39 protein-coding genes, 1 pseudogene and 1 riboswitch (1 of these 41 cut by a window edge) are annotated in these 42,347 nt (G+C 47.9%); of the genes and pseudogenes, 15 read left to right on the plus strand and 25 right to left on the minus strand.

Going from position 1 to position 42,347, the window contains the following annotated elements:
• From AB3R30_RS03445 to cimA, 3 genes are all read right to left on the minus strand, one after another.
• Positions 1 to 1,302, minus strand: the 5' portion of a protein-coding gene (locus tag AB3R30_RS03445; RefSeq protein WP_458647744.1) for a trypsin-like serine peptidase. It extends 480 nt beyond the left edge of the window; only the first 1,302 of its 1,782 coding nucleotides appear in the window; the start codon lies at positions 1,300 to 1,302; its stop codon lies beyond the left edge, outside the window.
• 35 nt (positions 1,303 to 1,337) lie between these two features.
• A complete protein-coding gene (locus AB3R30_RS03450) occupies positions 1,338 to 1,463 on the minus strand; it encodes a hypothetical protein (protein ID WP_458647745.1) in 126 nt (41 codons plus the stop codon).
• Positions 1,464 to 2,013: 550 nt separating this feature from the next.
• The gene (cimA, locus tag AB3R30_RS03455) at positions 2,014 to 3,663 is read right to left on the minus strand and encodes a citramalate synthase (protein ID WP_458647746.1); all 1,650 of its coding nucleotides are present in this window, start codon (positions 3,661 to 3,663) and stop codon (positions 2,014 to 2,016) included.
• A 102-nt stretch (positions 3,664 to 3,765) separates the two neighbouring features.
• Between cimA and AB3R30_RS03460 the strand changes: the two genes are divergently transcribed.
• The 3 genes from AB3R30_RS03460 (at position 3,766) to AB3R30_RS03470 (ending at position 5,300) form a co-directional block, all read left to right on the plus strand.
• Positions 3,766 to 4,092, plus strand: a complete 327-nt coding sequence (locus AB3R30_RS03460; protein WP_458647747.1) for a 2Fe-2S iron-sulfur cluster-binding protein — start codon at positions 3,766 to 3,768, stop codon at positions 4,090 to 4,092.
• A gap of 78 nt (positions 4,093 to 4,170) precedes the next feature.
• Positions 4,171 to 4,473 carry a hypothetical protein gene (locus AB3R30_RS03465; RefSeq protein WP_458647748.1) on the plus strand — a complete coding sequence of 101 codons (303 nt, stop codon included), beginning with the start codon at positions 4,171 to 4,173 and terminating at the stop codon, positions 4,471 to 4,473.
• Positions 4,474 to 4,757: 284 nt separating this feature from the next.
• Positions 4,758 to 5,300 (plus strand): FHA domain-containing protein, encoded by a 543-nt coding sequence (locus AB3R30_RS03470; protein WP_458647749.1) that lies wholly within the window; start codon positions 4,758 to 4,760, stop codon positions 5,298 to 5,300.
• Between the two features lie 29 nt (positions 5,301 to 5,329).
• Here AB3R30_RS03470 and AB3R30_RS03475 read toward each other — a convergent pair whose 3' ends face one another.
• On the minus strand, positions 5,330 to 6,028 hold the full coding sequence (locus tag AB3R30_RS03475; protein ID WP_458647750.1) for a DevA family ABC transporter ATP-binding protein: 699 nt from the start codon (positions 6,026 to 6,028) through the stop codon (positions 5,330 to 5,332).
• Positions 6,029 to 6,185: 157 nt separating this feature from the next.
• Here AB3R30_RS03475 and cpdA point away from each other — a divergent pair, with 157 nt between their 5' ends.
• Together cpdA and AB3R30_RS03485 are read left to right on the plus strand one after the other, a co-directional pair.
• Positions 6,186 to 7,022 (plus strand): 3',5'-cyclic-AMP phosphodiesterase, encoded by an 837-nt coding sequence (gene cpdA / locus AB3R30_RS03480; RefSeq protein ID WP_458647751.1) that lies wholly within the window; start codon positions 6,186 to 6,188, stop codon positions 7,020 to 7,022.
• A 35-nt stretch (positions 7,023 to 7,057) separates the two neighbouring features.
• Positions 7,058 to 7,528, plus strand: a complete 471-nt coding sequence (locus AB3R30_RS03485; RefSeq protein WP_458647752.1) for a CYTH domain-containing protein — start codon at positions 7,058 to 7,060, stop codon at positions 7,526 to 7,528.
• Positions 7,529 to 7,540: 12 nt separating this feature from the next.
• Here AB3R30_RS03485 and AB3R30_RS03490 read toward each other — a convergent pair whose 3' ends face one another.
• The 3 genes from AB3R30_RS03490 to AB3R30_RS03500 form a co-directional block, all read right to left on the minus strand.
• Entirely contained in the window at positions 7,541 to 8,716 is a 1,176-nt protein-coding gene (locus AB3R30_RS03490) for a hypothetical protein (RefSeq protein ID WP_458647753.1), read from the minus strand.
• Between the two features lie 28 nt (positions 8,717 to 8,744).
• Complete coding sequence (locus AB3R30_RS03495) at positions 8,745 to 8,924, minus strand: CbtB domain-containing protein (protein ID WP_458647754.1); 180 nt, start codon at positions 8,922 to 8,924, stop codon at positions 8,745 to 8,747.
• A gap of 30 nt (positions 8,925 to 8,954) precedes the next feature.
• A riboswitch (cobalamin riboswitch) is annotated at positions 8,955 to 9,099 on the minus strand.
• 330 nt (positions 9,100 to 9,429) lie between these two features.
• On the minus strand, positions 9,430 to 10,653 hold the full coding sequence (locus AB3R30_RS03500) for an RNA polymerase sigma factor, RpoD/SigA family (RefSeq protein WP_458647755.1): 1,224 nt from the start codon (positions 10,651 to 10,653) through the stop codon (positions 9,430 to 9,432).
• A gap of 559 nt (positions 10,654 to 11,212) precedes the next feature.
• Here AB3R30_RS03500 and AB3R30_RS03505 point away from each other — a divergent pair.
• Positions 11,213 to 12,271: a radical SAM protein gene (locus AB3R30_RS03505; RefSeq protein ID WP_458647756.1), complete on the plus strand. Its 1,059-nt coding sequence runs from the start codon at positions 11,213 to 11,215 to the stop codon at positions 12,269 to 12,271.
• 72 nt (positions 12,272 to 12,343) lie between these two features.
• The gene (locus tag AB3R30_RS03510; RefSeq protein WP_458647757.1) at positions 12,344 to 13,015 is read left to right on the plus strand and encodes an RNA polymerase sigma factor; all 672 of its coding nucleotides are present in this window, start codon (positions 12,344 to 12,346) and stop codon (positions 13,013 to 13,015) included.
• A 47-nt stretch (positions 13,016 to 13,062) separates the two neighbouring features.
• Here AB3R30_RS03510 and AB3R30_RS03515 read toward each other — a convergent pair whose 3' ends face one another.
• From AB3R30_RS03515 to AB3R30_RS03525, 3 genes are all read right to left on the minus strand, one after another.
• Positions 13,063 to 13,266 (minus strand): hypothetical protein, encoded by a 204-nt coding sequence (locus AB3R30_RS03515; protein ID WP_458647758.1) that lies wholly within the window; start codon positions 13,264 to 13,266, stop codon positions 13,063 to 13,065.
• A 160-nt stretch (positions 13,267 to 13,426) separates the two neighbouring features.
• The gene (locus tag AB3R30_RS03520; RefSeq protein ID WP_458647759.1) at positions 13,427 to 14,275 is read right to left on the minus strand and encodes a hypothetical protein; all 849 of its coding nucleotides are present in this window, start codon (positions 14,273 to 14,275) and stop codon (positions 13,427 to 13,429) included.
• A 26-nt stretch (positions 14,276 to 14,301) separates the two neighbouring features.
• Complete coding sequence (locus AB3R30_RS03525; protein WP_458647760.1) at positions 14,302 to 17,622, minus strand: PAS domain S-box protein; 3,321 nt, start codon at positions 17,620 to 17,622, stop codon at positions 14,302 to 14,304.
• Between the two features lie 388 nt (positions 17,623 to 18,010).
• Between AB3R30_RS03525 and AB3R30_RS03530 the strand changes: the two genes are divergently transcribed.
• Entirely contained in the window at positions 18,011 to 19,114 is a 1,104-nt protein-coding gene (locus tag AB3R30_RS03530; protein ID WP_458647761.1) for a hybrid sensor histidine kinase/response regulator, read from the plus strand.
• A gap of 213 nt (positions 19,115 to 19,327) precedes the next feature.
• Here the strand turns inward: AB3R30_RS03530 and obgE are convergent, their stop codons facing one another.
• Positions 19,328 to 20,335, minus strand: a complete 1,008-nt coding sequence (obgE, locus tag AB3R30_RS03535; RefSeq protein ID WP_458647762.1) for a GTPase ObgE — start codon at positions 20,333 to 20,335, stop codon at positions 19,328 to 19,330.
• A gap of 168 nt (positions 20,336 to 20,503) precedes the next feature.
• Here obgE and AB3R30_RS03540 point away from each other — a divergent pair, with 168 nt between their 5' ends.
• Positions 20,504 to 22,834 carry a protein kinase domain-containing protein gene (locus AB3R30_RS03540; RefSeq protein ID WP_458647763.1) on the plus strand — a complete coding sequence of 777 codons (2,331 nt, stop codon included), beginning with the start codon at positions 20,504 to 20,506 and terminating at the stop codon, positions 22,832 to 22,834.
• A 2-nt stretch (positions 22,835 to 22,836) separates the two neighbouring features.
• On the opposite strand, the gene AB3R30_RS03545 is transcribed toward AB3R30_RS03540, so the two are convergent.
• Together AB3R30_RS03545 and AB3R30_RS03550 are read right to left on the minus strand one after the other, a co-directional pair.
• The gene (locus tag AB3R30_RS03545) at positions 22,837 to 23,964 is read right to left on the minus strand and encodes a geranylgeranyl reductase family protein (protein ID WP_458647764.1); all 1,128 of its coding nucleotides are present in this window, start codon (positions 23,962 to 23,964) and stop codon (positions 22,837 to 22,839) included.
• A gap of 251 nt (positions 23,965 to 24,215) precedes the next feature.
• Complete coding sequence (locus AB3R30_RS03550; RefSeq protein WP_458647765.1) at positions 24,216 to 24,398, minus strand: hypothetical protein; 183 nt, start codon at positions 24,396 to 24,398, stop codon at positions 24,216 to 24,218.
• Positions 24,399 to 24,759: 361 nt separating this feature from the next.
• Between AB3R30_RS03550 and AB3R30_RS03555 the strand changes: the two genes are divergently transcribed.
• Positions 24,760 to 25,011: a hypothetical protein gene (locus AB3R30_RS03555; RefSeq protein WP_458647766.1), complete on the plus strand. Its 252-nt coding sequence runs from the start codon at positions 24,760 to 24,762 to the stop codon at positions 25,009 to 25,011.
• Positions 25,012 to 25,278: 267 nt separating this feature from the next.
• Here the strand turns inward: AB3R30_RS03555 and AB3R30_RS03560 are convergent, their stop codons facing one another.
• From AB3R30_RS03560 to aroH, 7 genes and pseudogenes are all read right to left on the minus strand, one after another.
• On the minus strand, positions 25,279 to 25,524 hold the full coding sequence (locus tag AB3R30_RS03560; protein ID WP_458647767.1) for a nucleotidyltransferase family protein: 246 nt from the start codon (positions 25,522 to 25,524) through the stop codon (positions 25,279 to 25,281).
• Positions 25,525 to 25,580: 56 nt separating this feature from the next.
• Complete coding sequence (locus AB3R30_RS03565; protein WP_458647783.1) at positions 25,581 to 28,091, minus strand: tetratricopeptide repeat protein; 2,511 nt, start codon at positions 28,089 to 28,091, stop codon at positions 25,581 to 25,583.
• A 69-nt stretch (positions 28,092 to 28,160) separates the two neighbouring features.
• A complete protein-coding gene (locus AB3R30_RS03570) occupies positions 28,161 to 28,445 on the minus strand; it encodes a hypothetical protein (RefSeq protein WP_458647768.1) in 285 nt (94 codons plus the stop codon).
• A gap of 36 nt (positions 28,446 to 28,481) precedes the next feature.
• The gene (locus tag AB3R30_RS03575; RefSeq protein WP_458647769.1) at positions 28,482 to 28,628 is read right to left on the minus strand and encodes a hypothetical protein; all 147 of its coding nucleotides are present in this window, start codon (positions 28,626 to 28,628) and stop codon (positions 28,482 to 28,484) included.
• Between the two features lie 344 nt (positions 28,629 to 28,972).
• Entirely contained in the window at positions 28,973 to 30,463 is a 1,491-nt protein-coding gene (gene gatB / locus AB3R30_RS03580) for an Asp-tRNA(Asn)/Glu-tRNA(Gln) amidotransferase subunit GatB (protein ID WP_458647770.1), read from the minus strand.
• A 174-nt stretch (positions 30,464 to 30,637) separates the two neighbouring features.
• Positions 30,638 to 30,978 (minus strand): annotated as a pseudogene (locus AB3R30_RS03585) (DUF29 domain-containing protein).
• 35 nt (positions 30,979 to 31,013) lie between these two features.
• On the minus strand, positions 31,014 to 31,409 hold the full coding sequence (gene aroH, locus AB3R30_RS03590) for a chorismate mutase (protein ID WP_458647771.1): 396 nt from the start codon (positions 31,407 to 31,409) through the stop codon (positions 31,014 to 31,016).
• A gap of 310 nt (positions 31,410 to 31,719) precedes the next feature.
• Here aroH and rplU point away from each other — a divergent pair, with 310 nt between their 5' ends.
• Positions 31,720 to 32,127 carry a 50S ribosomal protein L21 gene (rplU, locus tag AB3R30_RS03595; protein ID WP_458647772.1) on the plus strand — a complete coding sequence of 136 codons (408 nt, stop codon included), beginning with the start codon at positions 31,720 to 31,722 and terminating at the stop codon, positions 32,125 to 32,127.
• Positions 32,128 to 32,183: 56 nt separating this feature from the next.
• Positions 32,184 to 32,489: a 50S ribosomal protein L27 gene (gene rpmA, locus AB3R30_RS03600; RefSeq protein ID WP_458647773.1), complete on the plus strand. Its 306-nt coding sequence runs from the start codon at positions 32,184 to 32,186 to the stop codon at positions 32,487 to 32,489.
• Between the two features lie 81 nt (positions 32,490 to 32,570).
• Here rpmA and AB3R30_RS03605 read toward each other — a convergent pair whose 3' ends face one another.
• Both AB3R30_RS03605 and AB3R30_RS03610 read right to left on the minus strand, forming a co-directional pair.
• Positions 32,571 to 33,641, minus strand: coding sequence for a glycosyltransferase family 4 protein (locus AB3R30_RS03605; protein ID WP_458647774.1), 1,071 nt, complete (start codon positions 33,639 to 33,641; stop codon positions 32,571 to 32,573).
• 284 nt (positions 33,642 to 33,925) lie between these two features.
• Complete coding sequence (locus AB3R30_RS03610) at positions 33,926 to 34,663, minus strand: DALR anticodon-binding domain-containing protein (RefSeq protein WP_458647775.1); 738 nt, start codon at positions 34,661 to 34,663, stop codon at positions 33,926 to 33,928.
• A gap of 576 nt (positions 34,664 to 35,239) precedes the next feature.
• Here AB3R30_RS03610 and AB3R30_RS03615 point away from each other — a divergent pair.
• Positions 35,240 to 35,932 carry a Crp/Fnr family transcriptional regulator gene (locus AB3R30_RS03615; protein ID WP_458647776.1) on the plus strand — a complete coding sequence of 231 codons (693 nt, stop codon included), beginning with the start codon at positions 35,240 to 35,242 and terminating at the stop codon, positions 35,930 to 35,932.
• 72 nt (positions 35,933 to 36,004) lie between these two features.
• On the opposite strand, the gene AB3R30_RS03620 is transcribed toward AB3R30_RS03615, so the two are convergent.
• Positions 36,005 to 38,386, minus strand: a complete 2,382-nt coding sequence (locus AB3R30_RS03620; RefSeq protein WP_458647777.1) for a M48 family metalloprotease — start codon at positions 38,384 to 38,386, stop codon at positions 36,005 to 36,007.
• Positions 38,387 to 38,424: 38 nt separating this feature from the next.
• A complete protein-coding gene (gene prfC / locus AB3R30_RS03625; protein WP_458647778.1) occupies positions 38,425 to 40,053 on the minus strand; it encodes a peptide chain release factor 3 in 1,629 nt (542 codons plus the stop codon).
• Positions 40,054 to 40,257: 204 nt separating this feature from the next.
• On the opposite strand from prfC, the gene AB3R30_RS03630 reads away from it, so the two are divergent.
• A complete protein-coding gene (locus AB3R30_RS03630; RefSeq protein WP_458647779.1) occupies positions 40,258 to 40,599 on the plus strand; it encodes a DUF4870 domain-containing protein in 342 nt (113 codons plus the stop codon).
• 169 nt (positions 40,600 to 40,768) lie between these two features.
• Entirely contained in the window at positions 40,769 to 41,119 is a 351-nt protein-coding gene (locus AB3R30_RS03635; RefSeq protein ID WP_458647780.1) for a DUF4870 domain-containing protein, read from the plus strand.
• A 398-nt stretch (positions 41,120 to 41,517) separates the two neighbouring features.
• Here the strand turns inward: AB3R30_RS03635 and AB3R30_RS03640 are convergent, their stop codons facing one another.
• Positions 41,518 to 42,111 carry a hypothetical protein gene (locus AB3R30_RS03640; protein ID WP_458647781.1) on the minus strand — a complete coding sequence of 198 codons (594 nt, stop codon included), beginning with the start codon at positions 42,109 to 42,111 and terminating at the stop codon, positions 41,518 to 41,520.
• Positions 42,112 to 42,347 lie beyond the last annotated feature (236 nt).

Below are 42,347 nucleotides of genomic sequence, written 5' to 3' on the forward strand. Positions count from 1 at the left end.
AAGATCTGTCACCGCAATTCCAGCCCCTTGAGTGGAGGTGCCTAATCTTCCGGGCATTGCGATCGGCTGAGTCCATCTAGTGGCTTCGCCATTTTCCTTGAGGTCGCAGCCAATTCGGTAGAAGCCACAGTTGCCGCCGGGAGTTTTCTCAATGTGGAAGACTACCAAATCAGGACGACCATTCTTCTTCTCTATGACCGCAATTCCAGCCTCTTCCGTATTGTGTCCAAACCGCCCTGGCACTTGAATAAACGGACTCCAGCCGCCTGTTACATCACCATTCTCGTTGAGATCTCGACCAATCTGATAATAGGCTTTGTTCTCCCCTTCAGGATTCTGAACATGAAACACAATTAAATCTGGTTTACGATTTCCATTGAGATCTGTAACTGCAACATCGCCCCCTTGATTTTCAGTTCCAATCAGTCCCGGTATCGGCTTGAACCCGCTCCAAACGCTTTGCATTAATCTTGAGGCAAATTCAGTGGTTCTTGTGCAGTTTTGAAGACCCTTTGAATCTGGTCGCCAGTTAATACGAACGCATTCTTTGCTATTTTCTCTCAACTTTTTAAAGTCAGACGGTCCTGCCACATTGATTCCCTCAACAACGTGAGTTTGGCTGTTAAATACTGGTGAACCAGAATTACCGCCAAAACCATCCAGATTGTTAATGAAAAACGTTTTGTCCGCTTCTGGGTGACCAGTTGGATTGTTGTTCTGAACCTTTGCATTATTGGCGCACTTAAGCGGTAATCCAACAGGATGCCCAATAATATGAAGCGGCTGCTTATCAGGCACTTTGCCGGTATGTCTGATAGAGACGATAGGGTGATTGCTAACGGGTTTATTCAGCTTAACCAGTGCCCAATCCGTATCTTTGCCTTTGGGGTTGCCATTTCTATAACTAACGTCATAACTGGGGTAATCAATTACATAAGCTGCCTCATAAATCTCAAAGTTTTCTGGAGATTGAAGACGATTTCCATCCTGCATTTGAAAACCAAAAACAAAACAGAGATTCTTTCTTTCACTTCCAAGTTTACTTTCCTTTTCGTTTGCGACATAAATGCAGTGTGCTGCCGTTGCGACGATATCTGGTGCTACTAGAAAACCTGAACCAATTGAAAGAGTAGGTTGACCATAGAATTGCTCCGTTGGACAAAGATCTACTGGCGGAGCAGATTCAGGATCTTGAGCTTCTGGATCAGGTACTTGAGTGAATTGTCCAATTCGCCAACTAAAAGATCCATCCCCGTTTAATACGATTCCGAAAAATCCTTGAGAAAGCTGAAGTGGAGTCAAAGTTGGAACTATAGCAACAACACTATCTGCATCATCTAAGCTGCCAGCGTTTTGAATTTCGTAAATGTCTTTGCGATCGTCATTGCCATAGATAAGATGGTCAACAGCGCGAACGGGAGGGTTGGCGTTAGCGGAGGCTGAAACTGAGGCGGGGCGGGCATCTACCCCCCCCCAATTTTTGTGGTGCGGCGATTGAGTTCTTGTGTCAGTTCATCGGAGCTATAGCGGCTTAGGTCGTTGGTTGTTGTCATGATGGTTTCAGGAGAATAAGTTTGCATAAAAAGCTGTGAGTCTGTCCGCTGGGAAAGCTCGTTGTGAATTGCCTGCTGGAGCAGCAGTGCAGTCAGATGAAACGCATGATGCAGAGATGGCGATCTCGCACGGAAGCGCAGTAAAGTATCCGGGGGGATGCTTCGCTGAGGCTAGGTTTTGAGCAGACAAACTCGCTGTTTTGCGGTTATCTCAATTGATTTGGATGAATTCAAGCTTTATGGGACAGACTCTTACCGCCCTGACTACCCCTTTCTTCAGTGATCTCCCTGAGTATCCGGACTATTTTGTCAGCGATTTTTTACATAGTCAGAACATGTTTGGAATGATTGAATCTGGTTATAAAAACTCGTAGGGGCAATCCCTTGTGGTTGCCCGTCATCACCGCGAGGGTAGGCACAAGGCACTACCCCTACAAGCAGAAATCCCAACAAAATTGCATCAGACTTGGGAAGTCAAAGCCTCTTGCACCTGAGCTTGTAGCAACAACCCATATTCCAAGCCTTCCACCACGGCGTGATAGGACGCTTCCAGAATGTTGTCGGAAACGCCGACCGTAGTCCAACGCTGATGACCATTGCTGGATTCAATCAAGACGCGGGTTTTGGCAGAGGTGCCAGCCGCTCCATCCAAAATCCGCACTTTGTAATCGGTCAGGTGAAAGGATTCGATTTCGGGATAGAAGTTGACCAACGCTTTTCGGAGGGCTGCATCCATTGCCGCTACCGGACCATTGCCTTCCGCCGCTTCCAAAATATCTTTGCCGCCCACCGCAATTTTTACGGTTGCCATGGAAGTAGCGCAGAGCAATTGCTTTCCTGAAATCATGTCGTAATGAATCTGAAAGCCTTTGACTTCAAAGGGCGGCTGGCGTTGTCCCAAGGCTTCCCGCATCAGCAGTTCAAAACTGGCTTCGGCGGCTTCAAACTGGTAGCCCTCGCTTTCCAAATTTTTTAATCGCTGCAAAATTTGGCGACAGGTGGGGTCTTGTTTTTCTAGCTCAATTCCAAAGCTACGGGCTTTTGCCAAGATATTACTCAGTCCAGACTGCTCAGAAATGACGATGCGGCGGCGATTTCCCACCACTTCTGGCTGCATGTGTTCATAGGTTAGGGGGTTGCGCTCCACGGCACTAACGTGAATGCCACCCTTGTGAGCAAACGCAGACAACCCGACAAAGGGCGCGTGATCATCCGGTGCCAGATTCACCACTTCGCTAACAAATCGGCTGGTGTCGGTTAACTGCGCGAGTTGCTCAGGGGCGATACAAGAAAATCCTAGTTTGGTTTGCAGGTTGGGAATGACCGAACACAAATTAGCATTGCCGCAGCGTTCGCCGTAGCCGTTGATCGTGCCTTGAACCATACAGGCTCCTTGCATGACTGCCGCGATCGCGTTTGCTGCCGCCATTTCAGCATCATTGTGGGTGTGGATGCCAAATTGGAGAGTGACGAGTGAGGGGTGACGAGTGACGAGTGAGGGGTGGTCGAAATGTTGGAGGACATCCTGAACGATTTGGGAGACTTCATGAGGCAAGGTGCCGCCGTTGGTGTCGCAAAAAACGATCCATTCTGCGCCAGCCGCGATCGCGCTATTCAAGGTTTCTAACGCATAGCTTGGATTGTGCTTATAGCCATCAAACCAATGTTCGGCATCATAAATCACCCGGCGACCTTGGGCACGCAAATAGGCGATCGTGTCGCTAATCATCGCCAAGTTCTCATCGAGCGTAGTTTTTAAGCCTTCTGTGACGTGTAAATCCCAGGATTTACCAAAAATAGTCACCCAGCGAGTTCCCGCTGCCAAAATAGGTTGCAACATGGCATCATCCGCAGCCGCCACTCCAGGACGACGAGTGGAGCAAAACGCCACCAGTTCCGCTTGAGTCAGGGGTTCTTCTTGAATCTGCCAAAAAAATTGCACATCTTTGGGATTTGCGCCGGGCCAACCGCCTTCAATAAATGGAATACCCAGGAGATCGAGTCTACGAGCAATCCGAATTTTATCGGTAATGGATAACGAAAGTCCTTCCCGTTGTGCACCGTCGCGGAGAGTGGTGTCGTAAATCAAGATTCGGCGGTCTGAAGTCATGACAGCGCAGCAGTAAAGTTTTTGGCAACGTCCTCTATTGTAGGAAACTAAGTCTGCCAGACGATAATCTAATAGTGGAAACCTACAACAGAGTTCATCACAATGCCAACTATCAAAACCCAGGGTAAAACGTTTGAGTGTGAATCAGGTGCAAATTTGCGTCAAATTATGCTAAAAAATGGAGCGATCGTGTATAACGGTGCAGCTAATACGGTCAACTGTCACGGTCTTGGCACCTGTGGCACCTGCGCTGTTGAAATTGAAGGAGCGGTTTCAGAAATGGGCTGGCGAGAAAAAGCACGATTATCTTTGCCTCCTCATTCCTTAGAGAAAAATCGTCGCCTGTCTTGTCAAGTAGCGGTATTAGGCGACTTGACGGTGCTTAAGCATCAAGGCTTTTGGGGGCAAGAGGATGAGATTCTGCAATAGAAAATAAAATCCAAACGATCTAGGCTGGAGACTGAATGCGATCGCAGACAATAGGAACTCATCACCGGAGTGTCAACAATGAGTACGGAAAAGAAGCGCCAACAAGCAGGTTGGTGGGTTCTAGCATTGATTGGTCTTATTCTAGCCGCGATCGGAATTCGATACGCTAGTTCTCAAGGCTGGTGGGAAAATCGCTTTAATTCCAGCAGACCAAACTACCAAACGATTAATACTGGATTTAGTGTGCAATCTGCCAATTCATCGGAAGTTCCCATCGGGACTCAACCGTTAAACCCAGACAACCCTTCTCCGCTGCCTACTTCAACAGAGTCCAATCAAAATAATGGAGGCTCTGGTCAAGGACAGCGCGCCTTATGGTAGGCAAGAACCAGGGATGAATGCTAAGAAAACTTTAAATAAAATTTGCAATACTTATAAAGTCTATAAAGGTTAAGAAAAGTTTGCCGTGGATCATTGCGTCAGGCAGTGAAGTTAGTGTTTAGTCTACGTGGTCGCACTTAGCTAGACCCCAAGTTAGATTCATTGTCATTTTTAACTATTCGGATAAATATTTAATCATCAGATAGGTTGCATCAAGGGTCTAGATTCAGCTACTCGGTTTAAGCGCTTGTTGTATTGTCATAAGTTTTCTAGATTAGGTAAGCATGTTGAATCTGAAATCTTTTGGTCAAGTTGACCAACGTACTCACTTGTTCCTCAAGCAAAATCCGTCTATTTCAGAATCACTCATTGAAGAACTTGGGAAAAGTCTTAGCCAGGTTGCAACCTTGATCGAACCTATTTTGAATGCGCCCAGCCGCTGTGAAGTGAGTTCTAATTACATTCAAGCAGTCACAACTGGACGAACTACTTTTTTAACGACGAACCTGACTAATGTTTGCTCAACTCAAGTCACTGAAATGGCAAACAGTTGGTTGATTGGGCGCAGCAGTAATTGTGCGATCGCCATTTTGGAAAAATCTATTTCTCGCTGCCATGCCGTCATTGGGCACCATCCGCACGAGGGGTTTTACATGATGGATTTAGGCAGCAGTAATGGCACCTGGGTTAATCATACTAAGCTAGTTCCGTTACAGCAGCAGTTTCTCAAGGATGGAGATTTGATTGAGTTTAACAAAATTCGCGCAGAGTTCTTTATTTCTGGCTATACTGCGCCTCCACCCATGCTCCAAGAGACTCATTATTAAGACTATTGAAACCCTAAAAAAATGGGCGTTTACACTGGAGCCGTCTCCAAAGCCGATAGATAGCCGTCTTCCATATAGAGAATGCGATCTGCTACATCTAAAATCCGGTTGTCATGGGTAACTAACAAAATGGATGAGCCTTGCTGTTTTGCTAGTTTTTGCATGATCTCTACGACATCCCGACCCGATTGTTTATCTAACGCGGCGGTTGGCTCATCAGCTAAAACAATTTTGGGATGACTGGCAAGGGCACGGGCGATCGCCACTCGTTGCTTTTGCCCACCCGATAACTCTTGCGGGTAGTAGTTACTCCAATTGGCTAGCCCAACCGCTTCTAACATCTCTGCGGCTCCATGCCGCCGCTCTCGCTCAGATAAATTTTCATGTAACTCCATCGACATCTGCACGTTTTGGCGGGCAGTCAGAGAATCTAGCAGATTATGCGCTTGAAAAATATAACCAATGTTGCGCCGTAACGCCACCAACAGGCGATTTGGGGCACCGTTCAATTCTTGACCCAATACTTTCATACTGCCTTCCTGTGTCGATCGCAACGCCCCAATCAGCGTCAACAAAGTAGTTTTTCCAGAACCAGAAGGACCCATCATGATCACAATTTCTCCGGGTTGGATCTCCGTCGTGATCTCAAACAAAATTTGCTTTCGGAGTCGCCCTGTGCCGAAATAGTGATTCACCTGATCGATTGCAATAATTGGTTCTTGCTGCATGGATTCATCACCCTTCTATAAGGGGTTTCTGTGTGATCGAAATCATACCGCTTACTGCGGTAGATCGCAGGTCTAAAACCCTAACCATACTAATCTGTATGTAGAGTCTTTATCCCTATTTTTATCAGCCTAATGTGTTTTCTCACAGGCTGAATTCTTGATTGCAACACTGGATTTTTTTATGAGTGCGATCGCCGTCAATTCCCCTTCATCTTTGCTAATTGCCCAAATTACAGACACTCATTTGTATGCCGATGTTCAAAAAGAGTTGTTAGGTCTGCGAACCATGGCATCGTTTCAAGCTGTGATTGAGCGGGTCAAGGCTTTAGCACGACAACCCGACCTACTGCTTTTGACGGGTGATTTGTCTCAGGACAGTACAGCAGAATCCTATGAAGTACTGCAAGAGATCGTCTCGTCCTTGGAGATTCCAGCGTATTGGGTGCCGGGAAACCACGATTGTCCAAAAACAATGGCGCAGGTGCTAACACGATCGCCCATTTCACCTCAAAAGTCCTTTTACGCTGATTTCTGGAAGATTATTTTGTTAGATTCCAGCGTACCGGGCTGCGTTCATGGTGAACTCTCACCCAAAAGTTTGGAATGGCTGAATCAAGAACTGAGTAGATCGAACGGTGTCCCGACTCTAATTGCCTTTCACCATCCTCCCTTTTTAAGCGGCTCCGACTGGATGAAAGACATTGGGCTACGAAATGCTGATGAATTCTTTCAGGTCTGCGATCGCCATCCTCACGTTAAGCTTGTCTTGTTTGGGCACATTCACCAAAACTTTAGTCGTCAGCGTAACCAAGTCCATTACTTGGGCACACCTTCAACCTGCATTCAATTTAAGCCAAATAGCGATAAATTTGCGCTGGATGAAGAACAACCCGGTTTGCGCTTAGTGACGCTTTATCCCAATGGCACTTGGGAAAGCCACGTTGAACGAGTGGTTTATACCAGTAATCTTGATTTTGCTGCGGCAGGCTATTAATAGAAAGCTAGTCCTGTTTATCAGAGTGATTTCTCATGCCAACTGAAATTGAGCGAAAGTTTTTGGTCAAAAATGATGACTGGCGATCGCTAGGAAAGGGAGTGTTTTATTGTCAGGGATATCTGGTTAGCTCTCCAAACAAAACAGTGCGAGTGCGAATCGCAGGTAAACAAGCATATCTAACAATTAAAGGTGCCACAACAGGAATTGCCCGTGCGGAATATGAGTATGCAATTCCAGTGGATCAAGCTCAAGAATTATTGCAAACCTTGTGTGCCCCCCCGTTGATAGAAAAAATGCGCTATCGAGTGGAATGGGGCGGATTAGTCTGGGAAATTGATGAATTTGATGGAGAGAATCAGGGCTTGATTGTGGCGGAGGTGGAACTTGCGGATGAAAATCAGGCGATCGCCTTACCAGAGTGGATTGGCACAGAAGTCTCCCATGATCCTCGCTATTACAACGCCAACTTATCAAAACACCCCTATTCTCAGTGGGCTAAATAGAGCGTCACCGGGTTAAATTCCCTTCAAATGAGGCACTTGTCGCCGTTTCAACCAGAAACCTGTTGCTAACCCCACGCTTAAAGCGCTGATACAATAGAAAAGGCTAATCAAGCGCACTGATAGCGGGGGAGCAACGCCTTCTACCTCAATTTCTCGTGTTGCTCGGAGGAGTTGAAATGAGCCGTTGTTTTGAGAACTTGCACTCTTAGGATTTGCTGTTACTTCAATTCGATGAGGCGCACCGTCAAAAAATTGTTGCTGCCAAGTGAGTTGTCCCTGAGCATCGGCTGTTCCTTGGTGAGAAAAAGCGATCCAGTTGTTTTCGAGTTGGGTTGCTGTAATCGTGAAAGCAGCATTAGCTATAGGTTGATTAGTCTGACTATTGGTCAATTTTGCCTGTAGCGTAGCAAGCTGACCCACGGTTGCCTGCTGATCACCACTCAGTTTAAGCTTGAAGTCTTTCACTTGAGCGAAGCCTGTACTGCTAGATTGGGGTGTACTGCTAGATTGGGGTGTTTCGTTTCCATGCGTTATCTCTCCATGGGCATCTGCAAGTTCAGCGCTGATGTTAATAAAAAGAAGCACCACGATCGCTAGTACAGTTACGCCGCTCAACAGTAGTTGAACACGACGAGGCGCAATTTCGCCGGGTCGAATAGATTGGCGATCGCCAATCACCCAGCCACCTAAAAAACCGATCGCCAGCAATGCACCTAAAAGAATCAGCAAATTGCGATACTTCACAGGATTCTCAGGAACTGCTAGCGTCAAAGTCTGCTCAATTGGCGGAAACGCATTCTCCACCGTTGGCGTAACATTGACCTGCAATCGATAAGTTCCTCGAATGGGCAGAGCTTGCTGTACCTGAAATTTTCCAGTGGGTGCTGCACCTTGAATATCGAGTAGTCTTGTTCCTTCCACAATTGGAAAATCTGTCGTAAACCAAGGCGTGGGGGCGGGAGTCAGAATTTGCAAGCGAAATTGAGTATCTTGCAAGGGTTGCCCATCCGATTTAAGCGCTTGAAACTTGAGCGTTACAGGCGACGGCATGATTTGAGCGATCGGCGGCTCAGTGATCAACCGAACTGAGGCTTGGGGGGATTGCGAAAAGCCAGCAATGACATAGCCCAAGCTACCGATGATGCAAATAATGCCCACCAGCACAAACGTTCTAAATTTTGACATCATCTATTCCTGCAATTGTTAAGCCCAATCATCAATGACAACCCACGCCTGCTGTGTGATGTCTCAGAGAATGTGCAGTGTTATGTACCGCAGGATAGGTGCTGAAATAAACTAGCCAAATAATCAATGTCCACAAAACTAGATAAAGCCCTGCTTGAACCGGTGTAGACAAAGCAAACCGTGTGGTTCGTTGCTGCCATGAAGCTTGCATTGGAGTTCTCATTCTGTAACCTCGCAGATGAAAGTAACTAGTTCAACGGTGGGCATTCTGGCTAAAGAACACGGAGTTCTAATCACAGTTGCGGGACAGCATCGGACTTACACCGACTTTTCCCCATTACCTCTGGTGACTGCTCCTCACCAGAACCGCTGAATCTTTCAAATCATGCCAGATGTAGCCCAAAAAAATCTTGCAGGTCAGAAATTGTAATCAATCGAATTAATAAGTTAACAATCATTGATGATTACTAATTAACGCTTTATTTGGTAGTGCGTCAATTATGATGTGGCGTTGATGGAGTAGAGAGGCTCAATAGCTGGAAACTAGCCGATGGAATGCCCTCTGTGCGGTCACAGTAAAGTCCAATGGTTCTCAGCACTATTTCTGCCCTGCCTGCCATCAAACTTTTTGTGAATCCTTTGATAGTCTGTACTACCGTCGCCCTGTGAGTCCTGAACAAATTTGCCCTTCGGCATTCACCCTTCGCCCTTTCCTTTCAACCCAGCCAGCCTTTCAGCTTTTCAGCCACTTGAGGACGACGCAGTTTCCGCATTGCCTTACTTTGAATCTGACGCACTCGCTCTCGTGAAAGGTTAAACAAGCCGCCTACTTCTTCTAAGGTGCAAGGTTTGCTGGAGCTTAAGCCATAGCGTAGGGAAATGATGTCTTTTTCGCGCTCAGTTAGGACATTGCCTAGCACGTCCCAAATATCTTGACGCAACATGGTTTCGTTAATTTGCGATTCGGGCGATCGCGTGTCGGCATCTTCCAACAAATCCACTAGCTCGGTATCTTCATCTTTTCCAATGCGATAGTTGAGAGAGAGCGATCGCCGATGTACCTGATGTAAGTTTTGCAATTGCTCTGGGGTGATCTCCAACACCTGCGCCAGTTCTGCTTCAGTCGGATTTCGATTTAAGGAACGTTTTAAGTCGCGCTGGATTGCCTTCAACTTATTGAGCTTTTCGACAATGTGAATTGGCAGGCGAATAATTCGGGAATCATTGGCGATCGTCCGGGTAATGCCTTGCCGAATCCACCAGTAGGCATAGGTCGAAAACTTATAGCCCTTTTCAGGATCAAACTTTTCAGTGGCGCGGTTAAGACCCAAGGCACCTTCTTGGATCAAATCGAGAAAGGGAACGCCCCGGTTGAGATAACGTTTTGCAATGGAAACCACTAAGCGCAGATTGGAGCGAATCATAGTACGCTTGGCAACCCGACTGCGATGAAGTTGGTGATCGAGTTGGCGCTCGGTAAGCTGCATTTCTTGGGCAAGAGTTGCTTTGCTGGGCACCTGTCCTGAGTCGTTCTGCAAGCGCGATCGCGTGGTTTCCACCTCTGCCATAAACTGAATGCGTTGGGCAAGCTCCAACTCTTCATCAGCCGTCAACAAGGGATAGCGTGCCATCTCTTTGAAGAACGCACCCACAGCATCATCGGTCAACACCTTGCTATGACCTGACGGACGGGCTGAAGCAATCTCCTCTTCATCCACCGCTAATAGATTTTCTACAGTTAAGTCAGGGTCTAGTTCTGGCTCACTTGTCAGATCTAATTCCGAGAGACTCTCTGCTCCTGAAATATCTTCCTCCACTAAGGTTGAGAGAGAGTCCACTAACTCAACTTCAGACACATTTGTTAGTTCTTCCACCTCCCCAAAAGTGGAAGATAACCTTGCAGAAGCATTGGAGGGTTTCATCTCTGGGGACATATGCATCTCAACTCGGTAAAAGCGAAAATTACCTGAACAATCTAAAGCGCGATGCTAGGACAAGAAGAATTTGAGCATAGAATATTTGATCATCTTAGCGACTCTAAAACCAAACCGCCTCAAACTAGGGACAGAGCACTGATGAAAAGTAAGGAGTTGAGAACCGCCATAGTGAACCGATTTCATGCAATGTGCGGCTTTCTCAATAGCCCTCACCCTAAATCCCTCTACCGCTCTGGAGAGAGACTTTGAAATACTCTTGCTCCCCTTTTCTCAAGGCAGGAGAAGAGGCTGGGGGATATAGCTTGATTTCCGTAGGGTGGGATGACTTTAGTTGCACATCAGGTTACTTCTCTACTTCTAATAGCTAACCTACTTGAAGTGGGTTTCTAAGTTGTTCATACCGCTACAAATCCGGTTTTTGGTCAAGATTTAAAAGTAAAGTTATATGACTTTCAGAGACTAATTAAGGGCATGAGCGAGAGTCGGATGAAACTGAAGTAGTTTAATGATGGGACGCAAAATGATTTAGACATTTGATCAAGACTTAGGAGATGGGCTGATCATGCGGTTTTTTGTTCCTTACCAACGTCAGCTATCTGTTTTGGAAAAAGTTGAGCGATCGCTGGCAGTGGTAAAAGTTGCCAGCCAAAGCGCTTTTCGCTATACCTCAATGAAACTGACGGGAGATTCACAGTTGCGGTTGGGGGCATCGGTGGAGATTACCGATCGCTGCAATGCGGGATGTAATTATTGCTATGTTTATCCTCCTGAATGGGATCAGCACAATCGCGCTAAGGGTTATTTAGAACTGGCAGCCTCGGAGCGGCGATCGCAGGATGACAAAATTTTGACGCTGCTTAAAAAGCTGAAACAGCAAGGCATTGTCTACATTACCTTGGTGGGCGGGGAGCCACTGCTGGCGAAACCTCTGATTTTGGCAGCGGCAAATCTGTTTCCGGTCGTCTGGGTGGTTTCTAATGGCACTATTCCTTTTCCAGCCATGCCGCGATCGGTGACCTGGTTTGTTAGCATTGATGGCACCCCGGATTATCACAACGCCATTCGCGATCCCAAAAACCTGTTTGGCAAGCACCGCTACAATGCTCTGACCGGCATGACGGCGCAGATTGCTCAAAACATTGATGAGAGCGATCGCGGTGCGTATATTCATGTAACGCTGACTAAGCCTTCTCTGCCGCACTTTCGCGAAACTGTAGATTGGCTAGTGGGCAATATTACCAAGCTACGTGGAATTGTCGTGTCAGGAGCCGCCACCGATTTTGTGGCTGACCCGAATACGCTGACCTTGAGCGATCGCCTCGTGATTAAAGGCTTCATTGAGCAAGCGGCTCAGGTCTATGGTTGGGATTTGTTTCCGGCAAATCAGCCTAAAACGAATGAATTTTTGTTTAACCCCGAACATCTGATTACCGATCCGGCTCAGTGCGTGGTGGCGCGTCGGGTGGATAGCTATAACTTTAATGGCGAATCAGTCGGTAAATGTATATTGCGCGATGCGGATTGTCAGACCTGTGTTTGCAATGTTTCCGGCATGACGCGCAGTATTCGCAGTGGCGACTGGGCATCGATTCGCGGCATTCTTCGCACTGGATTAGGATAGTGCAAAAAAGTTTTGTTGTTTTGCAAAAAGGGCTTATAGTAGGGGACATTTCGCCGTCACATGTGGTTCAGTATGGTGACTATTCCTACATTTCCTGAAGCCAATCATCCCTTAATCAAATCCCTGGCGCACTATAGCGACCAAGAACTGTTGACCTTGTTTCAACGACATTCCGATGCGGGGCAATACTTTACCGCAATTTTCTGTCGCTATAGTTCCATGGTCTACACGTTGATTCGTCACTCAGCGCGATCGCCCGTGCAAGCCGATTACCTATTTGCCACCACTTGGCGACACATTTTTTATGAACTCAGCGGTTTAGATTTGCGCTCTGCCACAGGCGAACCGATTTTGACGCTCCAAGCGTGGCTGCTCAACATTACCGCAATCTGCATCAATCAGGCTGATCTTCCCGCCGTGGAAACTATTCACTACAGCCTTAAAGAAGCACCACCGCCGCTCTGGTGCTACATTGAGCAAGCGTTAGACCAAATTCCGCCCGTGCTGCGGTTAATCGTGCTGATGGCGCAAACCTTCGGCTGGAGCGAAACCCGCATCTCTGCCTACCTGCAAGCCGAAGGGGAAGGCATGTCAGCGGCAGAAGTGCGAGTGCGCCTACAAGAAGGCTACCAGCGGCTAGAAGAAAATTTGCCTGAAGATATTCGCGCGATCTACTTAGTCGCGGAACAATGGGTGGGCGATCGCGTGGCTAGTTTATCTAGAAACGCTCAAGCCCCTATCTGACACAGAGTCGGGGCTTTTTTAAGCCTAAACCTTTGCAAGGATAAACGCTACTGTGCTGGTAATAGTTCAAGCGTTGCAGTCAGTTGCGCTGGCTTTCCATGCCCGTAGTTAAGATTGATTGTCTTTATCTCCTCTCGTGTAATTTGTCGATTTAACCCCTTGCTGAGAAGCTCGATCAACACTGGCTCAAACTCTTCACACTCCAGAGTCACAGTGGTCTGAATTTTCATGACTTGAACAGAACGAAACATCGCTCTTAGAGTGCCCAATTTACATAAAAGATGCCCGTGACTATGGTTTAAGTTGAGACGTGAGTTTTGAGTTTTGAGTTGTAGAAGCTTTACTCAGTCACGGTTTCAACCTCAGATCTGCTGCATCCTCTATTTGAGTTGATATGAGAATAGGTGACCCTCACAACCCAGATTCTTGAAACGCGCGATCGAGTAATGGGGTTAGATCTAACTCCGCGCCCCATCGCCAAAGATATTCAAAGTCCAGGCGATCGCCCTGTAGCTTCAACACCCCCAACACATCCCGCCACTGCTTTTCGGATTGACTGCCGCGCCCCCAAACTAGCTTTTGCAGCACAATGTCTTCTGGCGATGAAATCCAGAGGTTGCTGCCATCCGGTAGCTCCTGTTGCATTCGTCGTGCCATTTTACTTTTGGCAAATGCAGTTTCTTGCAGAATGAATAAATCTGCCTTTTCTAGGGTTTCGTGATCCAAGATATTAAAAGACGAACACCGTCCGTTAACCGCATCCTCAACCGCGATCTCGCTAATGTAGAATGAAGCGGCGAGAAACGCTTCCAGAAGGGGTTTCGCCTTAATTTTGCTTAGCTCGATGATCAGGTCAATATCTTCGGTGTAGCGGTTTTCACCTAGCAGGGAACTGGCGACAGAACCCCCAACGTAGTAGGCGATGTTCAGCGGTTCCAAAATGCCAATAACCTTACGTGCAAAAGTGATCGGATCTGCCACCACAATGTCTCCCTCCACATCCGCAATGCGATCGCTCCACTCTAACCCTAATCGACGCTTGACATACTCTAAACGGGTTGGAACATTGGGGGTTTGAGTGTTGGCGGCAGTAAGGCAAAGTTGCCGAGTTGAACGGTTGAACGAGATGAATCGCTCTATGCGCCACGCAAACTCTTTTTGACGCAAACTGGTGAAGTAGAACACATCTGCATCAATGCTGGTGTCTTCTGCTTGCGATCGATAACCTGGTTTCGTTAGAAAGGTTGGAATAAGTGGCATGGCAATCTTTCTTTCCTTGTTTGCTTTTACGAGTTTGCGATCGCAAACGTAATCTGAAACGCCGTTCCCGTTTGGGATAAAAGCATAATCTCTCCCTTAATTTGATGCACTAAGTTCCGCACGATTCGCATCCCTAAAGAGGGGGAATTTTGCCAGTCCACTGTGATAGGAATGCCGACCCCGTTATCCATCACGAACAGAGTGACCTGGCATCGGTTCGAGGGCTGCTCTAAAACAGAGGTCAGGCGAATTTTGATTTCTCCAAATCGCTCGTTGGGAAATGCATATTTTAAGGAATTGGACACGAGTTCATTAATGATTAAGCCACAGGAAATGGCGGTATTGAGGTTCAAAGAGGTGTCGTTGGTGGCAATGCTGAGTGCCACTTGTTGATAGCTAATTCCATAGGAACGGAAGAGATTGTTGATCAGAGTATGCAGGTACTCATTCAGGTCAATTTGCGTCAGGTCGGACGATTGATAAAGTTGCTCATGAATCAATGCCATGGATTGCACTCGATTTTGAGCCTCTTGCAGCACGGTGGAGGCTTGCAGATTGTCTACTTTGCGAGATTGCATTCGTAGCAGACTGGACACGATTTGCAGGTTGTTTTTCACGCGATGATGCACTTCCTTAAGCAGCACTTCTTTTTCTTGCAGAGATCGCCGAAGATTGGCTTCGGTTTGTTTCCGCACGGTAATATCCAGAGCAACCCCAAACAGCTGGGTCACTTGCCCCGCAGCATTGCGTTCTACCTGCCCCAAACTAGACATCCAGGCAACAGAGCCATCAGGACGAATCAGGCGATGATCCACTTCATAGGGTTCACCCTGCTCAAATGCCCGTTCTATTATTTGGCAATATAGGGCGCGATCGTCGGGGTGAATAAATTGGATCGTCTGTTCTATCGTGGGTTTGGGTTGATCGGGGTCTAGCCCAAACAGGCGAAACAGTTCCGCAGACCAGGAGCCTCGCTGGGTGATCAGATCAACCTCCCAACTTCCCACATGGGCAACGCGCTGAGCTTCTGCTAGGCTGGCTTGGCTTCGCCGCAGGGCTTCTTCAGTTTGACGGCGATCGCCATCTAACCGTTTGGCTTCAGTGATATCTTGAGGCATACAGAGGCTATATAACGGCTTGCCCTGAGTGTCATAGACTAGGGCAACAGTCAGATCGACCCAGATAAAGTCGCCATTTTTGCAACGGTAGCGCTTTTCCATTTGGAAGCGTGAGATTGAGCCTTCTAAAAGTTGAGAGAACAGCATCAGGTCGGCATTGATATCGTCAGGATGAGTCAGATCCATGAAGGTCATCTGACAAAGTTCGGGGTCGCTGTAGCCGAGGAGTTCTTGATATTTGGCGTTGCTGCGAACCATACGATGATCATCCAAGGTAGCAAGCCCGATCGCGATCGGTGAGTTTTCAAAAAAAGCGCGAAACTGCTCTTCACTTTGGCGTAGGGCGATTTCAGTTTGTTGCCGTTCTGCTTCATGCTGTTTGGCAGCGGTGATATCGTGAAACATGGCAAGGCTATAGCGGGGGTTGCCATCGCGATCGCAAATTAGGGCAACAGTCAGATCGACCCAAACAATGTCCCCATTCTTTTTGACATACCGCTTTTCTATTTGAAACTGAGAATGGCTGCCCTCAACCAACTGTTGGACTTGCTCAAGGTCGGTTGAAATATCATCGGGGTAGGTAAAATCAACGAATGTCATCTGGGCAATTTCTTCGTCGCTGTAGCCCAATAGGGTCTGGTGTGCCGGGTTGCCTCGCAAAATCCGGTAGTCATGAACGTTGGCAAGAGACATAGCGATGGGAGCATTCTCAAAAATAGCGCCTAGCTGTTCTTCTTGATAGCGCAACGCTTCTACTGCCTGCTCTCGTTCGGCTTCGAGGCGCAGGTGTTCGATTTCGTTGCGTTTGCGATCGCTCACATCCAGCAAAATACCATCCCAGTAAAGTTCGCCATTGGGTTGGAGTCCGGGCTGAGCCATACCCTGAATCCACACAATATCTCCGGTCTGACTGAAAAATCGTCCTTCCCAGTGCCAAGGTTCTCCGGCGATCGCAGCGGCTTGCACCGAAGCCGCAAACTCAGGAAAATCGTCGGGGTGGCATTGACTCAGCAACACTTCTGCACTTTGCTGAATTGCGTTAGCCGGAATGCCAAATAGCCTTTCTGATTGATGACTGACATAGAGGAAACTGCCACCCTCCCCACTATGGGGATTGTATTGATAGATCATCCCAGGCACATTGGCAACTAGCCGTTGAAAGCGTTGCTCGCTCTGGTGCAAGGCAGCCTCAACCTGCTTTAGGGTAGTGATGTTGCGCTCAATCACCAAAATGGATACTAAGGTGCCATTGAGATCAAATTCAGGAATAGTATGGGATTGAAACCATTGTTCGCCGCCCACAGCGGGGATAGAAAATTCAATTGTCACGAGTTTACGGGTTTGCACTACGGTTTCTAGGGTTTGCTCCCAAAGGGCTACGACCTCGGCTGGCAGGTTTAATTCGCGATCAGTTTTGCCTAACACGGCTGATTGTGGGAGTCCCAGGTTCTTTTCAACAGCGGGATTGAGATACACATAGCGAAACTCTAGATCAAATCGAAAAATGCCATCGGGTGAGTTTTCGGCGAGAGTGCGAAATTCTCGTTCTTGTTGATGGAGGCAAGCTTCTGAATCTTGTAGTTGCAGAGTTTGGGCTTGCAGATGACGCTCTAGCTGACGATTGAGATCGTCAAAGGCTTCTTCGATCGCTTTGCGTGCAGTAATATCAATGGCAACTCCCAGCAGTTGCACGGGTTGTCCGGCTGAGTCATAGCGCCAACGGGCACGGTCAACGATCCAGTGAATACTGCCATCGGGGTGAATCACCCGATAGTCTATCTGGCGCACAGAGCGAGTTTGGATGGCTTGTGCAGGCATAGTTTCAACTCGCGCTCGATCTTCTGGATGTACGCGATCGCGCCACCGCTCATAGGTCGGTTCCACTTCCCCTGGCTCATAGCCCAATAGTCGATAATTATTCTCGTTCCATTCTGTTTTTCCAGTCTCACGCTCCCACGTCCATAGGCTAATCTGGTTTAGGTCGATCGCCATCCGTAGCCATGTTTCACTGTGATCTAGGGTCGCGGAGACTGGCTGATGCTTCGCTTCACAGTCCTGATGATCCGCGATCGCTGTCATCGGGGAACGAGCCGCTTTTAGATGCGCTAATTCTTGCCGACACTGCGCTAATTCTAACCGTAGGTCAGCATTTTGAGTTTGCAGGATAGAGACATAGTGGGCGATCGCCGCAGACTCAGGATCACCTTTGAAGTGCGGAAATTCAGTCATAGCTCAAACGGGTGAACGATTAATCATCACACTATACATAGACTGTAGGAACGGAAAGCCGCAGTCAATCGGCAAAAAGCCTAACGTTGCTGAATCAAAATATGACATTCGTAAGGGCAATCCCTTGTGGTTGCCCTTCATCGACCTCCGGGTAGGCACAAGACCTACCCCTACAGTCAACCCCCTACAGTCAAAAATCATACTTCTATTCAGCAACGCCAAAAGCCTTACACAACCGAGCAGTGGCTTCTAATGAACTGGCAACCAGAATGTATCTCTTTACAGTGTCCCCAACTTTCTTGGTTATTATCTTCAAATTAAGTTGTGAGTAGAATTTAAAAATCAACTGTTCTGATTATCTGGTTTTCACATTGGGCACACTGGGTTCATGACAACAATTTTGGTGATTGACGACGATGTATCGGTGCGAGAAGTCCTCAAAGATTTGTTAGAAATTGAGGGGTTTCAGGCGATCGTGGCGAACAACGGCGCTGCTGGGGTGATGCTGGCTGAGCAGCAAGTTCCTGATGCGATTTTGTGCGATATACAAATGCCAGAGATGGACGGCTATCAAGTGCTGCACACCCTTCAGCAAAACTTGACGACTGCAACCATTCCATTCATTTTTCTAACCGCCAATGCGAGCAAGGAAAGCGTCCGCCAGGGAATGACCCAAGGAGCCGATGATTATTTGGTTAAGCCCTGCACCACTGAGGAATTGTTGGCGGCGATCGCGTCCCGTCTTGCCAAACATACTGCCTTCCAATCTCAGTCTGCAAAACAGTTGAATAACCTTCGCAGCAGCATTTCGCTCTCTCTGCCCCACGAGTTTCGCACACCCCTAACCGCCATTCTCACCTCGGCAGATTTGTTGTGTGGGATTGCCGATGAAGCCACGCCCGCAGAAATTCTCGAAATTGCCCAAACCATTCAATCGGGTACTAAAAAGCTCTATCGCCTCGTCCAAAACTTTTTGCTATACGCCAAGCTAGAACTGCTTCTGCGCGATGATACGCGATCGCACGCTTTACCGCTAGGCGAAACCCATGAACCCAGTAGTTTGATTACGGAAATTGCGAAACGGCTGGCACAACAGCGCGATCGCATCGCCGATTTACAGATAGACCTAGATAATGCCATGCTTGCCTGTCCTCACTTTGAAGTAGAAAAAGTGATAACAGAACTGATTGACAACGCTCTCAAGTTTTCAGAACCAGGCACCCCCATTCACGTTTCAAGCCATCATAATCAAACTGCCTATCATGTAGACATCATCAATCAAGGGCGTGGCATGACCCGCGCACAAATTGCGAATATCGGTGCCTATATCCAGTTTGAACGACAATATTATGAACAGCAAGGCGTAGGACTTGGACTCGCGATCGCCCATCGCCTCCTCACGCTCTACAACGGACAGTTGATCATCGAAAGCATCCCCAATCAATCCACCTGCGCGACAGCAGTCTTTCCGCTAGGGCAAGGGGAAGAGTAATTACGGGCGTTGCTGAATAGAACTATGATTTTGTGCTTAAGCCTTTTGCAGCCCTCACCCTAGCCCTCTCCCACAGGAGAGGGAACAAGAGTTCTAGCACCCTTCTCCCTGGGGAGAAGGGTTGGGGATGAGGGCAATTCATATCTGCATTCAGCAACGCCTAATTACGCACTCAAAACTCGCCCTATCTTCTACAGAGACGCTACGCGAACGTCATTCAACACTCGTCAGTTGGTCTAACTGTTGCCACACTTGATTCAGCACACCATCCAACCCTTGACGGGTGGCGGATGAAATTTTGAAAATGGGGGCGTGGCTGAGTTGATGTAGTTGGGCAGCGATCGCGTCAATATCAGTCGATGAATCCACAGCATCTAGTTTGCTGAGGGCGATGATTTGGGGGCGATCGGCTAAGCCGCGATCGTAGGCATGGAGTTCAGCTTGAATGGTGGTGTAGTTGGCGATCGGGTCTTCGCTAGTCCCATCAATCAGGTGCAGCAATAGACGGGTGCGTTCAATGTGGCGCAAAAAGTCAAACCCTAGCCCCACGCCCAGGTGTGCCCCTTCAATCAATCCCGGAATATCAGCAAACACAGTGCCGTCGCCAGTGGGTTTTCGGACTACGCCCAGATTGGGCACTAGCGTTGTAAAGGGATAGTCGGCAATTTTGGGTCGGGCGGCGGATACGGCTGAAATGAAAGTGGATTTTCCGGCATTGGGCAACCCAATAATCCCAACTTCTGCCAGCAGTTTCAACTCTAGCCGCAGCATCCGACCATCTCCGGGCAATCCAGGCAAGGCTATTTCAGGAGCGCGATTATGATTGCTTAAGAAACAAGCGTTGCCTAAACCGCCTTTACCGCCCTTTGCCACACATACCGATTGCTCTAGTTCTACTAAGTCTCCTAGCAGTTCTTCGGTTTCTGCATCAAAGATCATGGTGCCGCAGGGAACTTCAATGATGCGATCGCGCCCCGATGCCCCTGTACATTTATTCGGTCCACCCCGCACGCCGTCATCTGCTTTGTACAAACGGTTGTAGCGAAGATCGAGCAGGGTTTGCAGATTCTCTACGGCTTTCACAATCACCGAGCCACCCCGCCCGCCCGTTCCGCCAGAAGGACCTCCCGCCGGCACATACTTCTCTCGCCGGAAGGCAACCATGCCATCGCCGCCATCCCCTGCTTTTACCTGAATCTCAGACTGGTCAATAAATTGCATAAAGCGCTTAGAATTCTCTCGATAGCAGGGTTCGATGGTGACAATACTTGCCTAAAGATTTGATTGGAAATTGTTATCACGATCTAGCATTGTACACATAAACAAAACCCACTGTTTTGACGTTAGGTCTTATATCCATGATTCGGCAAATATGTTTACCCTTTAGTCATGACCTATTGTCTCAACCCTGATTGCCAAAAGCCGCGCAATTCTGATAGTGCAAGAACCTGCCGCAATTGTGGAGCAACGCTGTGGTTAAAGGATCGCTATCGGGCGATCGCGGCGATCGGTCAAGGTGGGTTTGGCAGAACTTTTTTGGCAGTGGATGAAGACAAGCCGTCTAAGCCGCGCTGTGTGATCAAGCAGTTTTTGCCCATTGCTCAAGATCCGCGCAATTTCAAGAAAGCCGCCGCTTTATTTGAGAAAGAGGCAGTTCGGTTGGAAGAACTGGGGCACCATCCCCAAATTCCAGAACTGTTTGCCTACTTTCGCCAAGACGGACAGCAGTATTTGATTCAAGAATTTATCTATGGCAAAACCCTCGCCGAGTTGCTAGTGCAGGGAGTTTTTGTTGAGATACAGATATGGGAAGTGCTGACGAGCTTATTACCCGTGCTGGAGTTTATCCACGCCCACAATGTGATTCATCGTGACATTAAACCGGGCAATATCATTAGTATGGCAAGTCCGCAGGGCAGTATGGCACTCCCTCCACCCGGAAAGCTCGACTGGGCAACGTTGCAGCAAGCCCTGACCACTGAAGCTAATCAAGGGTTTTGGAATGTGATCAGCCCATCTTACCGGTTTCATGAGTTGCTCAGTTATAGCTTGTCTCAACCGCCCAAAGAGTGGGCGATCGCGGTGCAAACTCACTGCCAACAATTGGCTGCTCAATTTGTCCGCTATCCTACATTGCCATTGGCACAGCGCCAATATTTAGTGGCTGATGCCAATCGTTTGGTGTTTGAACTGCGGCAAGCCTCCGAAGCAAAAATGGGGCAAGCAGCGATCGGGCGATTGGGGCTGGTGGATTTTGGAGCCGCCAAATCGCTGAAAGGATTGGAGCCATTGCAAACAGGAACTACGATCGGCAGCCCAGAATATGTGGCACCAGAACAGGCGCGGGGTAAAGCGGTGTTTGCCAGCGATTTATATAGCTTGGGTGTAACGTGCATTCACTTAATGACGAAGCTTTCGCCCTATGATCTGTTCGATCTCCATGAGAATTCTTGGATTTGGCGGAGGTGTTTAACCTATCCCGTGAGCGACAAGCTGGGATATGTTTTGGACAAACTGCTAGAACCTGTCCTCCCCAGACGCTATCACTCCGCTATGGAGGTGTTGCAAGACTTGGAGGGAGTAATTCCCATAGGAAGTCCCGTGGAATTCGCGAATGTTTCCCGAATTGCCGTCTCTCCATCCGTCCCAGCTTCCGCCCTATCCATCCATCCAGCAGATCCCCTGTCCACTGCATCACCGCCGCTGCCAATCTCCCCAGTGCAGCCCTCGTTCCAAATCACTCCTCGCCCCCGGTTGGTTTCTCCAGGGTTGGCACCTGCCCTAGAAACTGATCCGACAATTTTGAATGCGCCACCAGAACCGCCAAAGTCAAGACGTAAAGCGACCCCAAGCTGGCACTGTGTGCATACCTTTGAGGCGATGGGCAGAATTTATGCGATCGCTCTCAGCCCAACGGAACCCATTCTGGCAAGCGCGATCGGCAACACGATTAAGCTATGGGATCTCGACACGCTGCACCCCCTCCGCACCCTCACTGGTCATCTCGATATTATTCCCGCGATCGTCATTAGCCCCGATGGAAACCTGGTGATTAGCGGCAGCGCTGACAAAGCCATTACCTTTTGGGAAATTGGCAGCGGCAGACGGTTAGCCAAGTTGCCCTTACATGCTGATACCGTGCTAGCCCTGGCGGTGTCGCCCGTGGAGAAACTCCTTGCTAGCAGCAGTTTTTACGATCCGATTACCCTATGGGATATGGCGTTGGGACATAAGCGTCATGGCTTGCTAGGACATTCTGCCCGAATTGATGCGCTGGCATTTAGCCCCGATGGCACCCTGCTTGCTAGCGGCAGCGGCGACATGACAATCAAGCTATGGAATACTGACACTGGCGAAGAAATCCGCACTTTAGTAGGGCATACCCATCAGATCTCTAGTCTAGCGTTTAGTCCAGATGGCAATACTTTGGCAAGCGCTAGTTGGGATGGCACCGTCAAACTATGGAATGTGAAAAATCGTCGCCAAGGACGAATGCTGGAGGCATCGGGGCGCATCAATAGTTTGGCATGGAGCGCCGATGGTAAGAATTTGGCGATCGCCAGCGATAATCTTCAAATTTGGACTCCTGCCTCCAAAAAAACCAATCCCGTTCTGTTGGGGCATACAGAGGCTGTGACTGCCGTAATCTTTGGACGCGACGACCACACTCTGATTAGCGCCAGTGGCGATCGCACCCTCAAACTTTGGCACTGGGAATAGGCTCAACCCATACCCGGAATCAAGCCCCCACTCAAACGGCTAATTGCTTTGTTGGCAATATCTGAGTAGCGCAGTTGACCACACAAGATTTGCCCAAATGCCGTGGTTGCGGTAGGGCGCTTAATCCCTTTTTTATAGCTCAGTCCCGGAAACCGATAAAACGCTCCGGCAATCCGTTGTGCCCAAAGCATTTCTGCCCCCCATTTATCGTGAATCAGTTGGGTATAGTTTTCTAAGGCATTTAAGTTACCAAATAGCGCTTGGTCGATCGCCTCTGCCGCCTTGACTCCGGTAAACATTGCCGGACGCACCCCTTCAGCAATCAAAGGATCGACCATGCAAGCCGCCTCGCCTGCTAACAAGGCATTTTGAGTATGCAATTTTTGGTTGCCATCCCACAAGCAAAGAGGCTGCACAAACTGCTGACAGTCTGCCGGATTAACACCCATTTTCTGGGAATAACTTGCCATTACAGCCCGCAGATCCGACGGTTCACTGCCCCGAAACGTTGCGCCTGCGATCGAGCAGCGATCGCCTTTCGGAAAGCTAGAAATATAGCCATTTTTAACCATGCCGAATTCAAACTTTGCAATAGTCGGCTGGAGTCCAGCCGTAGGAGATTCTAGGATGACTCCCGTCCGTTGCTGAGACTGTTTGAATCCTAACCATTGACGCATAGAACCTGCGGCTCCATCGGCAGCAATCAAATAGCGAGCTTCAATCGTGCCATTGGCTGTATTGACGTGCCAACGATCGTCCTTAAACTCAATGCCCGTTGCGGTCGTGTTATCTCGCAGTTCCACCCCTTGCGCCTGCGCCTGCTGCACCAGAAAATAGTCAAAAACATCGCGCTGCACCATCCACATTGGCTCTGTGGCTTCAAGATGCGCCTCTACTGGATCATCTAACTTCCACGTATAGCGCAGGTTTTCAACCTTGCAGGAGATCGCGGGTGAAAAGTCAAAATCAAACCATTGGGCAACTTCAGGAGATACACCACCAGCACAAGGTTTATATCGAGGGAGTGCCTGCTTTTCTAGCAAAATTACTGAGCGTCCACGTTTTGCTAAATGATAGGCGGCAGATGCACCCGCTGGTCCTGCTCCTACAACGATACAATCAAACGTCATGATGGAACTCTCCTCTAAGTTAACCCAACTGCACTGTCTTCGCTAAATTAGCTCACAGATACCCTATCAAACAATGGTTAAAGGCAGAGTTCTTTAAAGCTCTACAAAACCTCCCTTCCCTCAGAAGGATGATTTGCCGCACCCAACTCTCAAAGCGTTATGCCAACTGGCTTAGAGAAGACAGTATATTTACAGACATTTGGTAAAGCAGCTTTACATTCTGATATTTTTGACATGCTGTACTGTTCCCCCTACCCAGCGATCGCAGCACTTTTGCGCGGAATAAATCCAGCGGAATAAATCCATAGTATGGTTCTGACTAAGCCACTTGGTAGATAGTCCACAGCCGCGATCGCTAACTCTACCAACGTCAAAGGCTCACTTAGCAAGTCTTTTAAGATAGCAACAGTGTCTAGTAGTTTGGGCTGACTCATTATTTGATAAAAGCAGAAATTAGCCGAGCCACATCGGAAGCTAACCCATTATCTTCTGGTTTATCAAGCTGAAGATGATAAATCTGAATTTTTGGCGCGTGTTGGATATACATAGGAAAACTAGCAACTGCTCAAGCGAGATTATACTCAATGCGATGGCAGACTCTGAGGTGGTAGAGGTAATAGTCACTGATTAGGGAACTCGCTTCAAGGTCAAAGCTCAGTGAGAGGGGTTAAACGGTCAACGGTTCAAGGTGATTACAATCTGGCAGCAGGACGAAGGCTCAGACATGATTCGATTTGTCACTTTGTATCCAGATAAATCAAGGAATAGCAATACGGGGAAGGAGAGTTAGAACAAATGACAACTGATGCTTTGTTTCATTGGGTTGTTTTGAACCAGGATGTTCCTGATAGTGCGATAAAAGCGGGCGATCGCGCTGTCATTGTTGATCACCTATCTGCTAGCGCAAAACAGCCGGAACCCGGTTATGTAGTAGAAGTTTTTGAGCAGGGAGAAACGCTGGATGTCGTCTCTGTTCCGATTTCGTGGGTGACGCTTTTGCCTGAAGTTTGGGGGCACACAGAATCCTCAGCGATCAAAGCAAGTTAAATTAGCAATACCATTGTTCTCTTTGCCCCACTCCCTACTCCCCTACTCTCTCCTGCATCTGCCGCAGCAGGTCTTGCGTCAGCGGATGCTGCGATCGCTGCGCCGTTTGCCCCGCCTGAATCACTAATTGCGTCAGGTAGCCCAGGAAATTCTATGTTAAAGCGATCGCACAATCGTCTCTATTGACTGCTTCAGACTCGGCAATTCTTCCACAGCCGTCTCTCACAGGGGTACAGCTTTGCTGAGAACTCGTTCGCGGATTCTGGGTCACAGTCCTTTTTCGGTGACAATATCAACCTGACAACCCAGTAAATCTTGTAATTCCATCAGCAAGCCACCCAAGTCAAATAAGCTACGTTCCGCCTCCATCTCCACGAGGAAATCCACATCACTTTCTGAGTCTGCCTCGCCCCGTGCGACCGAACCAAAGACCCGGACATGATAAGCGCCATACTTCGCGGCGACTGCCAAAACCTCTTCCCGTTTTTCCTGCAAACGCCCCTTAATGTTCATGGTCAACGTCACCTTTTACCTCTACTAGCCGCCACTCTAGCATCCCATCATCCCTTTCATTTGACCGCCGTGCGCAGCGTGATCGCCTTTTCTAGATATTCCACAGCTTTGTCGAAGCGTCCTTGCAGTTTGAATTGAGTCGCCATGCTGTCATAAAGAATGGCAAGATTTACCCGCACGTGCTGAGTTTTGGGGTGATTCAAACCAAAGTTTATAACCACGATTCCTAACGATCGCTGATACAAAGATTCTGCTTCACTATAGCGTCCTTGGAACTTGTACAACGCTGCCAAATTATTCAGAGTGATTGCGGTGTCGGAATGGTCTGCCCCTAACTGCTGCTCCATAACTTGGAGTGATCGCAGATACAGCGGTTCGGCTTCGCTGGCGCGTCCTTGGGATTCATAAAGAAGTGCAAGATTATTGAGGCTAGAAGCAAATTGAGGATGATTCTCTCCCAAAGTTTCTTTCTCAATCTCTAGACCTCTTAAGCGTAGCGGTTCGGCTTCGCTGGTACGTCCTTGCAATCGGTAGAGTTCTGCCAGATTATTGAGACTGCTAGCAATATGGGGATGCTCTGTGCCAAATTGCTGTTCAAGAATGGTGAAAGATCGCAGGTACAGGAGTTCGGCTTCGCTGGTGCGTCCTTGGGATTCGTAGAGGCTTGCCAAATTGTTGAGGCTGCTGGCAACATGGGGATGCTCTGCGCCCAACTGCTGCTCATAGATGGTGAGCGATCGCTGGCACAAGGGTTCCGCTTCACTATAGCGTCCCTGCACTCGGTAGAGTCCTGCTAGATTGTTGAGGCTGCTGGCGATATGGGGATGCTCTTTGCCAAACTGCTGCTCATAGATAGTGAGAGATCGCAGGTATAGTGGTTCTGCTTCACTATAGCGTCCCTGAGATTCGTAGAGTGCTGCCAGATTATTGAGACTTTGAGCAACATCGGGATGCTCCGTGCCTAACTGCCATTCTTGGATGGAGAGCGCTCTCAGACACAACGGTTCTGCTTCGCTGTAGCGTCCCTGAGATCGGTAGATTCCTGCCAGACTATTAAGTCCCATGGCAAATCGAGGCTGGTTTTCTCCCAAAGTTCGTTTCTCAATTTCTAAACATCTTAAGTGTAGGGATTCCGCTTCGCTGTAGCGTCCCTGGGAGGTGTAGAGGAGTACCAGATTATTGAGATCAGTGGCAATTGCAGGATGATTATCTCCATAACAGCATTGATCGATGTCGAGCGATCTCAGGTGCAACGGTTCTGCTTCGCTATAGCGTCCCTGCACTCGGTAGAGTCCTGCCAGATTATTCAGAGTAATTGCCACGTCAGGATGATCACTGCCTAAACGATCTTCAGACGTTTCTCGACAGTGCTGATACCAAAACAGTGCTTGGCAGTAGTCTACCTGTCCTTCATAAAACTGGGCAATACGAGTAGCCAGCTTAAATACATCAGCATCCGTGAGCCAGGGCTGTAGGGTAGTGGTTGCCTCTTTGAGGTGGGGAATGACGGCTGTAAATTGCTCAATTTGAGAACGGGTTGTGACTATTGGCATTGGCTCTGCCACTGCTGCCATGACTCGACAAAGGGTTTGTTTCGTCAGGTCTACGTCTGCTCGTTGCTCCCGCTTTGCCGCAAAAAACTCGCGCAGGAGTTGGTGCAGTTGGTACATGCCCTGTCTGGTTCGTTCTAGCAGATGCAGGTTTAGCAGCGACTCATCCCGTCGATCTTCTAAGGCTTCGGGATCGTCTTCCGGCAAACACGCTTCTACTAACGTCCAGGGAATTTCTGCCAGGGCAAACAGACTAAGCAATGCTGCCAACCGTTGCGCTGATTCGTCCAACACGTCCCAACTCAATTCAAAGGCGGCGGTCACTCCCAGAGTTGCAGTCATTTCTGGAGTAGCATCTTTCAGAGCCTTCGCGTCTAGGCGTTTATCCTGCAAGCGTTGCCACAGGGTTGCCAAGGACGTGTCTGGTTTTCGCGCCAGATATCGCCCAACTAGCTCCAAGCCTAGAGGCAAATAGCCCAGCCATTCACAAATCTGCTTTGCGGTTGCTAAATTCTGGTCGATTCGTCCATCAAGAACGATCGCCCTCAGCAACGAGATCGCGTTCTCCTCCGACAGCACCTTAATTTCAAAATTTTGCACAGGCGATTGTGGTGTTAACCGCGTAGTCAGCAAAATTTTGAAGTGCGAGTCTACTGGTAACAGCGGTTTGATAGCGCCGTAATCCTGGACATCATCCAGAATCACCAGCGTCTTCGCGTCTTGCCAGTTGCGCCAGTAAAACGCGACCTTTGCTGCCAATTCAAAATCATCGGGTGGCTGCGGCATCGGCAGAGATCGAGCAAACAGCACAATTTGCGGGGCGATGTCTTCCCGTGCCTTGAGCCAAACCACGCCACCCGGATAGGTTTTCTCCGCCAAATGTTTCCAGGCATACTGCACGGCTAATTCGGTTTTGCCAATGCCGCCCATGCCAGAGATTGCCGAAATTGCCACAGCGTTTTCTTCCTGCAACAGCGTGTGCAGATCGCTTAATTCCTGCTCTCGTCCAACGAAAATATCCGTACCGCGTTGGTCAAGATTGTGTGGGGTACTTAACTTTGTCGGTGCCCCTCCCGACGACTCTAGTCAATCGATGGGTTTATTGCCGTAGTTGTAATTGATGTTGATTGGTGAGTTATGAACTCCCTGAAAGATGGGTGCTTGAGGGTCATTGTTCTGGAAGCCCTCGCCGCCAAACACCTGCATTGAATTGCGAGCGTTCACATCCTCCATTTGCACGAGCACTTGATGGATTTCCTGGGCGATCGGCTGCACCATGCCCACAAATTCAGGATTTTCCATCTCCTTCAGCAGATAGTCCTGGATTTGCTTTAGTTCCGGCTCCGAACCCTTAGCTGCTGCTGCTAGCATCTTCTCGGTTCCTGGTTTGCCCTTAAAGCAGCGATTCTATACGGCTTGTCCCAACTTTTGAATCGGTGCAGATGCCGCTCCCACTACCTTTTCGCCCAGCTTGCTCCCCATGCCTTCATAGAGTTTATCTAAAATGATCTTTGCGATCGGGGTTGCCAACGCCAAGGTAATGACTTCCAGCATAAATTTTGAGTGATGAAAGAAAACTATATCTGTTTTAGCCTTCAAAGTATAAATTTGCCACCCAATTTCAGACAATCCGCATTCTGCTGAAGAGTGACATGTACATTAGAGGATCGATCGCGGCTTCAACAAACTTTCAACAAAAAAGGGAGAGGCGCTAAGCGTCTCTCCCTATCATCAGGGTGCATCTACTAAACACAGTATGCCACCTTAAGGGTGGGGGGTGTCACCCCCTGTTGATGTTTTTTTCGTAAAGAAATCTCTCTTTGTGCTTCACAATTAGAACATCAGCCATTTGAATAAGATGCCAGCTAGCCTGAAAACCCTAGTAGGGAAACCTCTAGCTAACTATTCAGTTTTTTGCTGACCAATTGATTAGTCAACTTAGGATCAGCACGACCTCCGGTTTTTTTCATCACTTGACCAACGAAAAAGCCCAGGAGCTTCGTTTTGCCTCCGCGATATTGTTCTAATTCTTTCGGGTTTTCGAGCAACACTTCCTCGATCGCACTTTCTAACGCGCCTGTGTCCGAAATTTGCCCTAATCCATCCCGCGCCACGATTGCTTTGGCAGAGCCGCCTTCAGTCAATAGTTCTTGCAAAATAGTTTTGGCAGCCGCATTGCTGATGGTGCGATCTTCAATGAGTCCAATCAGTTCTGCTAAACTTTCTGGCTTCAAGGGCAAATCACTGATGCTGAGGTTAGCATTGTTATTTAAATAGGCGCTCAGGTCGCCCATCACCCAGTTTGCCGCCAGTTTTGCCGAAGCACCCGCCGAGATCGCCGCTTCAAAGTATTCCGTCGTCGCGTGGTCGTTCGTCAGCACACGGGCATCATAGGCAGACAAGCCCAAATCGGTAGTATACCGCTGACGTTTTTGGGCGGGCAGTTCTGGAAGTTGCGATCGCCAGTCTGCGAGTTGGGCAGCGGAGACTTCAATCGGTGCCAAATCGGGTTCTGGGAAATAGCGGTAGTCGCTTGATCCTTCCTTCTTTCGCATACTAATCGTGCGCTGAGAGCCTTCTTCCCAGAGGCGCGTCTCTTGCACCAGTGCTTCGCCTGCTTCCACCGCTGCAATCTGGCGCTCAATTTCGTATTCGATCGCCCGCTGAATCGCACTAAAGGAGTTCATATTTTTGATCTCAACCTTCGTGCCAAACGCTTGTTGCCCCACCGGACGCACCGAAATATTCACGTCACAGCGCAGCGATCCTTCTTGCATATTGCCATCGCCAACGCCCAAATAGCGCACAATCCGGCGAATCTCTTGAGCATACTCAGCCGCTTCTTGACCCGTGCGAATATCCGGCTCAGAGACAATTTCCATCAGCGGCACTCCTGCCCGGTTGTAGTCCACCAGCGAGTAGGTAGACCCTGAAAGCCTTTCACCGCCGCCATGGACTAGTTTGCCTGCGTCTTCTTCCATGTGCAAACGGGTTACGCCAATGCGTTTGTGAGTCACGGTTCCCGTTTCTTTGTCGTAGAGTTCAATGTTCAAAAAGCCATGTTCTGCGATCGGCAGATCAAATTGCGAAATTTGGTAATTTTTCGGCAGGTCGGGGTAAAAATACTGTTTGCGATCGAACTTGCTGTAAGGTGCAATTTGACAATTTAAGGCAAGCCCCATCTTCACGGAAGATTCTAATACCGCCTGATTCAAAACAGGCAATGTTCCGGGTAAACCCATACACACGGGGTCGATCAATGTATTGGGTGGTTCGCCAAACCGGGTTGAGCTAGGCGAGAAAATTTTGGTATTCGTGTTGAGTTGACAGTGAGTTTCCAACCCAATCACTGCCTCATATTGCGTTTTTGCGGGAGCCGATGCGGTCATGGAAACTTTCTTGCACAACAATTAGGCTTCCATTTTAGCGGCAAGCGGCGGCGATCGCTTAATATCAGCCACCGCAGACCACTTTGATTTCACAAACAACCTCTTGCGCTCTAATAAAGCCTCGCTAAAGCCTAAGTTCAGACAAACTTAAGTTCAGACAAACTATTGAGGGTGCTAAGGTAGCCATTCTTCGTCCAGGGTTTGCTCTAAAGTAAACTTTGATGCTTCAGGAATAAGCTCGGCATTCAGTTCACTAGCGGTGAGAAAAAGCTTTCTACCATTTTGATAGGCGATCGCAAAGGTGTCATGCAGATAATTTTGAGGCTAGGGCTGTCTTTAAGGATGGCTTGAATTTGTAAGCGGAAGGTCACCACTTCTAATTTCCAACCTCTAAAGCAAGCTTTTCGCTCAACTTCCCAATATTGAATCTTGAGAAGATGTTCACAAAGCCGCATTAGATCACTAGAAATAGAGCGTTTGTCGCTCTTACCCAAACTCTCGATCGCCTCAATCAAGTTGTCTAAACCTTTGCGATAACAACCGATACACTTTACTTGGATATGAGGGCAGCTTCGGCGAATGTCCAGTCGGGGCGGAGATTTTTGGCATGACGCAGATAAGGGTGATGGATTTCAACGTTGGGGTTCGGGGTATTGAAATGGATCAAAAAGCGGATGCATCGAGGCAGACTACCCTTTACATGCATTTGTTGCACATCTAGTAGAGGCACCTGCGACCAATGAGGACGTTCACGGGCGATCGCTGCTGGAAAAATTGCATCCAAATCCTTAGTCACCGAAAAAGTGACGCTGACAATTTCTTCCATGTCTAACTGGTTGCGAGACTCAAGCTCATTCAGCAGTTCATGCACTGCGTCTCGAATCGCATCAATAGAATTCTCTGTAACCGTTGTTGCACCACGAATAGCTCGAATTCGCCAACCCACGCTGATTTCCTCCACTTTCAAAAACAATTGCTATCTGCTTAATACTAAAAAATCGTTAGAACTTAATCATTAAAGCTATCAATGATCATGGCTGAAAATTTACCAAACGTCAGTAATTCAGGTATCTATCACTAAAATATTTTTGAAGCGGCTCTTTCGCCCCAGTTTCCTCAAAATGTGCTTGACAGATACGATCGCAATTCGTGACAATTGAGGACTGTTGTATTTTTTGCTCGGATCAGGTTCTCTCTAAAGTTGAAGGGTGCGATCGCTCTTTAGCTACCTGTACGGCGCACATGAGGCAAAACTAATGGTTTACGCAATTATTGAAACGGGTGGCAAGCAATTTCGGGTTGAACCCGGTCGCTTTTATGACATAGAGCGGCTAGCCGTTGAACCCGATGGCAAGGTTAGTATTGATAAAGTGTTTTACGTTCAGAACGAGAGCGATATTCATGTTGGGCAGCCTTTTGTTGAAGGGGCAACGGTTGAGGGCACGGTTTTAAGCCACTCGCGTGGTCGCAAAATCATTGTTTATAAGATGCGCCCCAAAAAGAAGACTCGTAAAAAGCAAGGTCACCGTCAAGAACTGACTCGGTTGATGATTGACAGTATTACGATTGACGGGCGATCGCTCGGTAGCGCCAGCACTGTTGCTGAAACTCCTACTCAATATGTCGATTTTGAGAAGGCTGAAGCAGCACAAGCTGCTGAATAAAATTTTGAGATGTCTCAATCCGTCAGTTTAAGCATTTAAAAAGTAGGAAGGCAAGTATGGCTCATAAGAAAGGGACAGGCAGTACACGGAACGGTCGCGATTCTAACGCTCAACGTCTGGGTGTTAAACGCTATGGCGGTCAAGTGGTCAAAGCAGGCAACATTTTAGTGCGTCAACGGGGCACTAAACACCATCCTGGTAATAACGTAGGCATCGGCAGTGACGACACTTTGTTTGCATTAATTGCAGGCGTTGTTACTTTTGAGCGACTAGGAAAAACCCGCAAGAAGGTTAGCGTTTATCCAGTAGCCGCTGCGATCGCGTCCGAATCAGCAGCACCTGAGCTAGTCGCAGCAGAATAGCTTAATCCAAAAACTACAATGGGTTGGTTTTAAGTAAAAAGCAGTGAGCGATTCCGTCCACTGCTTTTTATTAATGTTAAGTTACTTTAAAGCATTCACTAAAGAGCGCCCATTCTGAGAAAAGCGCTCTGCCAAAACTTTTTGATAAACTGCCTCATAGCCATCCGCCATCCGCTGAGCGCTAAAATTAGTTTCTACATGCCGACGACATGCTTGCCGATCAATCGTGGTAATTTTGCTTAACGCCTGGATGCACTCTTCTATGGTCTGGCACAAAAATCCGGTTTTGCCATGAGCAATGACTTCAGACGCAGATCCCAAATTCATCGCAATTACAGGCGTTCCTGCCGCCATTGACTCAGCCATGACTAAGCCGAATGGTTCTCTCCAAGTAATAGGAAACAGTGTTGCTACTGCATTGCCTAGAAGGACATTTTTTTGAGCGTGATTTGCTTCCCCCAAGAATTGGATTTGAGTCCCGTCAATGTGCGGTTTAACCTCTTGTTCAAAATACTCTACGTCAACCGGATCGATTTTGCCTGCAATTTTAAGGTTCCAGCCTGTAGATTTAGCGATCGCGATCGCTAAATGGGTTCCCTTTTCGGGTGACATCCGCCCCAGAAACGCTAAATAGGGGGGATTACTAGGTTCGGGATAAAACCGATAAGCCGAAGTATCCACTCCGTTGTAAACCGTTGCCACACAGTTCAAGTTCAGTCTAGGTTCCCGTTGCGAATCTGAAATACTGATGAATGGCTGACGACGAGCATGAGCAAACATTTTTTCATTATCAGGCGTAAAAATGCCATGGAGCGTAAAGACCGTCGGTGTCTTCACCAAATTAGCGTAAGGTAGTCCAGCACAGCCCATATGGGAATGGATAATATCAAACTCGTTTGCCCGCTCATACACTTGACTCAACTGAAGCATTTCATAAATGCCCACTTCCTTAACAGTTGGGTCGAGCCGTAGTGCCTGCGGGTGGATTGATTCTAGCTCGGCAGTCGTGGTTGAATCGCCAGAGGCAAAAAGAGTAACTTCATGCCCACGCCGTACTAGTTCTTCAGTGAGCAGGCTCACAACTAACTCGGTACCACCATACGTTACTGGCGGAACCTGCTCCCAAAGGGGTGCTATTTGTGCAATTCGCATGAAAACCTCCTAATTAATAATTCGCCTAATCTCTCAAAGTAATAAATTCCCCCGGTCAATGTTGCTAAGTGTTGCTAGAGGAAAAAGTTTGTTACAAAAAAAGTATTTACCGACATATTTAAAGAAAGATTAGGAATCTGTCATGTACGGATAACCGTAAGTCACTCTTCCTATCCTCCACTAGGTAATGCTTTTAATGCATCATGCTAAAGCTATAGAAATTAACAATCTTTAGAAAGACTTTATGAAAATGCTGCACAGGGTAGAGTGTTGCTTCAGTTTTTCTACAACTCGTCAGGCGCAATAACGCCCAGTCCTGTCAAAAGTCCGCATAGCAATCTTTGAGTCACTAGAATCATGGCTAAGTGAGCGGTCTGGCGATCGCGTCCTTCAGTTGCCAGACTGCCCCAAATCTGACAGTGGCGATGCATCGTACTAAATGCTCCAGCCAAATTTTGAGCAAGCGCTGTAATTCGAGACGGCTTCAACGATAGATCTTGAGTATTTTCGGGCAAAATAGCTCCTTGCCAGGGGAGTTCATCGAATACAGTCAAGCACTGATTTATTAATTGACGTTCTGAAGCATGACTTACCCAAAACTGCTGCTCTGAGGGTAATCCAGAAATTGGGGTCAACCAAGAAATCGAGTCTGGCTGTGCCCATTGCCATTGAGCAGGTTGCTCCTGCCAGTTCAGCCCAATTATTTGCTGCTGGGCGGCAAGACGGATCAATGAGCAGCAGCGCGCATGAGCATGTTGGATTGAAAATAGGCTTGGGTGTGAGCGTTTGGCTGGGCAGGCAGGGAGATCTGCAAAAGCAAAAAGTGGTGTAGTCGGTTGGGTGAGGCAGGTGAGCCATTGCGCGATCGCCCAATCGTCTATGCTAAATTCTAGATAGCCAGACGAGGTTGCTTGAATATCAATGTGATCTAGCAAGGTCGGCGATAACCCGGCAGGAATTTGAAAAGAAGTCTGATCAGATACATACATAGATAGCTCTGCTGCCAAACTTCTCGCCACCATCGCAGCACTCATATTTGCAGAGACGCATATTTGATGAGAAACGGCGGATAAATAAACTAGCTGAGCCTTTTTTTGAATGGGTCTCAGCCAGCTTTTTGAGTGTTGCAACCGACTTTTTAGCAAACAAAGATGAGTAAGATTAAGACCAGAAAATGATTTTTTCAAAAGATTTTCCTGGCATAGAAAAGCATCCTGTAGTATGATTTGCAACAATTGTTTGGGTGAACACAGCGTAACTTGCAATACAGCACTCGTTAAACTATACGAATTTCTTGCGTCTAAGGTTACTCTTAATTAGCAGCTAGTTTTTACGGTACTAATCTAGTGAATAATCTATTGCTGCTTATCGCTCTGGACAAGACCCCAGTTCTACTTGCTCATCATCTGTCCTTAGTATTTGAACCACTTTCCTTGGACAATTTTTTCTTTGCGTCTACCGAAACACACATTTTAGGGTTCTAAAAGGTTACAAGAGAGGAGTAAAGCTACACTGATAACAAAAGAGTAGCATTTCTCTATTTAGAGCTAGTTAAAAAATAATTCTAAACTTTTGCTGTTCATTTCAGCCTCGCACCTATGTACTCAGTATCTTCCAATATCTCAGAGGCATCACGTCCATTTTTAACCTGGCAGCGCATCATTGATTGGTCGCAGGAACATTATCGGGTGCGATCGTTTGCTAAGGATGAAAAAATTCCAGCAAGACCCGGATTGCTCTATCTGGTGCAGCGGGGTGCAGTGCGTTTGGTAGGTAGCGCTCAAGTGAATGCAACTAGCATTGCCGCACGCACTGTAAATGTGACTCCTGAGGAAGCCTTTCTAGGGTTTGTAGGGGCAGGTCAGCCTTTTGAAATTGTCGCGCAGTCTCCGTTTACGTTACAAAGCTATGCTCACGTTGACCAAACCTCCGTTTTATGGATGTATTGGCATGATTTAGATAATTGGCCCCACTTTCGCAGAGAGGTGCTGGATGCTTTTCGCTATCAACATCAACGGAAGTTGCTTTGGCTTAGCACGTTAGGACAACGACGAACCATCGATCGACTGTTGGGCTTCTTAACTCTACTGATTGAAGAGTTTGGGGAGCCGTCCGAAAATGGCTACTGCTTGCCTTTTCCGCTGACTCATGCTCAAATCGGTAGCGCGATCGGTTCTACCCGCGTCACGGTTACCCGTTTGATGGGCAAACTGCGTCAAAAGGGGATGATTTGCACTCAGGGCGATAATTTGATTTGTATTCCAACAGACTCGGTGTTGAGTAAGGGTTAGAACACCGAGTCAAATCTTTAAAGTGAAAGGTGTAAATGAGAACGTGTTTACAACCTTTTTAAGCGTTTAGAGTTAAATGCTTAAAATTGTCAAAATGCCCAAGAGCGCCGCGATCGCGCCTATTACAGTAGACCAAACTGGATGGGCGCTCTGGCTCACACGTCCGTTTGCACTTCGCAACGTGTCCACATCCAGCCAAGCTGTTGTTCCGCGTCGTAGCCATCCCGTTGCCACAATAGTTTGATTAACCAAGTCTGCCGGACGGGTAGCTTTAGGCAATAGATCGCCCAAAAACCCAAAGCGCGAAGTGCAATGGAGTTTGACCATTCCTGTGCTGGTTTCTAAAAGCAAGTCTTGATTTAGGTGATTATTAATCTCAGGGCGACCCAGCAATCGTCCCTCTAGACGAATGATTTGGCTGTTGATTGGCAAAATCGGAGCTTGTTGGATCGCATTAGCTAAAGAGAGGGACGCAGATGCTTTTAACGAGGCAGGGCGAATCTCTGGGAAAAAGGGATTGATGCGGATGATCGTGCCAACGCAGAATCCGACGAATGGTAAACCGCGTAACAGGGTGCGATCGCCTGCCATCCAGCTAATGGCTTCTAAGTTAAGCTGCTTACCGATTCCACCAATCAAGAACAGCAGATAGGCACTTAACACGCCTAAGATGATCCCAAAATAGGGTGCCCCTTGCAGGAGCAAGCTGCGCCATTGGTGTCCCGTTAAAAATGATCGGCGCGATTTTTGAGTTGACGATTGCCAATTTAATTCAGGATCAAGCTGCCAATGACGAGCGTAGAGTGAGAGCAGTTGCAGGCGATCGCCTGTGGATGGATGAGAACTATTAATCGCTAGCCAATGTCGGTAAGGATTGGTAGATTCCCACTGCAATAGTGGCTCAATGGGTAGATGAGAATGCAGGCTGCCTAAAGAGACTGCGGCACGGTGATTCATGGGCATTAACAGATCGAACCCTTCCAGCAAATAGCTGGTTTGCTGGTGATGCTGCACACTTTTAGCCGTGCCGATCGCGATTTTTAGCAGAGCGCGAGTATAGCCGTTAGGATTGCCTGTCAGATCGGTTGCCACGAGATCGCTGCAATAAACTCGCTGCCGGGATAGCCAGAGCGGAATCCAGTGCAACAGCCAATACAGTCCATAGCTAAAAGCTGCAATCAACGAGGCAGAGGCGCGTGAAACAGCAGCGGTCTTCTGGCTGCCCCAATCTGCAACCACTCGATACAGCGTGTAGGGAATTTGCAAAATCACGATTGCCATAGACATCAGCGGCACATCCCAATTGGCAAGATGCCCCAACTCATTGGCATAAATGGCAGCTATTTCGTCATCTGCGAGTTGGTCGAGCAAGCCTTGACTAACAACAATTCGGGCGATCGCAGGCATTGAGCCATAGGTAAACGCGATTGGGGTCTGGGTCGGCAAAATTCCTAGGGCTGGCGACGAGATCCCATGTTGGCGGCAAAAGCGCGGCAGAAGTTGGGTAGTTTCGGGGCTATAGCCTGCCAACTTGGGCAATGTTAAAGGCTGCAATCCGTAGAGAACTGTCAGCAACCCATCCAAAATCCAGCGGGAGCCTGCCAATATAACTAGCAGCAAAACCGCTGTAAAAGAGGCTGTCCATCTGGGCGAACCCGATTGCACAACGCTAAAGCCTAGGCGTGGCAACAGCCTAACCCACATCGTTTCATAGGAATCAGCGCTCCAGTAGAGCATCTGCTGAATGCCGACAAAGAGCGCGATCGCAGTCACAATTTGAACAGCCGCTAACTGGAGCCGTTTTACTTTTCCTAAAGGCTTCCAGTTTTTTGCCCGTCCCGCATTGCGCCAAGTGGGTTGATAAAGATTAACGCTTTGTTCAACAGGCGCTCCAGTCGATGCCGAAATTGGCGGAAGTGAAGTAGACACTGAACCGACGGGGACGGAGGCAGAAGCAGACTCCTCGTCAGAATCTTCGGATGCAGGATCAATTGGAATGAACCCGGTTTGGCTAGATACTGTAGCCGCTGGGTTAGCAGACGTTGGCGATGATAATGGCACAAAGCCACTGCGATCCATTGAGGAGTCTAAAATGTCTAAATCTACAACCCTTGGCTCTTCTACGGCGCTAGGAATAGGGGTTAAGGATGCCAGGTGGGGATGACGCTTGATCAAGGTAACTAGGGTGCGCGTTGCCCAAGTTTGCACCTGCTCATTAGAACTGTTTTGTAACTGTTGACAGACTTGAGCCGCTTGATCGGTTTCGCCCAATCGCTCATAGGCGATCGCTAATGCCATTTGCGCCCGTGCAACCAAGGGCTGATCAGCAGAAATTGCCAGGGAATTTTCTAGCAGCAGCGCCGCTGTGGAATAGTCTTCTTGTTTGAAGGCGGCTAATCCCGCTTCCAAATCGGTTAGCGCAGCAGAGTTGGTAGACGACTGAGAAGAAGTCATTAGGGGGGACTCCCACTTGGAACCTTTTAAGGATACCTCTACAATGAAGCGGGTTCTCTCCCAGAAACTACGGGGGCGATCGCGTTTAGTTGTAACTCCGGGTGATCCGCTTCCACTTGCCCGACGTTCCATTCATTGCGAAACAGTAACACTGGGCGATTCCAGCTATCTTTCACTGCCACCGTATTAAACAGCCGTCCTGCTTTTTCCAGGGCTTCCCAGCCACCCACGACCCAGCGCGCCACAGAATAGGGCAACAGTTCCAAAGTGGTTTCCACGCCATATTCACTTTGCATCCGAAACTGCACCACTTCAAACTGCAACTGCCCGACGGCTGCCAAAATCGGTTCCCGTTTTGACTCATCAGCGGAATGCATAATTTGCACGGCACCTTCTTCTCGCAATTCCTGCACCCCTTTTTGAAATTGCTTAAATTTAGAGGGGTTGGGATTTTTCAGGTAGGCAAACAGTTCCGGTGAAAAGGAAGGAATGCCTTCGTACTCCAGCTTTTGACCGACGTAAATCGTATCGCCGATCGCAAATACGCCAGGATTATTTAAGCCAATCACATCGCCGGGATAGGCAGTTTCAATCACTTCTCGATCTTGAGCGAATAATTTTTGGGGACGGGACAGCCGCACGAGTTTTCCAGTCCGCGCATGATTGACAGTCATATCTTTTTCAAACTTGCCAGAGCAGACTCGCACAAAGGCAACGCGATCGCGGTGCTTTGGGTCCATGTTTGCCTGAAGTTTGAAGATAAACCCTGAAAATTCGGGATAGGTTGGCTCAATTTCGCCCTGATTGCTCACATGGGGAGTGGGTTTGAGGGCGTACTCTAAAAAAGCATTGAGGAATGGTTCGACCCCAAAATTGGTCATGGCACTACCAAAAAAGACTGGAGTCATCATGCCCTCATGGACTTCTTCCAAATCCAGTTCTGAACCCACGCCTTCTAGCAATTCCAAATCATCTTTGAATTGATAGTACAAATCCTGTTCTAACAACTGCTCGATTCGGGGATCGCCAAAGTCAATGATGGTATCTACTGCCTCTCGCTGACCGTGGGCGCTGCGTTCAAACAGGTGAATTTTTTGGGTGCTACGCTCAAATACCCCCTTGAAGCGATCGCCCATGCCAATGGGCCAATTTGCCGCGTAGGTCGCCAAACCCAATTCTTGCTCAATTTCATCCAATAGTTCCAGCGGTTCTCTACCAGGGCGATCGAGCTTGTTTACGAACGTAAAAATGGGCAAACCCCGCAACCGACAAACTTCAAACAGCTTACGAGTCTGTGGCTCTAAGCCCTTTGCCGCATCGATCAGCATCACCGCATTATCCGCAGCCGCAAGAGTACGATAGGTGTCTTCACTAAAATCTTGGTGACCGGGCGTATCCAACAGGTTAATCTGGAAGCCTTTGTAATCAAACTGCAACACGGTAGACGTAATCGAAATGCCGCGCTGCTGCTCCATTTCCATCCAATCTGAAGTGGCATGACGCTGCGCCCGTCGAGCTTTGACGGCTCCGGCTTGGTGAATCGCACCTCCATACAGCAGCAACTTTTCCGTCAACGTGGTTTTCCCAGCATCCGGATGAGAGATGATGGCAAAGTTACGCCGACGCTCAACTTGGGTCTGCAATTCAGCCTGGATTTCAGTGGACATTTATTCGCCGGATAGGTAAACCTTGAAAACCGGAAGTGATCCGATAGAGTCTCAAGTCTAGCAGCACCTTAAACAGAGCTACAAGGGCAAGAATCTACAGGATAAAACCCAACCACAATGCGGCTAGACTAGATTATAGGTAACCAATGCCTAGTATGGATTTGCTGCCTTCACAGTTCCCAGCACATGGATTAAATATTCGCTATGGATGATCTGACTCAACGTCGTAAACTGCTGTCTGCTTTGTCTCATGGAGCAATTTTCTTTAGCTCTTTGGTCATTTCAATTGGGATTCCGATCGCGGTTTTATTTATGTCGGACGATCCGGTCATCAAAGATAACGCCAAGGAATCCATTAACTTTCACTTTAATCTTTATATCTATGCAGCAATTTTCTTCTTGCTCATATTTATAGCCATTGGAATTCCACTTTTAATCTTGTTGGGTATCGCAACTCTTGTGCTGCCAATTATGGCGATCGTTCACTCAATTAGTGAACCGAACAAGCCCTATCGCTATCCTTTTATCTATCGATTACTCAAGTAAAATGCAGCACAAGTTACCGATTGAGTTTCTGAATAGAGTGTCTCAATAATAGTCTTTAGCAACTTTACGGGAACCTCGCTAATTGGGGTTGGGTTTTTGCGATCGCGGCGCTTGAGCGATCGCAGTATAGTATCAATGTAGTGAAGCCCAAGTGGATGTGAAGCTCCTTATGCAAACTCCTAACACCTTTGATTCCGACAAGCGCAAACTTCTATCTTCATTGGCTCACGGGTCAATTTTTATCAGCGCTACATTGATCTCAATTCTCATTCCGATCGCGATTTTAAGTGTCTCCGATGATCCTGTAGTGAAAGACAATGCGAAGGAAGCTATTAACTTTCACTTCAATGTTTGGCTTTATGGGATTATTCTAGTCCCGCTTTCGTTTATCACCTTTGGCTTAGCTGGCGGCATTTGGTGGTTAATTCATTGGGGCTTAACAGGTTGGGCAATTTTGCATTGTCTCAATGCTCCCAATGAGTCATTCCGCTATCCGTTTATTTTCCGTCTTTTGAAGTAGGGGCGAGAAAGAGAATAGAGGCGCGATCGCTATGCTGACACCTGTTTGTCAACTGTGCTGTTTAAAATAAAACTGCCCCACAGTTGAGCTACCGCAGGGCACGAAGGTACAGTTAAACGCTTGTATATTTAGTATTGCGAACTTTTTAACGAGCATGTTTCAAAGATGTGCCAATCATTAGAGTGTCCATTTTCATCAGAGCGTTCATTTTGTGAAGCGTATCCAAAACAGTAACCGGGTCAGTTTTAGCAAGGTGACCCCTTACAGTAGAACCATTCACCTCATGCACTAACAAATTCAGCAGCCGCCAAGGCTGCTTTTTTATGGTCAATCTAGGAATTTGGTGGGATGTGTTTCTTATTCTTGTGCTACCGATAGGGCAAAGCTTGTGAGTCGCCTTACCAGATTGTGTTGATTATCCATCCAAATCCTAAGCCGATCAGACAAACGGTTGTTAATAGCCAGAAGGATTGTATTCCATTCACACTTCTTGTTTGCAGATCAATTCGAGCAAGGGTCTCAGCGGCTAGAATTGTCAGAATTTGGGTGAAAACATGTAGCCAATACAACACTACGGCTGCCAATCCAGCAAATAAAAAAATTGTGGTAAACGCCACCGTATCAGAGTTGAACCAACGGGTGACAAACGCACTGAAACTCTTTAAAGGAGCCATAAACGCAATAGAAGAGATGATGATCCAACTAATAGCTAAGGTGGCGGTGAATAAATTGTGCTCAAGGGCAAGCCGACAAATATTGGTAGGCTGGGGTGTTGGAACTTTGGCTTCTTCTGGCTGAATCGGTAGGCTAGTGGACTGAGCTTCGCCAAGTGGTTTAACGGTTGTGCTTCCATTGGGCATTTGAGATGATCCCAGGCTGGCAGGGTCTAAAAACGGCGATCGCGTTTGACTCCTAGTTGATCCCTGCCGAATCTCTACTTCAATAGGCATCACTTCCCCAATCATTTGATAACATTGCGTGATTAGCAACATAGGCTTGGGGGATGGCAAACCTGCCAAATACCAACCGAAGCTCGCGTAGCAAACCGTTAGTAACGCTAAGGATGTCCAAGGAAAACGTTTTACAGATATTCTCACTTCAACTTTAAGCCTCTAGCTTTTGACTAATTTTATGATTCTAGGGTCAAATTTCGGCATTGCTGAATGTAAGTATGATTTTTGACTGTAGGGATAGGTCTTGTGCCATAGCTGTCAACTAAAAGAAGGAA

Source organism: Sivoneniella epilithica UHCC 1019 (assembly GCF_040830845.1).
Classification (GTDB): Bacteria; Cyanobacteriota; Cyanobacteriia; order Leptolyngbyales; family Leptolyngbyaceae; genus ULC077BIN1.

Coding starts and splice junctions, on each gene's coding strand:
- AB3R30_RS03450 (WP_458647745.1), bottom strand. CDS start 1,463: ATGCCCGCCCCGCCTCAGTTTCAGCCTCCGCTAACGCCAACCCTCCCG.
- cimA (WP_458647746.1), bottom strand. CDS start 3,663: ATGACTTCAGACCGCCGAATCTTGATTTACGACACCACTCTCCGCGAC.
- AB3R30_RS03460 (WP_458647747.1), top strand. CDS start 3,766: ATGCCAACTATCAAAACCCAGGGTAAAACGTTTGAGTGTGAATCAGGT.
- AB3R30_RS03465 (WP_458647748.1), top strand. CDS start 4,171: ATGAGTACGGAAAAGAAGCGCCAACAAGCAGGTTGGTGGGTTCTAGCA.
- AB3R30_RS03470 (WP_458647749.1), top strand. CDS start 4,758: ATGTTGAATCTGAAATCTTTTGGTCAAGTTGACCAACGTACTCACTTG.
- AB3R30_RS03475 (WP_458647750.1), bottom strand. CDS start 6,028: ATGCAGCAAGAACCAATTATTGCAATCGATCAGGTGAATCACTATTTC.
- AB3R30_RS03485 (WP_458647752.1), top strand. CDS start 7,058: ATGCCAACTGAAATTGAGCGAAAGTTTTTGGTCAAAAATGATGACTGG.
- AB3R30_RS03490 (WP_458647753.1), bottom strand. CDS start 8,716: ATGATGTCAAAATTTAGAACGTTTGTGCTGGTGGGCATTATTTGCATC.
- AB3R30_RS03495 (WP_458647754.1), bottom strand. CDS start 8,924: ATGCAAGCTTCATGGCAGCAACGAACCACACGGTTTGCTTTGTCTACA.
- AB3R30_RS03500 (WP_458647755.1), bottom strand. CDS start 10,653: ATGCATATGTCCCCAGAGATGAAACCCTCCAATGCTTCTGCAAGGTTA.
- AB3R30_RS03505 (WP_458647756.1), top strand. CDS start 11,213: ATGCGGTTTTTTGTTCCTTACCAACGTCAGCTATCTGTTTTGGAAAAA.
- AB3R30_RS03510 (WP_458647757.1), top strand. CDS start 12,344: ATGGTGACTATTCCTACATTTCCTGAAGCCAATCATCCCTTAATCAAA.
- AB3R30_RS03515 (WP_458647758.1), bottom strand. CDS start 13,266: ATGTTTCGTTCTGTTCAAGTCATGAAAATTCAGACCACTGTGACTCTG.
- AB3R30_RS03520 (WP_458647759.1), bottom strand. CDS start 14,275: ATGCCACTTATTCCAACCTTTCTAACGAAACCAGGTTATCGATCGCAA.
- AB3R30_RS03525 (WP_458647760.1), bottom strand. CDS start 17,622: ATGACTGAATTTCCGCACTTCAAAGGTGATCCTGAGTCTGCGGCGATC.
- AB3R30_RS03530 (WP_458647761.1), top strand. CDS start 18,011: ATGACAACAATTTTGGTGATTGACGACGATGTATCGGTGCGAGAAGTC.
- obgE (WP_458647762.1), bottom strand. CDS start 20,335: ATGCAATTTATTGACCAGTCTGAGATTCAGGTAAAAGCAGGGGATGGC.
- AB3R30_RS03540 (WP_458647763.1), top strand. CDS start 20,504: ATGACCTATTGTCTCAACCCTGATTGCCAAAAGCCGCGCAATTCTGAT.
- AB3R30_RS03545 (WP_458647764.1), bottom strand. CDS start 23,964: ATGACGTTTGATTGTATCGTTGTAGGAGCAGGACCAGCGGGTGCATCT.
- AB3R30_RS03550 (WP_458647765.1), bottom strand. CDS start 24,398: ATGAGTCAGCCCAAACTACTAGACACTGTTGCTATCTTAAAAGACTTG.
- AB3R30_RS03555 (WP_458647766.1), top strand. CDS start 24,760: ATGACAACTGATGCTTTGTTTCATTGGGTTGTTTTGAACCAGGATGTT.
- AB3R30_RS03560 (WP_458647767.1), bottom strand. CDS start 25,524: ATGAACATTAAGGGGCGTTTGCAGGAAAAACGGGAAGAGGTTTTGGCA.
- AB3R30_RS03570 (WP_458647768.1), bottom strand. CDS start 28,445: ATGCTAGCAGCAGCAGCTAAGGGTTCGGAGCCGGAACTAAAGCAAATC.
- AB3R30_RS03575 (WP_458647769.1), bottom strand. CDS start 28,628: ATGCTGGAAGTCATTACCTTGGCGTTGGCAACCCCGATCGCAAAGATC.
- gatB (WP_458647770.1), bottom strand. CDS start 30,463: ATGACCGCATCGGCTCCCGCAAAAACGCAATATGAGGCAGTGATTGGG.
- rplU (WP_458647772.1), top strand. CDS start 31,720: ATGGTTTACGCAATTATTGAAACGGGTGGCAAGCAATTTCGGGTTGAA.
- rpmA (WP_458647773.1), top strand. CDS start 32,184: ATGGCTCATAAGAAAGGGACAGGCAGTACACGGAACGGTCGCGATTCT.
- AB3R30_RS03605 (WP_458647774.1), bottom strand. CDS start 33,641: ATGCGAATTGCACAAATAGCACCCCTTTGGGAGCAGGTTCCGCCAGTA.
- AB3R30_RS03610 (WP_458647775.1), bottom strand. CDS start 34,663: ATGGTGGCGAGAAGTTTGGCAGCAGAGCTATCTATGTATGTATCTGAT.
- AB3R30_RS03615 (WP_458647776.1), top strand. CDS start 35,240: ATGTACTCAGTATCTTCCAATATCTCAGAGGCATCACGTCCATTTTTA.
- AB3R30_RS03620 (WP_458647777.1), bottom strand. CDS start 38,386: ATGACTTCTTCTCAGTCGTCTACCAACTCTGCTGCGCTAACCGATTTG.
- prfC (WP_458647778.1), bottom strand. CDS start 40,053: ATGTCCACTGAAATCCAGGCTGAATTGCAGACCCAAGTTGAGCGTCGG.
- AB3R30_RS03630 (WP_458647779.1), top strand. CDS start 40,258: ATGGATGATCTGACTCAACGTCGTAAACTGCTGTCTGCTTTGTCTCAT.
- AB3R30_RS03635 (WP_458647780.1), top strand. CDS start 40,769: ATGCAAACTCCTAACACCTTTGATTCCGACAAGCGCAAACTTCTATCT.
- AB3R30_RS03640 (WP_458647781.1), bottom strand. CDS start 42,111: ATGTTGCTAATCACGCAATGTTATCAAATGATTGGGGAAGTGATGCCT.